At 48.4% G+C, this 57,671-nt stretch carries 33 protein-coding genes (2 of these 33 cut by a window edge); 4 read left to right on the plus strand and 29 right to left on the minus strand.

The annotated features are described in order from the left end of the window. The 3 genes in view from AC0LWT_RS10690 to AC0LWT_RS10700 are tightly spaced (at most 46 nt apart) and all read right to left on the minus strand, a layout consistent with a single transcriptional unit that may run on beyond the window. On the minus strand, positions 1-509 hold the 5' portion of the coding sequence (locus tag AC0LWT_RS10690; protein ID WP_474681224.1) for a cyclic peptide export ABC transporter. It extends 2,599 nt beyond the left edge of the window; only the first 509 of its 3,108 coding nucleotides appear in the window; the start codon lies at positions 507-509; its stop codon lies beyond the left edge, outside the window. A 46-nt stretch (positions 510-555) separates the two neighbouring features. Then, on the minus strand, positions 556-5,070 hold the full coding sequence (locus AC0LWT_RS10695) for an amino acid adenylation domain-containing protein (RefSeq protein WP_474681225.1): 4,515 nt from the start codon (positions 5,068-5,070) through the stop codon (positions 556-558). Continuing rightward, positions 5,045-6,706: a hypothetical protein gene (locus tag AC0LWT_RS10700; protein ID WP_474681226.1), complete on the minus strand. Its 1,662-nt coding sequence runs from the start codon at positions 6,704-6,706 to the stop codon at positions 5,045-5,047. The genes AC0LWT_RS10695 and AC0LWT_RS10700 overlap by 26 nt, the downstream gene beginning before the upstream one ends. Positions 6,707-7,036: 330 nt before the next feature. Here AC0LWT_RS10700 and AC0LWT_RS10705 point away from each other — a divergent pair, with 330 nt between their 5' ends. Then, the gene (locus AC0LWT_RS10705; protein ID WP_474681227.1) at positions 7,037-8,212 is read left to right on the plus strand and encodes an acyl-CoA dehydrogenase family protein; all 1,176 of its coding nucleotides are present in this window, start codon (positions 7,037-7,039) and stop codon (positions 8,210-8,212) included. A 461-nt stretch (positions 8,213-8,673) separates the two neighbouring features. On the opposite strand, the gene AC0LWT_RS10710 is transcribed toward AC0LWT_RS10705, so the two are convergent. The 7 genes from AC0LWT_RS10710 to AC0LWT_RS10740 all read right to left on the minus strand — a co-directional run bounded on the left by AC0LWT_RS10710 (position 8,674) and on the right by AC0LWT_RS10740 (position 21,960). Beyond that, positions 8,674-12,792 (minus strand): PA14 domain-containing protein, encoded by a 4,119-nt coding sequence (locus AC0LWT_RS10710; protein ID WP_474681228.1) that lies wholly within the window; start codon positions 12,790-12,792, stop codon positions 8,674-8,676. Between the two features lie 18 nt (positions 12,793-12,810). Further along, entirely contained in the window at positions 12,811-14,478 is a 1,668-nt protein-coding gene (locus tag AC0LWT_RS10715; protein ID WP_474681229.1) for an extracellular solute-binding protein, read from the minus strand. 29 nt (positions 14,479-14,507) lie between these two features. Then, complete coding sequence (locus AC0LWT_RS10720; protein WP_474681230.1) at positions 14,508-15,383, minus strand: carbohydrate ABC transporter permease; 876 nt, start codon at positions 15,381-15,383, stop codon at positions 14,508-14,510. Positions 15,384-15,401: 18 nt separating this feature from the next. Continuing rightward, on the minus strand, positions 15,402-16,316 hold the full coding sequence (locus AC0LWT_RS10725; protein WP_474681231.1) for an ABC transporter permease: 915 nt from the start codon (positions 16,314-16,316) through the stop codon (positions 15,402-15,404). A gap of 263 nt (positions 16,317-16,579) precedes the next feature. Continuing rightward, positions 16,580-18,820 carry a helix-turn-helix domain-containing protein gene (locus AC0LWT_RS10730; protein WP_474681232.1) on the minus strand — a complete coding sequence of 747 codons (2,241 nt, stop codon included), beginning with the start codon at positions 18,818-18,820 and terminating at the stop codon, positions 16,580-16,582. A gap of 109 nt (positions 18,821-18,929) precedes the next feature. Then, the gene (locus AC0LWT_RS10735; RefSeq protein WP_474681233.1) at positions 18,930-20,768 is read right to left on the minus strand and encodes a hypothetical protein; all 1,839 of its coding nucleotides are present in this window, start codon (positions 20,766-20,768) and stop codon (positions 18,930-18,932) included. 715 nt (positions 20,769-21,483) lie between these two features. Continuing rightward, a complete protein-coding gene (locus tag AC0LWT_RS10740) occupies positions 21,484-21,960 on the minus strand; it encodes a hypothetical protein (protein ID WP_474681234.1) in 477 nt (158 codons plus the stop codon). 40 nt (positions 21,961-22,000) lie between these two features. Between AC0LWT_RS10740 and AC0LWT_RS10745 the strand changes: the two genes are divergently transcribed. Both AC0LWT_RS10745 and AC0LWT_RS10750 read left to right on the plus strand, forming a co-directional pair. Further along, positions 22,001-22,441, plus strand: a complete 441-nt coding sequence (locus AC0LWT_RS10745; RefSeq protein WP_474681235.1) for a hypothetical protein — start codon at positions 22,001-22,003, stop codon at positions 22,439-22,441. A gap of 867 nt (positions 22,442-23,308) precedes the next feature. After that, the gene (locus AC0LWT_RS10750) at positions 23,309-24,205 is read left to right on the plus strand and encodes an RCC1 domain-containing protein (protein ID WP_474681236.1); all 897 of its coding nucleotides are present in this window, start codon (positions 23,309-23,311) and stop codon (positions 24,203-24,205) included. 140 nt (positions 24,206-24,345) lie between these two features. Here the strand turns inward: AC0LWT_RS10750 and AC0LWT_RS10755 are convergent, their stop codons facing one another. From AC0LWT_RS10755 to AC0LWT_RS10785, 7 genes are all read right to left on the minus strand, one after another. Further along, on the minus strand, positions 24,346-27,111 hold the full coding sequence (locus AC0LWT_RS10755; RefSeq protein WP_474681237.1) for an S-layer homology domain-containing protein: 2,766 nt from the start codon (positions 27,109-27,111) through the stop codon (positions 24,346-24,348). Between the two features lie 120 nt (positions 27,112-27,231). Beyond that, positions 27,232-27,480 (minus strand): hypothetical protein, encoded by a 249-nt coding sequence (locus tag AC0LWT_RS10760; RefSeq protein WP_474681238.1) that lies wholly within the window; start codon positions 27,478-27,480, stop codon positions 27,232-27,234. Positions 27,481-27,594: 114 nt separating this feature from the next. Next, positions 27,595-29,343: a hypothetical protein gene (locus AC0LWT_RS10765; protein ID WP_474681239.1), complete on the minus strand. Its 1,749-nt coding sequence runs from the start codon at positions 29,341-29,343 to the stop codon at positions 27,595-27,597. Between the two features lie 28 nt (positions 29,344-29,371). Beyond that, a complete protein-coding gene (locus AC0LWT_RS10770; RefSeq protein ID WP_474681240.1) occupies positions 29,372-30,697 on the minus strand; it encodes an efflux RND transporter periplasmic adaptor subunit in 1,326 nt (441 codons plus the stop codon). A gap of 11 nt (positions 30,698-30,708) precedes the next feature. After that, a complete protein-coding gene (locus AC0LWT_RS10775; protein ID WP_474681241.1) occupies positions 30,709-31,368 on the minus strand; it encodes an HlyD family secretion protein in 660 nt (219 codons plus the stop codon). A gap of 51 nt (positions 31,369-31,419) precedes the next feature. Next, positions 31,420-33,006, minus strand: coding sequence for a DHA2 family efflux MFS transporter permease subunit (locus AC0LWT_RS10780; RefSeq protein WP_474681242.1), 1,587 nt, complete (start codon positions 33,004-33,006; stop codon positions 31,420-31,422). 21 nt (positions 33,007-33,027) lie between these two features. Next, entirely contained in the window at positions 33,028-33,672 is a 645-nt protein-coding gene (locus AC0LWT_RS10785; RefSeq protein ID WP_474681243.1) for an HlyD family secretion protein, read from the minus strand. Between the two features lie 263 nt (positions 33,673-33,935). Between AC0LWT_RS10785 and AC0LWT_RS10790 the strand changes: the two genes are divergently transcribed. Further along, positions 33,936-34,823 carry a TetR/AcrR family transcriptional regulator gene (locus AC0LWT_RS10790; protein ID WP_474681244.1) on the plus strand — a complete coding sequence of 296 codons (888 nt, stop codon included), beginning with the start codon at positions 33,936-33,938 and terminating at the stop codon, positions 34,821-34,823. 100 nt (positions 34,824-34,923) lie between these two features. Here AC0LWT_RS10790 and AC0LWT_RS10795 read toward each other — a convergent pair whose 3' ends face one another. From AC0LWT_RS10795 to AC0LWT_RS10850, 12 genes are all read right to left on the minus strand, one after another. Beyond that, a complete protein-coding gene (locus AC0LWT_RS10795) occupies positions 34,924-35,946 on the minus strand; it encodes a cysteine peptidase family C39 domain-containing protein (RefSeq protein WP_474681245.1) in 1,023 nt (340 codons plus the stop codon). Positions 35,947-35,962: 16 nt separating this feature from the next. Continuing rightward, complete coding sequence (locus AC0LWT_RS10800) at positions 35,963-37,786, minus strand: non-ribosomal peptide synthetase (RefSeq protein ID WP_474681246.1); 1,824 nt, start codon at positions 37,784-37,786, stop codon at positions 35,963-35,965. 49 nt (positions 37,787-37,835) lie between these two features. Then, on the minus strand, positions 37,836-38,741 hold the full coding sequence (locus AC0LWT_RS10805) for an ACP S-malonyltransferase (protein WP_474681247.1): 906 nt from the start codon (positions 38,739-38,741) through the stop codon (positions 37,836-37,838). 38 nt (positions 38,742-38,779) lie between these two features. Beyond that, on the minus strand, positions 38,780-40,624 hold the full coding sequence (locus tag AC0LWT_RS10810) for an ABC transporter ATP-binding protein (RefSeq protein ID WP_474681248.1): 1,845 nt from the start codon (positions 40,622-40,624) through the stop codon (positions 38,780-38,782). Positions 40,625-40,667: 43 nt separating this feature from the next. Next, entirely contained in the window at positions 40,668-42,455 is a 1,788-nt protein-coding gene (locus AC0LWT_RS10815) for an ABC transporter ATP-binding protein (protein WP_474681249.1), read from the minus strand. Between the two features lie 112 nt (positions 42,456-42,567). After that, on the minus strand, positions 42,568-51,813 hold the full coding sequence (locus tag AC0LWT_RS10820) for an SDR family NAD(P)-dependent oxidoreductase (RefSeq protein WP_474681250.1): 9,246 nt from the start codon (positions 51,811-51,813) through the stop codon (positions 42,568-42,570). Between the two features lie 16 nt (positions 51,814-51,829). After that, positions 51,830-53,083: an ACP S-malonyltransferase gene (locus AC0LWT_RS10825; RefSeq protein ID WP_474681251.1), complete on the minus strand. Its 1,254-nt coding sequence runs from the start codon at positions 53,081-53,083 to the stop codon at positions 51,830-51,832. A gap of 21 nt (positions 53,084-53,104) precedes the next feature. Continuing rightward, complete coding sequence (locus AC0LWT_RS10830; protein ID WP_474681252.1) at positions 53,105-54,160, minus strand: HAD-IIIC family phosphatase; 1,056 nt, start codon at positions 54,158-54,160, stop codon at positions 53,105-53,107. Positions 54,161-54,194: 34 nt separating this feature from the next. Next, positions 54,195-55,328 (minus strand): acyl-CoA dehydrogenase family protein, encoded by a 1,134-nt coding sequence (locus AC0LWT_RS10835; protein WP_474681253.1) that lies wholly within the window; start codon positions 55,326-55,328, stop codon positions 54,195-54,197. Further along, positions 55,328-55,570 (minus strand): acyl carrier protein, encoded by a 243-nt coding sequence (locus AC0LWT_RS10840; RefSeq protein WP_474681254.1) that lies wholly within the window; start codon positions 55,568-55,570, stop codon positions 55,328-55,330. Before AC0LWT_RS10840 ends, AC0LWT_RS10835 begins: the two co-directional genes overlap by 1 nt. A 79-nt stretch (positions 55,571-55,649) precedes the next feature. Continuing rightward, complete coding sequence (locus tag AC0LWT_RS10845; RefSeq protein WP_474681255.1) at positions 55,650-56,537, minus strand: 3-hydroxyacyl-CoA dehydrogenase family protein; 888 nt, start codon at positions 56,535-56,537, stop codon at positions 55,650-55,652. Positions 56,538-56,974: 437 nt separating this feature from the next. Continuing rightward, positions 56,975-57,671 carry the 3' portion of a glycoside hydrolase gene (locus AC0LWT_RS10850; protein WP_474681256.1) on the minus strand. The gene runs 8,873 nt beyond the window's last position, so 697 of the gene's 9,570 nt are visible here — the last part of the coding sequence; its start codon lies off the right edge, out of view; the stop codon is at positions 56,975-56,977.

Genomic DNA, 57,671 nt, shown 5'->3' on the forward strand with positions numbered 1-57,671 from the left:
ACCGTTTTTTCCAGCATGCCGCTTCCATCGTCCTGCGGAAGAAAGCCGATCGATTTGAACGGAACTCCGCTTGTCTGGTAGAGCAGTTGGCCGATCGTAATTTCCGGGCTGCCGTTTTCGAAATTCACTTTAAACCAGGGCAAATAACGGCTGACCGGATCGCTCAGCTTGAGCTTCCCCGCTTGTTCAAGCTGCAAAACCGCAAGCCCCGTAAAAGCTTTCGACAGCGACCCCAGCTCGAACAGCGTATCCGCGCCGACAGCCTGCCGCCGCTCCGCATCGGCGTAGCCGAGATTGCGGTTGTAGACGATTCCGCCGCTATCGACGACGATGACCGACATGCCCGGAATGCCGCTTTCTTTCCACTTGCCGTCGATCCACGTCCCGATCGTATCCGCAGGGAACGCCCGGTCTGCGGCAGCCGCCGGCCCGAGCGCGATCCACAAGCCGGTCAAACACAGACAAAACAACAATAGTGCCCGTGTGAACGACATTCTTTTTTTCGTCATAAACCCTCCTTCCTCAGAACGCACGCTAGGCGTATATTTTTACAACTTAAAACAGCCCGTCAAGCTCTTCCTGGCTAAGTCCGGACCATTCGAAATCGGCGGCGGCGAGCACATACGACTTGTTATCGGCGCAATGGCGGATGAGCCCGTGCAGCTCTTCCTCCCACGTTTGCAGGAACCGGTCCGCCGTCTCCGGCTTAAATTTATTTCGGCTGTAAACGGCGGTCATATGCAGACGGCCCGCATATACATACAAGTTCAAGTCCAGCAGACAGTTCAGTTCGTTATCCGGCGAAATATCCGCACCGTACGACTCATCAGTCAGCAAGCAGCATTCGGCTTTCAAGCCCGTGTCCAGATCGCCCAAAAAGTTGAAGCGGATCAACGGACGCTCGTCCACCGGATCGATGGCGCCCAGCAGGTAAGCAAGCGCCCCGTAGCCGGTGCCGCTTTGCGGAATGCGCCTTATCGCTTCTTTCGTCGCGATAATATGTTCGGCGGCATTTTGCTGCGGATGCGGCAGCTTGGCCGGGAACAACGAGGTGAACCAGCCGACCGTTCCCGCTGCATTCAAACTTTCGGTCACGGCTTCCCTGCCGTGGCTTTCCAGCATAACGGGCAGCTGACTGCCGCCATAAAGCTTGTGTACCGCCGACGTCATCGCCGCCAGCAGCAATTCAAGCGGCCTTGTCCGGTACGCATCGTTCGAGGCGCCCATCAATGCCAGCGTTGCCCCGCGGTCCAGCACCCGCTCCGCTTTGCCGCAGTGCTTGTACGAATCCGGCCCTGCATCGAAATCGGGGCGGACCGGGGATTCGTCGAAAGATATTTCGCGAATCCAGTAGGCCAGCTCGTCATACGCATCGTCGAGCGTCGCATGCAATGTCTCGGCCCATTCCCAATAGGCGGCCGCAGGCTGCCGAGCGACCTGAAATGCGCCAGACAGCCGCTGATCCAGCTCATCGATCAAAATTCTCCAGGATACTCCGTCCGTCACGAGATGGTGAGCGGTCAGAAGCAGCCGGATTTGTTCATTCGGCAAAAGAACGAGCGCGGCTTTGAACGGCAAAGCGCGCTCCAAGTCCAGCTGCGCTTTCCAGCCGTCCGCCCACCTGTTCAGCTCCGCCTTCGCCTCAGCCTCGGGCAATGCGGTCAAATCCCGGACCTCCAGGCGAAATGCAGGTCCGGGCTCCCGACCGGTCCGGTATGCCAAGCCCGGCCCGTCTTTGCCTGCCGTCAGCGCCAGCGAGAAAACGTCTCTGGCGTGCAGCATGCCCGCAAGGGCGTTCTCCAGTGCGGTCCGATCCGTATCTTTGCGCAATTTCAGCACAACGCTCTGGTGCCAGTGCTGCGGATGCGGGTGGTTTTTCGACCAAAACCACGCCATAATCGGGGTCGGCTTGAGCGGCCCGGCCGGAAATCGCCGCTCTTCGCGGGCTTCGTTGTACCGGGCAAAGCGGACGGCATCGCAGAGCAGCGGATTTCCCAGCAAATCCTTCACTTTGATCGCAATGCCTGCCTCATGCAGCTTGGCGGCGATTTGAATCGCTTTGATGGAGTCGCCGCCAACCCGAAAAAAGTTGTCCGTAAGACCGATCCCTTCATCTGCCAATACCGTGCGGACGATGCTCAATACCGCTTTGTGCAGATCGTTGTCCGGCTGCGCGCTGCGGCCGTCTGCATTCAGTGCCGGAGGCTCGGGCAGCAGCTTGCGGTCGATTTTTCCATGCGCGGACATCGGCAAAGAGTCGCAAAATACGAATCGGCCCGGAATCATGTAGGCCGGCACGATCGAGCCGAGATGCTGCTTCAGCTCGTCTTCTTCAACCGGCTTGGCGGCAACGATGTAAGCGCACAAGTAAAGGCCCCCTTCCGCATCCTGCCTTGCTATAGCGGCCGCTTCCCTGACCGAGCTGTGCGTCAGCAGCCCGTATTCGATCTCGCCGGGCTCGATCCGGCAGCCGCGAATTTTGACCTGCTGATCCATCCGGCCCAAATAGAACAAATTGCCGTCAGGCAGCCATTTGGCCAAGTCGCCTGTCCGATAAACGCGCTCTCCCCCGGCCGGCAAGCGCACGAATTTGGAAGCGGTCAGCGCCTCGTCGCCGACATACGCTTTGGCAAGCCCGATCCCCCCGATGCACAGTTCGCCCGCCGCTCCTCTCGGAACAAGCTCCAGCTCCTCGTCCAGCACGTACATCCTCACATTGTCGATCGGCTTGCCGATAGGGACGGACAACCCGCTCCAGTCGTGCGGACAATCGAAAGACGTCACGTCAATCGCCGCTTCCGTCGGCCCGTACAGGTTGTGCAGCTGTGCCTGAAAAGGGCCTGCCGGCAAGACGGCGTAAAACCTCCTGGCATAATCGGACGGCAGCGCCTCCCCGCTCGCGAATACGTGCCTGACGGAACGCAAATCATCCGGCGGAACGGATCCCTTTTCCAATGATGTCAAAAAAGCGCTCAGCATCGAAGGTACAAAATGAACGGCCGTTACGCCGGCCGTGCGGATGCATGCCGCGATCGCGGAAGGATCTTTCTCTTCTCCGTGAGACAGCACGCACACTTCCGCTCCGGCGGCGCTCCACCACAGCAGCTCCCACACCGATACGTCGAATGTGAGCGGCGTTTTGTGCAGTACTACGTCGCCAGGGCCAATCGGGTACTGCCGCTGCATCCACATGATCCGGTTGATCAATGCCGCATGCTCCACCATGACCCCTTTCGGCTGCCCCGTCGAACCCGAAGTAAAAATGACGTAAGCCGGACTTGCCGCATTCGGCAGGCAGGGCGGATCGTTATCGGGCATTTGTCCGAAATCCACGTCCTGAACCGACAAAATGTGCGGATGCAAGCCATTCAGCCGCTCCTGCTGCCGCTCATCGGTCAAAAGAAGCGCTGCGCCGCATTTGTCCAGCATGAGCTTCATCCGTTCCTGCGGATACGCCGGATCGAGCGGCATGTAGGCGGCACCCGCCTTCAAAATCCCCAGCACGGCCATGACGGCGTTAGCCGAGCGCTCCATGCACAATCCGACGGTCTCTCCGGCACGCACACCGGCCTTTCTCAATCCCCAGGCGATCCGGTTCGCCGCCTTGTTCAGCTCGCCGTATGACATCCGCCGATTTTCAAATCTGAGCGCCGGAAGCTCCGGGCTCGTGCGGGCGCGCTCTTCCAGCCCCGCTTGAATCATCGTCCGGGGACCGTTGTCCTTGGCCGCGCCTGCCCCATGATTCAGCAGCCACTGCCGTTCATCGTCACCGATCCACTCCAGCCGCTCGACCGGCATGTCCGATTCGGAGCACATCGCCGTGATGATCCGCTTCAAGCGCGTAACCATGTCCGCAATATCGCTGTCCTCATAATCGTCCGTACTATACTCGATATCGAGCCGAATGGAATCGTCGCCGCCCCAATCTTTAATGAGCAGGTGAAGCCCATAGGTCTGATATCCGGGAAAGAAATCGATATTCCGGACAGGCATGCCGCCGTGCTCCTGCACCAGGGAAGCGTTGCTGTAATTGACGCACACATCAAATAGCGTATCGCTTCCGTAACGGTGAAGTTCCAGGTCCCGCACCAAAAAATTGTACGGGTATTTCTGGTGCGCAAACCCCGCCTTCAATTCGCGCCCGACTTTGATCGCGGTATCTTTCGCCGTTTGACCGGCGTCGAAGCGTATCCGCAAAGGCATCAAACCGGCGAACATGCCGAAGATTTGGCGCTCCTTCCTGCCGGAGCGGTTCAGCACGGGCACGCCGATGACGATATCGCTCTGACGCCGCCATTTGCGCAAATAAATGGCCGTCAGCGCCGTAAAAAACACGTTCTCCGTCAGGCCGTTGCCGGCTGCCCACTGTCTGATCGCGCGCGTCGTCTCCGGTTCCAACAGCACGGTGCTTCTGCGGGCGCGGCGGGTTAACGCGCTTTCACGCTGCGGTTCAGGCAACTCACTGAACTTGTCCAGCCAATACGCTCGGCTTTTGCGGCAGCGCTCCGATTCCAGATAGCTGCGCTCTTCCTCTGCGGCCAGCAAATACGAAGGGGCTTTCGTCAAATCCGGCTCGCCCCCGGACTGCAGCTTTTCGTAGCCATCCAGCACATCTTCCGTAATGATCTTCATGGACCACCCATCGGCAATCGCGTGATGAAACTTCAAAAAATAGCCCGCTTCACGCTCCGAAATCTTCAGGATAACGAATTCGAAAAGCCGGGCGTCGTACAGCCGGAAAGGCGTCTCGGCCTGCTTTTGCAACCATGCGGCAAATGCCTGTTCAGGATCGGCTTCCCCGCTGAAATCCACATGCTCCAGCTTGTCCGGGCAGCTCCCGGATACGGTTTGACGCACGACTCCGTCCTCCATGGACAAACGCAGCCGCAAACCGTCATGCCTCGGAACGACGGACAATATAGCGCGCTCAAGCAAATCCGTGCGGATGCCCGATTGAAAAAGCACCGCCCCTCCGATATTGTAGATGGGACTTTGCGGGAACGTCTCCTCGATAAACCAAATCCGTTGTTGGGCTTGCAGCAGTTCAAACATCGGATTTTCCTGCGACATGATTTCCCTCCTTCGACCGGTGAATATAGAGATTGCAGGCAAACACATGCAGGTTCGGACAAATGGGCAGCGTCATGCTTACCAACCGTTTATCGAATTTAAGCGGAACAGCTTGCACATACAGCTTTTTCCCGGCTAGAACGTGCGGCTTGTCCCCTTCGTACCAGACAGTTTTCCCGCTCCATACGATCTGTTCGCCGTAAACCGGTTGATCGGCATTCCAGTCGGTGAGAGCCAAAGCGGCTTGCCCGTCCGTTCCATCTTCATAGACGAGGGTAACTGTATCCTTATAGTTCCCCCACTCGGCACAGCCGACCAATGCCAGATGGGTGTACCAGTCGGCCTGGACCGGAATGGACTGCCCGAGGCAGATCACATTGTCGCCGTTTCCGCGCACAGGTTCGTTGATTGCAAATGGACGGCACCTTTCGTCGTTCCATGGCGGCGGATCGCCCCCATCCTCCAGCAAAAAATGCTCGCCGCCGTCCATGCAAGTAAGCGTGGCGCCCGAGTGCAGCCCGCCAAAGCCCGTATTGTTGAAAAATGCGGCCAAATCGATCCGCACGGCAGGCAGCTCCAAGCTTCCTTCCGGCAAACGGCCAACCGCCTCAGTACCGCCATCATGGGAGATGCCGGATGCAGCCGGCCAAGTCTGCCCGCTTGACGTTTGATGAAGAAACCGTTCGGCCGCCTTGCGCTCCAGTTCCGCTGTCCGATGCAGCTTATCAATGGCTTTCTCCAAAAGTCCGGCGGAGGACGGCACGCTCAAATAATGATGTTTGAGCAGCATATTTCTCAGCACGATCCATTCGCTTACCGACTCGGACAATTGCGCAGCAAGCTCCTTGAACCGCGAATCGCTATAACGTTCGCCGATATACGATGCCGCCGCTTGAAAACAGTACCGCCCCCGCTCGGCGTGAATGATGTTCCAAATGATGGGGCTTACCCAAACGGTCTCCCCCGCTGCGGGCGCCACTTCCCGTCTCATGTCAAAACGCGGGTCTTCCAGCGCATCCGCAAACCGGTGAATGCTGTCAAATACGCTTAAGCCTTCCTCCGGCCACAGCTTCCTGCGCAGCCTGTCCGCCCACTGCGCCACGTCAACCTCTTCGACGTTCGAGTGAAACCGGAATACGCCGCAGCTTCCGTTGCTGCCTTGCAAGAAATCCGTTACAGGCAGCTCCTCCCTCCCCTGGCTGCCGAACGTATCGATGCAAATAAGGGTGTTTTTTTCCCGGTTTATCCCTGTAAGGAGCACATAATGTTCGCGATGGCTGAATTGGTAGCCGCCAAGCCAGGGAGTCCAGTAATGATCCAGGTAAATGATAGTGGGCAATCCCCTTTGCCAGCTTTCTTCCGCATGCTTAAGCACGGACTCCGCCCCAATGCCATTGTAAGTGCGCAGTTCAATGCCGTGATACCTGTCGAGCTCGTCTAAAGCGGTTTCAAACTGCGCCTCAAAACGATCGCCGATCATATACGCTTCCACACCTGCCGAGGGATTAAAGCTGCCTCCCCATGATTGCGAAAACATCAAGTCGCTCGGCCTGTTCCAATGCCCGGCAACAGTCGCGATCAAATCCTGCAAACAAGTGCGTTTTCCGTCATGCAGAGGCTTCATCTCGATTTCCATGCGAAAAATCCCTCCGGAAACAATATGTGGTTGTGTTCGAAATTACCAAAATGTAAGCGGTTAACAAATTTGAAAAGGCAAGTTTGGATAAAAAGAAGTGAAATGCGCCCGACTGGCAGACGCGATAGTGAGGTTGAAAGTGAAGACGTCATCGTCAGTTAGTTACATGAATATGGAAATTATATCATATATAGACACGGCGAAAATACATTCAATATTGGCGATTTTTTAACCCTAAAATTAGCGATCCGCATCCCCTAAATCCAAATAAAGGAATTTTGTCTTCATTGTAGAAACGTTTAAGAACGATTGAAAGAGGAGGATTGTGGCATGAACAGCTTCCGCCCTTATAATGACGACGACGTCGCGCAGTTCGTAAAAACAGCGATCCGCCCCGCAGCGCAAATTTGCGACCGCGAGGAAAGAATGCCCGCAGAGACGATTCGCGCCCTGGCTGCGCACGGTTTCCTAAGCGCAACATTTCCGAGACGGTACGGCGGATTGGAGTGGAATCCGCTTGAATACGGGCAATTGACCGAGCATATCGGCAAAGCGTGCTGCTCGGCGCGGACTTTGCTGACGATCCAGACGTCGCTCGTCGGAGAAAGCTTGCTGCGCTGGGGAACCGAGCGGCAAAAAGATCAATGGCTGCCCGGCATCGCATCGGGCGCCTGCCTTGGCGCATTCGCCTTGTCGGAGCCCGATGCAGGCACGAATCCGACGGAGCTGACGACGTCCTATCGGCTCGACGGAGCAAACTATATTCTTTCCGGCACGAAGAAATGGATTTCGTTCGGAGACATCGCCGATTTTTTTATCGTCATCGCCAAAGGCGATGCCGGACAACTGTCGGCATTTATCGTGGAACGCCATCAGAGCGAAGGGCTCCGCACCTCGCCCATCCATGGCATGATCGGCTCGCGGGGAACCCATCTGGCCCAAATCGAACTGCGCGACGTGGCGGTTCCGAAACAAAATATGCTCGCCAAAGAAGGCGGGGGCTTCAGCTACGTCGTTAACACGGCGCTCGATCACGGCCGCTACAGCGTAGCTTGGGGAGCGCTCGCGATCGCCCGGGAAGCGCTTGATCTCATGGCTTCCTACGCGAAGAGCCGCCGGCAATTGGGGGATGAGCTCGGTCAAATTCCGGCGGTGAAGGCGATGATCGGCGAAGCAGTGGCGAAGGTGCACGCCGCGCGCGCCCTCTGTTTGAGAGCCGGCGAGCTCAGAAACAGCCGGCATGACGACGCCATGATGGAGACGACGATCGCCAAATATGTGGCCTCGAAGACGGCCGTCCAAGTGACTTCGGAAGCGGTACAGGCGCTCGGAGCCAACGGATGCCGGAACGATTTTCCGGCGGAACGGCTCATGCGGGAGGCGAAAATAATGGAAATCATCGAAGGCACTTCCCAAGTGCTGCAATCGCTGATCGGCGATTACGGCTTGAACGTCTACGGCACGCAGCACCATGACGCGCACGCAGGCCAGCTTTTAGGAAGCTGACCGGCCCATCATTTAGGTTCGTCCGCCCGGCGACAGACAGGAATGGCGATGCTCGGCACATACGGGCCGGCGTGCCCGAGGTGCATGCGGGCCGGCGCGCCCCAGGTGCATGTGGGCCGGCGCGCCCCAAGTGCATGCGGGCTGCGCCGGGCGGATGTTGGAACTGGTTGCCATGAGACGGCCTATTGCAGTCCTTTTTGCGCATTCTATTTAGTTTTTCGCATACAAATGTCATCTTTACCGCTGGTAAGCACGATTCTGTTCGATTTTTCATACTTATTTTTCGATTTTACGAAATCAGTCAAATTTCTGTATGAAATTTCGAGCAGATTTCCACAATTCGCAAGTGGTAGCAGCCGCCAGACCGGCTCCCCTGAACCCCCCCAGTCGAGCTGGGGGGATTTCGCATGCCGCAAGGGAGCTTCCCGGCCGGACTGCCGGCCGTTCAGGGGGCGTCGTGATCAATGAACACCCTTGTTGTTATCCGCGTCTGCCCCGGTTATCCCGTCCGCTGCCGACGTTGTCGCGGGAGGCGTGGGATTCTGCTTGCTTACCAGGAAAGTTACCGTTTTGGTATTGTTCGTGCGGTCCATTTCCGCGAATCGCCCGATATCGTTAATATGGACGCTTAACTGGTAGGTCGCCTCCCCGTTAGGCACTTCCCAATACCCGTTTTCGCCGCCAGCGTTCGTATACAGCGTCACGCTTTCCCCTACGCCGATCGATTGGCTGTACGTGTCCGTATATCCGAACGAGCCGCCGTTCAGGCCGAATACGGCTCCGGTTATTTTGCCGTCTGGCGTCGGGAGAATACCGACATTTTTCACCGTCACGTAAAAGCGGACACCCTTTTGTCCGGCATAGGGCTGGGCCGGGTCCGTGCCGAGGTCCGTTACGATAAGATCCGGGCCCGGCGTATAAGGCTGACGCTCCAGACTCAAAAATTCGAACGAACGATGGACGATTTTGCCGTTTTTAGCGACGACTTTAACGATATGGTTTTCCATCGGGAGCCCCGTTTTTTCGAAAACAACTTTTTGCGCGCCTTGCGTGTTCGCCGTTTTCAAATCCACCGTCCCTTGCAGAACGTCGTCGATGTACACGTCAGCTTCGCCTAAAGCGGACTCGATGTCGGAATACCAGCGGATTCCCGTACCTTTAAAGCCCATCGCTGCGTAATCGCCGAACGTCGACGTCTCGTGTAGATCCGCTCCGTTGGACCCGGTTCCGAAGGTCGGTGAAGAATAGTACATATTCGCGCTTTTATGGGCGATATTCGTCCAAAGCGCTTTCGGGGTTTCATCCACAGTGCCTTCTTTCAGCTCGAACCAATCGTAAAATGCGAAAACGTTATCGCTGCTCTTGGCAATGGACAGCACCAGGTTGCTCGTATCCGCCGGCATGGTGACGTTATATTCGACGGTAGTGTAGACGTTCGGCTCCGTTCCCGGTAAATCCAGGACCCGATTCAACTGGTTGTCGATAACGAGGTTCACCTTTTTGTTCGCCGCCGCACTATATTTCATTTTCAGGATATAATTGGTGTTGGCTTTGACCGGCACCTTCAGCACGTTCAACCGCCCTTGCGTAAAGTACATGCCAACGAATGTGCCATGATTGGTCACTCCCTCCAGCTCCGTTTGCTCCGCTTCGACATGCAAGGCCCCCGCCGAAGTTGTCGTATAAGGGGACGCAGGCAAGGTCAGCGAGGAAATAGCCGCCGGGTCGCTCGGCTCGGACTCGTTGCCCGAATCGTCATAAGCGATTAGCGTGTAATAGTGTGCGCTTTCCGGTCTTACGTCATTATGCGAATAACGGGTTACGGCTTTCGGCAGTTTAGCCAGGAGCACTCCGTTATCGTACAGCTTATATCCGGCAACTGCTTTATTGTCGATAGAAGGCTGCCAGGTCAGCTTGATCTGCTTGTAAGAAACGGCCCGCGCTTCCAGGCCGGGTTTGCTCGGCGCCACGTGCTCCGACGGGGTCAACATATACTGCACCGCTTCTCCCGGCCGGAGCGTTTCCGATAATTGCGCACCTGAGGCGCCGTTCACGACAACAAAACTGCGCGCATCCGCATATTTGTTCCCTGCGCCAAAGCGCTCCCCCGCATACTCGACGCTGTCCGGCATCGTGACATAGACGTTCATCGTCACCGGCACCGTTTCAAAATTAACAAAATTGAGCAAAAGCTTATCGGACTTTGCGCCGGTATTGCTGGTTTCGATAGCAGAGGTGTCTACCGCGCGAAAGTATGCTTTTTTCCCGGCCAGCTCGCTCTGATTCGCATACACGTAAGGCAGCGGTTTGCCGTGGGTGCCGTAGGCGAGCGCCAGCCGGCGGAATACGTTCAGACGCGTTTCATCCGGGTCGCTCGGATGGATCCACGCCTCCGCATCGTCGGCGGATTTCATCTCGATATCCTCTTTCAGCAAGCTGTACTCCCTGAAGTAAGCCGCATGCTGCATGACGTAGTCAAGGTAGCCGATCGTACTGCGCATTTCGCGGTCAAAAATGGCGGCAAAGCGGTGATCGAACGTATCGTAGCGGTTATTGTCGGTATGAAAATCGTTGGCTCCCGTCTCGCTCATCATCATCGGCTTCGCCACGCCGTCGCCCTGATATTCGGGGTACGTCTTGAGCGTCTCGACCAAAGCGCCTCCGTCGCCGCCGGCAATACCGGTCATGGTATAGCTGTGGCCGTTCGTCATATCGGTATAGTCTTCGATCTGCCTGCGGTAAGCGGGATCGCGCTCCCATCCGTCGGGGGTTCCTTTGGACGGCCAGTACGCCCAGCCCGGTGCAATCGCTTTCAACCAAGGGTTAAGCAAAGCCTTCTGTTCTTTCACATACTTGGCGAGCGCCAAATCGGCGGCGAAAGCGTTGTCAAAAACGCCGGGTTCGTTGTCCAGCTCGATATATTCGAACAGGTCCCCGTTTTCCTCGATTAGCTTTTTATAGTAATCTTTCAGCTTTTCCGGGACGACCCCCGACGCGAGCTCGGCATCCTTTATATAACTTCCGAACGGCAAAAGCACCGGCGCCATATTCAAATCGCGCAGCACAGTCAGCCATTCCCGCGAAAATTGGCCCGCACGGATCACATTGCCGCTGTAAGCGAGTCCCAGCCATTTCACCACTTCCGCCGTCTGCAGGTCGCGGTCTTTCAGCACATGGGACACAAGCGCCGTTCCCATACGGGTGTACCGCCCGTGAATCGGCTCGCTGGCCGGAGCTCCCAACGCCTCAAGCTTGGCATAGTCCCATTCGAACCAGTGGAAATCGTCTCCGCCGGCGCCCGCATACAAGCCTCTGTCCAAAGACAGCTTCAGCTCGTTAGGTCCGGCCTTCAGCATTTCCTTCGGAATATAAAGCTCGTAAGTCTCTTTAAATTTTTTGAGCGTATTTCCGCCGTTCAAGCCGACAATCTGGATCAAGCCGGCCATCGTATCGTTGGAAAATACGGCCAATTGCGGCACGGATACGTAAGCATCCAGGCTGCGGAAGCTGAACTGCACGCCATAGTCCGGAACCGCGGCCAAATTGTACGAAATGACCATCGTGCCGTTTTTGCCGAGATGAAGCCCTTTGGACACCGAACTCCAGTCCGTGCGGGCGGCCCAGTCGGCCGGAACGGTTACAGACTCCAACGGCGTCTGCTTATAATCGGTAAATTCCGCCGACTGCCCGTCGTCGAGTCCGATTCTCCAAAGCGGCGTATAGGTCTGCGGAGGCTGTTCCGTTCTAACCATTGTGAACAAAGCAGTCGAGCGCAAAATGTTTCCGGCAGGCTTCGTCAAAGTTTCTTTCAACCGGACTTGAATTTGCCCGGCCGTATAATTTGCATTGTCCAGCTGGATCGGATTTGCCGCAGCGGTTTGCCAGTGATACCCGCGATCCGTGCTGTATTCGTACGCGGCCGTATCTTCATAGCCGGGAACCGGAGTCCACCCGAACGTATTCGCGGCATCGTTCTCTACGGGATTCGTCGGTGCGGCAGGCAGTACATAAGGCGCCAAATAAGCGCCCGGTATGACCTGCCGGGCGATTCCCGGCCCTTCCCAGGCGACGGCCAGATTGTCATTTGAAGCGTTTTCCTTGTGAAGCGCCTCCATGTAGTACCTTTTTCCGCCTGTCAGTGCGATGATCACCGATTTCTGGGTGGGTGCCTTTCCCCATTCCCGGGGATTGGTGTAGACCGTATTGTAGGCTATTTTCTCTTTATGGACGGGCTCGCCGTCAGGGCTTAGCCACAGCTCGGAGCTGTCGTCCGCCGCAATCCAGAACGTATAGCCTCCGCTGACCGGCGGGGTCAGAAGCCCGTAAATTTTGGAGCCGTAATAATCGCCGGTATTGCTTGGCGCCTCGAAGTTCGGCAAAATCCGCGAACCCGTCGGCGGCGTGTTTACAGGGATCTGTTCCACTTTGCCGCCGGGGACGTTGTTCCAGTAATCTTGGGTAATGCCGCTTGCCGCTGCATGCGCATGATGCTCCGACTCCGGAAACAGCGGAAGCATGGGGGTGATAATCGAGAACAGGAGAACGGAAATAAGGAGTTTACACTTTTGCAGAGATCTCATACGATCTCCTCCTTCGTTCTATTTCAGTTCTTTTTGAGACTGTTCGGCGAACTTGTAAAGGTCATCGATGCTGAACGAATTGGTTTTGTTGGTCTCATACCATTTGGCGTAGTAATCGTCGACCTGTTTGCCGCCTGCTTTTTCCCAAACCGCTTTGGCATCTTTAACGGCCTGCTCCGCGCTGTAGCCGGCGCCGCCTACCAGAGCTTTCAGCCAAATATCGCCTTTATCGATGTTGTTCGATTTGCTCGTGCTTTTGACGATAGCCTGCAGATCATCGGGCAGAACCGGCAGGAAATCGTAGCCGAGCGATGGAATCGGCCGTTCTTTGTTGATATAAATTTCTTTGGATTTCAGGTTGATATCGAGCAGTTCTTTCTGAGTCGGCACTTCAGGGCGCAGGTTCACCAAATACACTTCCGCGCATTTGCCGAGCAACAGGTCGGACCTCATCATATTCAGATCGTCCGTGTACAGCTCTTTTTTGTTTTTTTCCGTATCGATCGGCTGCGGACATCCGTTTGATCCTTTTTGCGTATGCGTGCCTTCGATTCCGTTTTTCAGCAAGCTCGCGTTTTTCGGATCGACCATCCAGTCGATATACTGCATAATCGCTTTCGGGTCCTTCGCTTTCGCATTGACGACGGCGACCATTTGCACCGGGGTGCTGATAATCGGGCTGAACTGGCCGAACTGGCTCTTCGGCAGCGCAATCGGAATGACTTTGGCGTTCGGATTGTTTTTCTTCAAAGTTTCATAGTTCGATATCGTAAACCATGCGCTGTCGATGGCAAAAATCCCAAGCTTGCCGTTCATAAAATCTTGAATGCCTTTTTGCCCGTTTTTATCCGTCAAAAAATCTTTATCTACCAGACCGTCGTCAAACAGACGCTTCTGGAATTCCACCGACGCTTGAAGCCGCTCCCAATCATGCGCCATTTTATCGTTTTGCACAGCCCAATCGATCGAACGGCCGAACATGTGGCTGATGACCGAAAAGCCGACTCCGCTCAAGTTGATGCCGAACGTATCCTTTTTGCCGTTGCCGTCCGGGTCGTCGTTCACGAACGCTTTTGCGACTTTGTACAGCTCTTCGGTCGTTGTCGGCACCTGCAGGTTCAGCTTCTGCAGCCAGTCCTCGCGGATTAACAGGCGATGATGCGGAGCGACGACATTCAAGCGCCCGATTTCATACAATTTGCCGTCTTCCTTCGTTCCTATTTTGCGCAGCAGCGGGTACTTCTCCAAAATTTGCTTATAAGTCGTGCTGTAATTGTCGACCATGTCATCGATCGGCATCAACAGCTTTTGCGAATACCAACTGTTCCTGTAGTTGGCGTCGTACTCCAGAATCAAGTCCGGCGCGGTCCCGGAAGCGAGCAATGCGTTAAACTTCGGAAACGATTCCCAGCGGGGCACGGGCGTGTATTTGACATCGACAGGACCGTTCTTGTTGATCCATTCCACCCAGCGGTTGTTCTCCCAATTCCCTTCCTCCGGAGGAATATTGCCCCGGTCATATACCGAAACGCTGATCGCTCCCCTTTTTCCGGAATCGGGCGCCTTGGAAGCATTCGAACTTGCCGTGCCGGCGCCTGACTTCTCGGCCGAGCAGCCCGCCAACGCGGCGGTACAGGCCAACGTGAGCACTAACGCATTGCGGTGACTCTTATTTGCGGTAAACACGGTCATCCCCCTCCCCTCAAGCTGTTTAATTAGCCTTTAATCGCGCCGATCATAACCCCTTTTACAAAATATTTTTGCAAAAACGGGTATATCATCAGCATGGGAACTATCAATACGATCACCCCGGCCGCTTTGATCGATTCCGGCGTCATTTGCTGCAAATCGTCCTGGCGGACTGAATTAAGCTCTTGCAGGACGGATTGGCTGGCCACCATCTGCTGAATCATGACCGCCAAATTCATCCGGGCGCTGTCATTCAGAAACATGAGCACATGCAAAAACGAATTCCAATAGCCCACTCCGTAAAATAACGTCAGCGTAGCCAAGACCGGCATGGATAACGGGATCATAATGCCGGCGAGCAGCCGCCACTCTCCGCAGCCGTCCAACCGCGCCGCTTCCTCAAGCTCTTCCGGAATATTCATGAAGAAGGTCCGAAGCACCAGCATATTGAACGCGCTGATTAATCCCGGCAGCCAGATGGCGCCGTAAGTATCGATCAGGCCCAAGCTTTTCACAATGAGAAACAAAGGAATCAGCGGCGTTCCGAACAGCATCGTAAATACGATCGCCAGCGTAAAAAAACGGCGTGCATAAAAATAGGATTTGGCCAGCGGGTACGCCGCCATCACCGTAAACCACATGCTGAGCGCTACGCCGACAACGGTAATGACAACACTATTGCGAAAAGCTTTGATCAGATTCGTGCCGGCATACAATGCTTTGTACGCTTCAAAAGTCCAGCCCTGCGGCCACAATGTGACGTGCCCCGATACGATCGCCTGATAGCTGCTCAGCGATAAAGATACGATATGGAGCAATGGCAGGGCGCAGCTTATCGCGGCCAGACCGAGAAAAGCATAGCTCAGCACGTTGAATATTTTTTCGTCCAAAGTTAATTTCATGACGGGAACGCTCCTTTCTTACCACAGTGCTTGATCGAATTTTCTGGCAACCCGGTTCGAAAGGACGACGAAGAAGAAGCCGACCAACGATTCGAATAAACCGACCGCAGTCGTTAAGCTGAACTGCCCTCCCTGGACGCCGACAATAAAGATGTAGGTGCTGATGACGCTCGAAACATCGGTTACCGCCGCATTTTGCAGCGTATACACGTGGTCGAATCCTACTTCCATAACGTTCCCCATGCTCAGAATCAGCATCAAAATAATCGTGCTGCGGATGCCGGGCAGCGTCACATGCCAGATTTGCCTCCATTTCGACGCACCGTCGATGCCGGCGGCTTCATACAGATGTGTATCGATGGACGTCAGCGCGGCCAAATAAATAATGGCTCCCCAGCCCGCTTCCTTCCAAATGCCGGAGCCGAGAAAGATCGCGATCCAGCTGTGCTCCTGATACAAGAAAGCGACGGTTTGACCCGTCCATAGCTCCAAGAGCTTGTTTACGATTCCGGACTGCTGGGAAAATATCGTGACGACAAGGCCCCCGACAATCACCCATGAAAAAAAATGCGGCAAATAGATCAGCGTCTGCACGACGCGTTTGAACCGCAGCGCGCGAATTTCATTCAGCAGGATCGCGATCAGGATCGGAAACGGAAAGCCGGCGCAAATGCTTAACAAGCTTAACGTAACGGTATTGCGGATGATGGTCACCGTCTGCGGCTGGGTAAACAACGACTTGAAGTGCTTCAAACCTACCCATGGGCTTCCCCATATTCCATCCATCAAATTGTAATTTTTGAACGCTATAACGTTCCCTAAAATAGGCAAATATTTGAAAATGACAAAATAAGCGATGACCGGAACGAACATCATCAAGAGAGGGATATTTTGTTGAAAACGACGGCGCGCTTGCGGCGGCGTATGCTGCATGTCTGATTCACCTCCTTCAGCAGAAACTGGAAACTTTGGAAACTTGAAACCCCAGCCGCTGATGGAATCAATGTACCTCGGAGGTGCCATAAGGCTCAATATACATGAATTTACGAATAAACTCTTTTAGCAAACTGCGGCTGCACAACGCTTTTGCGAACTTGACGCGCCAATCGATAAACATGAGATAAACCTTTATCAAGGTCTTTCAAAGATGTGAGGGCCGCGTTTAGAGGTAGGCGTTTTCCCGGGAAATACAGGTTCTACTCTTCCTTCCGGTACTCGCCCGGCGTGAAACCGCTGTACTTCTTGAAAGCGCGGATAAACGATATCGCATGCACATAGCCGACTTTGCCCCCGATGTCCTGAACGGAATCATCGCTGCTCTGGAGCAGCTTTTTCGCTTGTTCCATCCGGATTTTGACGAGATAATCGACGAATTTTTCGCCGAATTCCTCTTTGAACGACCGGCTTACATGCGAAGCATGCAGCTGAAACCGCTCGCTCAGCGAGTTGAGCGACAATTCCGGATCGGCGTAATGGGTTTCCATATAGGCGCGAATCCGCTTCATCAAAGCATGCGTGCTTCTGACTTCGCGCAAAGCGGCCATCCGTTCCGACGCTTCCTCCAGAATGCGGAACCACTGCGAATATGCTTCCTCGATCGTATCGAACCGCTCTATGGCATCGTTCAGCCCCGGCAGCGCCTCCCGCTTCCACAGCTCCTGAAATTCGGCCGACAGTTCGAGCATTTCCCGGTGCAAATGATACACCATGTAATTCATAAGATTGCGGATTTCATCGTACGCAAACAACCCGGCTTTTAATTCGGTAAAAATTTGCTCCAACGCCGGCCTCCACGCCTCGTCTCCCAGGCGAAAAAACTGCGCCAGCGACTTGACGAGGGGCAAATGCTTATACATTTCTTTCTCGGCTGAAGCCTCGGACTCCCAATGGTAGATAACGCGGTTGGTTCCCAACGAAGATTTGAAGCGAAGCACGTTGGCTCCGGCGTCGTAGGACTGCACAAGCTCTTGCACTTGAGCGACCGCAGGTCCGACGCCGATCGTAACGCGAAAAGGCAAATGCTGCTCGACCCAGGAGCGCACATGTTCGCAAAAATGAGCCGCAAGCTTCTCGCTGTTTTTTCCATCCGCTTCGGCAAACAGGACTGCGCCCAGCCTGTGAGCGGCCGTCCATTCCGCCCATACCGTCAAACGGAGCTGCTCGGCGGCTTCGTAAACGACGCGGCTCAGCACAAATTTCAGCAGCTCCCGATCTTTCTGCGAGAACATTCGGCATACTTCCATGTACTTGTCGAGCTCTATGACCGCAGCGGCAAGCTGCCTGAAGCCGGAAGGCACGTGCAGCCGCTTCATCTCGGCTTTCCATTCTTCGTAGCCGATCGCCCGGCTGCCCTCAAGCCATTCTTTGAAAAAGTGGCGGCGGCGGAAGACGATATCTTCCTCGTGCTGCTTCTCATAACGGCTGGACAGCTCCATTAAATTGCCCAATGCCCGGTCGATGTACTGGAACTCGTCCTGTTTATCGGCATCGAGCCCGATAGCTTTCAGCTCGGAATACGCACGGATGCGGGCCATAATCGACTCGATCGGCCGGTAATTGCGGTGCGTCACATAAGTCATCCAGACTCCTCCGAGGACGACCATCAGCAGGCCCAGCCCGATCCATACATAGGAAAATACGGAGGTGAACGTAAATAAATGCTCATCGTTGAGGCCGCTCCGGTATTCCCAATTCGTATAGTCCGAGCGGATTCGGGTCAGCTCCGACCCTCTCTTGTTGAATCCCGCTGCTCCGGCGGCATTGGCGGATGCCGTCAGACTGTTGCCTTCGGCATCGTACACGTCGATAAAGCTGACCTTTGAACGGGACATGTCGCCCACCATGCTTTCAATCGAGTCCATGCCGATATTGACGACGACAATCCCCTGCCGTCCGGATAACAGAGGAATTTTGCGAACTAAAGAAACGACCGCTTTGCGTTGATCCGTCTCGGCAAATTCTTTGTAGATCCGCCGGTTCGTCAGATGATACAGCGCAGGGCTCTTCATCATCTCTTCAATGAACGTTTCATCGCCGAAACGGTCGGCCTTCATCATCGTGTTGGGACTGATGACCACTTGATCGGAAGCCCGATAAATATACAGCGAATCGATAAACTTGTTGTAGTTCGTCATCCCGCGAATCAGCTCGGTGATTTCATAAGCGGAATAGTAGGGATTTCCTGCAAATTTGTTGTCGAAAAACTGGTCGATCCGCCTATCCGTCTGCAGCTCCTTAATCACATATTCATCTATCGTTTTCAAAGCGTAATCTACCGACTGCATGACGTGCAGCGCATACGTTTCGTTCGCCTTCTCGGCTTCTTTTCGCGATAATTGGCTGATCGCAACAAAAATTAGCACAATAAGCATGGCGGCGATCATGAAAAAAACGGGCAAATAGGAAAACAGAAGCCGGTAAAACCATCGTTTGCTCATACAAAGCGCCCCTCTGATTCAATCCGCATGCAGATTGCGAAATGCTTCCTAACACAAGAAAAACCCGTTCATTTCGGGTTTTTCTCTGATAAGTATGCGCGGATTTCATTTATTTAGAACCGCTACTTGTCCATTCCTTTACCCAAGTTTTGTAATTCAACGTGCATACCTTCCCCTCGTATTCCAACTTCAGAATACCGCTGTTCAATTCCGACTCCATAAACGGATTGCGAATTAACGGCCATTCGTCATACCGGATCTCTTTTCCGTTCAGCAGCCGCTGCCCGTCGTACGCGATATGTAAGACGTCCCCGCTTAAAGCCGTATACGTGATGGAGGGAGTCGGGCTGTCCAGCCGTGATGCATCCACATGCGTTCGGCTCATAACAGCGTCTTGGTAGCGGCCGAGTTCAGCCGCAATTTTCCGCTCTTCGCTCAACCCGCTGTCCGCCTCCCGGGAGTAATCGCTTGGACTTGCCGCTTCCACAATAACGGCGTGAATAAGACCGTCGCTCCGCAGCCTTCGGTTTCCGCTTTCGTCAGCTATCCACCGGTACGGCTTCAGCAGCCTCACTGCGATCAAGACCGTTCCGCCGTGGGCGAATATGCGACCGCCGGGCTTTTCGGTAAGGCGGTAAATGGCCTTGCCGGAAAAGAACCCGTCGATATAGGGATCGCGATCCGACCGGAACGGCTGCCGCGGGCCGTATTGGTAAGCCGTCCCCGCCGGAATATGGTACAGCGCGATTAAGGCGCTTCGATGCTGAATGACCTGCTCGTATGGCGACGATCCCAGCCAATTGTCCGCATACCGTTCCTCCGGAGAGCCGAAATCGGGAAACGGATGATTGAAAAAAAGGACCCCGGAAGGCTCATCCGAATCCCAATCGAGCGACCATCTTCTTAGCTGTCCGGACCATATCACATCTCCCTGCTTGCCGTCCGTCATACTGCCGAGCGCAAAGCCGGGCGTGACATAGGTGTATTTGCGAACGCCGGTTCGGCTAATATAACCCAGCCCCTTCAAGCCCCGGCTTGCTCCTGCAAGCTCCCTGGTTTCATGAAAATCGTGAGCTTTCGCGGAAACGGAAGTCACGTCGTGCGTTTCCACATGCTCGAACGGAAAGCTTCTGTCCTGCGCGATGCATACGAGCATATCGGGCGGCGCGTAAGCGGACAGCGCATTAATGACGCTGTAATGCGGCTCGCCATTGCGCAAATCGGGCGTTCGCCCGCCGAAGTACAGCCAGGCCGCCGCCGTTCCCGCCGGCGAGCTGCCGAACGTCTCGGTCGGATGATAATCCCGCGAATGCGCGCCGGTAAATACGCCGTTCAGCCAGTCCCCCGCCGTATTGGCCAAATACCAATCGAGCATCATTTCGGCTTTCTTTTTCAGCAAAAGGTCTCCGGCAAAATCGTATAAAGTTGCCAATGCGTTCAAATACATCGCGCTGTAAGTGGTCGAGTCGAACTCCCCCTGCCCAAAATGGGAGACCTGGTGAAAATAACGGTCCAAATAGGCAGCGCACCGCGTTGTAAGCCTACTTGCGTGCTTCCAGTCCGGCCATGTTTGCGCGGTCAAATATCCGGCTGCCGCATTCATGATTTTATGGTTTTCGGTGCCGCTCTCCAGCTCGAACTGATCGTGCAGCAGCATTCGCGCCCTTACTTTTCCCTTTAACTCGGCGCTGTATAGATGGCCGAACCGCAAAAAAGCATCCATATTGGCATAGCGAAAAAACATCCCATGCTCGCCGGGATCGTCGTTGGCCAACCGGACATGATGCAAGGCCAGCTCCGTCTCTCTTTGCATGCCTAACCGCGCAATGGCATCGTACAAATACCTCCGCGCCTTGTCGGAATCGGGGACAGGATTGAGCGGGGATTGCTCCAAAATCAGCCGGGCGCGCCACCGAAACGCTTCTTTCATATGGATATTCGTATCCATAGCTACCTCCGCTTTGCGTAGATTTCTCCAAGTACTATAGCTTTCCGGCCGGGAGCAGGCAATAAACATGTTTTGCCCGATAGACGATTTTTTCGCAAAAGCCCTCCACCCGTGCATCCGAACCCGCACCCTGGTTGAGGGCCCCGCGGGGCGACCGGGCCGCTGTCATGCGGCGCAGCGCCGCCGCGCGCTGGGAGCTGCGCACGGTGCGGGCATTCGCGAGGGGCTCGGATGCGCTGGTGGGCCCGAATGCACCGCCGGTGGGGCGCGAAGCCTGCATTGGCGGTGGGCTCGAATGCACCGCCGGTGGACGGCAAAGCCTGCATTGGCGGTGGGCCCGAATGCACCGCCGGTGAGACGCGAAGCCTGCATTGGCGGCGGCCCGAATGCACCGCCGGTGGGGCGCGAAGCCTGCATTGGCGGTGGCCCGAATGCACCGCCGGTGAGGCGCGAAGCCTGCATTGGCGGTGGGCCCGAATGCACTGCCGATGAACGGCAAAGCCTGCATTGGCGGTGGGCTCGAATACACTGCCGCTGGACGGCAAAGCCTGCATTGGCGGAGAGCCACCGAAAAGCCTGCAATTGTGCAGGCTTTTTCGACGGAATCGACGCGTTTTGGGGAAAAGCCTGCAAATGTGCAGGAATTTTCCACTCTGGGAGGGCCCAGCCCGCAGTGACAGCGAAAAAAACTGCAGATTTGCAGGAATTTTGCAAATCAGGCGTATTCAGGAGCAAAAAGATGCACTTTTGCAGGTTTTTTCCGGCGCGCTGCCAATGACGCGCCAGCTTGAGCGGCCGAGCGCTCGGATGCGCTGGCAGTGGACGGCAAAGCCTGCAAATGTGCAGGCTTTTTCGACGGAATCGGCGCGTTTTGGGGAAAAGCCTGCAAATGTGCAGGAATTTTCCACTCTGAGAGGGCCCAGCCCGCAATGGCAGAGGAAAAAACTGCAGATTTGCAGGAATTTTGCAAATCAGGCGCATTAAGGAGTAAAAAGATGCACTTTTGCAGGTTTTTTCCGGCGCGCTGCCAATAATGCGCCTGCTTGAGCGACCGAGCGCTCGGATGCGCTGCGGAGGGAGCCGCAAAGCCTGCATTGGCGTAAGGCCCGAATGCACTGCCGGTGGACGGCAAAGCCTGCAATAGTGCAGGCTTTTTCGACAGAATCGGCTCGTTTTGGGGAAAAGCCTGCAATTGTGCAGGAATTTTCCACTCTGAGAGGGCCCGGTCCGCAATGGCAGCGGAAAAAACTGCAGATTTGCAGGAATTTTACGAATCAAGCGCATTCAGGAGCAAAAAGATGCACTTTTGCAGGTTTTCTCCGCGCGCTGCCAATGATGCGCCTGCTCTGGCGACCGGGTTTTCCTTTTTAGCCCGGATGAGCTGGCAGAGGGTTCGAATGCACTGCCGATGGGCCGCAAAAACCGGAAGTTCAGCCCCTTCCGGTTTCACTCCCTTTGGAATTAATTCTATGTTCTTGCATTTGATAGTTCACAAGGCTGCTGCTGACCTAAACATGTCCATTCTATACATATCTAATTTGGCTACTGGTCATTTCGATTGGGGGCAAGGGTTTGAAATTGCATCTCGTCCAGGGAATGGGGGGGAGTTCATATCGGAGCGGGAAGTTAGTGGAAAAAGATACATGATAGATTTGGTAATGAATCAAATTTGATGATTACCGCTTACAATTTTCTCTAGTACCCCGCCAATTATTTCAATCACCAAAATCATTCCCGATTTTGACGTGCTCAACACCGGAAAATCTGGCTATGCCTATAATCAAAGGGTACTTATCCAATTTAGACAGTTTCATCCATATGTTGTGTTAGGTGTTTTGTAAGGTGAGGTGTCGAACTTTATTAGGTGCTTTGTGAGATAAAGCGCCACAAGATGTCAAGATAGTTTTTTAAAATATTTAAGGTATGAAATATTGCATATCGCTCTTTTTTGTTATCCCTGAGGGATCGGTTGTTGAAAAAACTACAGTGGAAATAATGTAATACATTTTCATGACATTGGTGTTCACAGATGGTGGACTTAGCCCAAGCGAAGCGCGGGGGAAAGCTTTTTCTTTTGGATATACCGTGTTGAAATCCCGTGTCCGAATCGCTATGATCAGGGAAAGGGAAAGATGCAATGCCTCATGATTTGGACCGCGCAATCGCGGAGGCGCTGACGGCACAGGGGCTCGACGAAGACTTGGCGTGGGAGAGCTTTGTGTCCTATCTTGACGGCCACAAGGTGCATTCTAAAGCCGGGAAAGCTTTGCCGTTCTTGCCTCTATTCCAAGACCGATCCCTCGAGACTGGGGGCACTTATGGCAACGAATGGTGGAACTTGGACCTAGCCAAGGTGCACGACCGCGATTCTACGTGGCACCCTGAGGGCGGGCTCGGGCCGTGCCCCACGACTTCATCGACCCGCGCTGGCTGTTGCCCGCGGTGAGGCGTGGATCGCCCAGAAGCCCGGATTTCGCAGCATCCGCTCGGAGTGGAGCCGTTTCATAATAAAATAGGTCTTGTTTTCAAGGAGGTAAAACATGGATTACATTTCATCGAAAGAAGCGGCGTTAAAGGTGAAACGGTGGCCTAAAGATACCATAGCGGCGGGTCGTCGTCATACCGTTGGTCTTAAATCGGACGGCACGGTGACGGCTGTGGGTGATAATAAATATGGCCAATGTGATGTAAGCGGCTGGCGCAATATTGTCGCGGTTGCGGCTGGTAATGTTCATATGGCGACGAACACGGGTAATGCTCATACAATCGGTCTTAAATCTGACGGTACTGTGGCGGCTGTGGGTTGGAATAAGCATGACCAATGCAATGTAAGCGGCTGGCGCGATATTGTAGCGGTTGCGGCGGGTTGGCGTCGTACCATCGGGCTTAAATCGGATGGCACGGTGGTGGCTGTAGGTCGAAATAATGAAGGTCAATGCAATGTAAGTGGCTGGCGTGATATGGTGGCGGTCGCGGCGGGTGACTGGCATACCGTCGGTCTTAAATTGGACGGCACGGTGACGGCTGTGGGTAATAATCGGTATGGCCAATGCAATGTAAGCGGTTGGTGCGATATTGTCGCGGTCGCAGCAGGTTATCTTCATACAATCGGTCTTAAATCGGACGGTACGGTGACGGCTGTGGGTTTGAATAAACATGACCAATGCGATGTAAGCGGCTGGCGCGGTATTGTGATGATTGCGGCGGGTAGTAATCATGCCATCGGCCTTAGATCGGACGGTACTGTGGCGGCTGTGGGTTGGAATGAGCATGGCCAATGCAATGTAAGCGGCTGGCGCGATATTGTGGCGGTTGCAGCGGGTTGCGCCCACACTCTCGGCCTTAAATCGGACGGCACTGTGGTTGCTGTGGGTGATAATGAATATGGCCAATGCGATGTAAGCGGTTGGCGTGGCATCCAACTGCCCGGCAATTAGTTTTCTTTTAAACATGGCGTATTCTATGTAACATTATAAGGTGCTTTGTGAGGTGCTTTTCGCGATTCCTCGAAACATACAAAAAACTCGCCCTTCATCCAACCGATGTGGAAAAATGAAAGGCGAGTTCTTCTTCGCGATTATTGCTTAATTATCATTCGATAAATGATAACTGCAGTTTCAGCCCTTGTTGCTGTGCCGAGAGGGTTGATTCCATTCTCGCTTCCTTCTACGATGCCCTGCTTGACTAAGGATGCTACTGCTTCTTGTGCATAAGGTGCGATTTGGGTGCTATCGGCGAATTTGGAAAGTTCGGCAGTGTTCCCTGCAACCGAATTGCCGGAAAGCTTTAATGCCCTTGCGCAGAGCACCATCAGGTCTTCGCGGGTAATATCCTTTTTAGGATTGAAGGCGCCGTCTTCCATACCGTTAGCAAGACCTAGCTGCTTGGCTATGCCAAGTGCTTCGTAGTAGTAGTCGCTCTTATTCACATCGCTAAAGTTGGATGCGAATTCCGCCTTAAGGTTCAGCGCGCGCACAAGAAGTACTACGATATCCGCACGGGAAATTTTTTTGTCCGGAGAAAACGTTTTGTCCGCCGTGCCTTGTATGACACCTTTAGCTGCCAACGCGTCAATTGCTTTGGCTGCCCAGGAGTAAGCTGCATTCACATCGCTAAATTTCGATGAGGCTGGTGTGGTTGGCGATCCGGTCGATCCTTTAGGAGCATCAGGTTTTGACGGCGTTTGCGGTGCGGCAGGTTTAGTATCGGAAGGTGTTCCTGTAGAACCGCTTGACGAACCGGTGTTATTGCCCGAACTTCCACCAGAGCTGCCTCCGCTACCACTGCTATTTACTTGAACCGTAGACGTTGCATTAAAGTTTCCGTAAGTAGCCGTAATTACGGTGCTTCCCGGGCTCAATGCAGTCACAAGACCGCTGCTGTTTACAGCAGCAACTTGCGGCTGAGAAGACGTGTAGGCTGTATACTTGCTGACATCTACCGCAGTATTATCAAAATAAGTCGCTGAAACTACGGTATTATGGGTACCGCCAACATTTAACGTATAGCTGGACGAATCTAAAGAAATTCCTGTATAGTTTACCGCCAACTGGATATTATCGGAATTATAGATTACCTTCACTTTATATTGACTAGGTAAGCCCGCAGTTTCAACTGAAGAAAACTGTCCATTCCGTTGATCCTTACCATGGGTTATGATCGTGTAAACGCCGCTGCCTGGTACATAATTATCCACAAAATTCAGACGTAATTTCCCGTTAGGATTTACCGCGCCTTTAATGTTGAGCAGATCATCTTTGCCGCTAAGGTTGAGCTCAAGCGTACCGCCCGCAGATTGTGCGTAATTTCCGCCGATGGTCATTGTTCCGGGAACATTTTCAACGAGAGTTCCCCCGTTGTTCGCAACGTCGCCGCTTCCGAATGCTGTCTTCGAATTGCCCTCAAGCGTACCTCCGTCGATCTGTGTACCTCCGGAATAAGTATTGTCGCCCTGCAGCTTTAAAGTACCCGTTCCCTCTTTTGTCAGCTTACCTGTACCGGAGATGTCGTTCCGCCAGCGATCCAATGCGTTGAAACCGCCTTTGCTTGCGTCCATTGTCACTGTAACGTCATTCGCGAAAGCGCCGTAACCATCCGCAGCGGCAAAAAGATTAAGCCGTCCCCATCCCTCGGGATCATCAAGCAGAGGATAGCCGGATGGAAGACCGGTCGTGGCCAAAACCCAGCGGCGCTGCGTGCTGTCCAGGTAGGGCAAACGGGTTTCCAACAAGACTTCAGCGCCCTTTGGAACTACTACCGGGTTCGTGGTTGCATTGATCTGGTTAAATCCATATGTCAGACGCTGCGTATAGTCTGCTTTGTTTTTTGCATAATCGCTGAACCGATCCACCGCTGTACCGGTTTGCGTCAACAAATTCGCATGAGCATTGTCATAAGCAGCTTGTTTAATCGCGGCATTGGCCGGATCATTCAAAGCAGCGGCCGCCAGGGCCGCTGCCAAGACACGTCCTCCCATGACATCTAACGGGGAGTGCATACCGGTTACAATCCGATTGGTTCCAAGTTCCGAAGCCCGGGTCAAGAGCTCCTGGAACCGTTCGGGTACTGCGTAGGCTAATGAAAAAGCGGCGAGATACGCAGCATTCGTATGACCGCTAGGGAAGCCGCCGTCCGAGGCCGGAGTACTGCTTTTTGCGGGAATCAGGGTAGGTATAAGAACATTTTCGCCAAGCTGACGCCATGGTCGAGGATACTGAAAGAAATTTTTGGATGGATTGCCTGATGCATAGTTGCCTCGCAACGTTCCGATCAGAGTTACCATCTTGCCAAGCTCGGAGTTCACATCTCCTGCAGCATTGGAGCCGTTACCGTCGTCATATTTTTTCACTGTGGCATCTGCTGCAACACCCGTAATCGTTGTATATGTTCCCGATTTGGTCCGATACACATCAGTGAGTGATCCCAACCCTTCGGTGACAGAGTAGGTTTGATTTCTTCGATCATCCAAGTATGCCGCCGTTTCTTGATCAGCAGTGCGAGTAGCTGCAATATTTCCCACATACTGCATGTTAGCATCCAGCACACTGGGGTTCAGCTTGGTGCCATTTTTCCAGTAATACACCGAATCAGTTACTTTGTCACCAGGCGTCCAAAGATCCAGAAACTTGGAAAGCGTCCCAATGGCGGAATTGGAGCTTACCGTATTATTAGCCGGAATATTATTTTGATAATTATCTACAAAATACCCCCAAGGCGGCGCTGACTGCGGGGTTACTGTAGTTGGCAATGCCGCCGCACTTGCAAAGCTTCCATTCAGAGAGCTTAACAGCAGGGGCAATACCAAGGCAACGGATACTTGCTTTCTTTTGAATTTCGTTGTCAAATCATGTCCACTCCTTATGCTATGTTTATGCCTATTATAATCATGCCGAAAAAAAGAGCCCTTAAAAATTTATAGATAAATCTATAAATTTATTGGGGCTCTTTAAACATTTTGTAAACCTCATGATTCTAACCTTGTCTGCTGCAATGTATTCTCTTCTTCATTCAACTCATTAAAATACACAAACACTTGATCCAGCAGGTACGTCAACTGGTAGCTTTGTTCTTTTCCAAGAAAATCGACTAAACCTCTTATTTGTGCTGCCGTATTCTCATCTTTGGCATCATCTTCAAGCTTCCAATTCATGTTTCTGGTCAATTGAATCGTACGAATAAGCTCTATGACAAGTGACTGTTTATCATTATCCATTCTTACCCTCGTTTCATTCAGTTTGAAGTTAGCAAAATGGACCTCCTTTAACAAGAGGATCGAGCTCATTCGTTCATTGCGCCCAATCCTCTGCCGGTTTCTATAAGTTACTCCTTACTTCAGCTCTGCAATAAAGCGATCTATTTCTCCTGCAGGCGTGCTCAGTGTCTCATACACTTTCACGGAAACGCCGCCTTGAATTTGACTGAACGACAAGTTTGTAAAAGTCAACGTCTGATCTCCGTTTACCAAACGGTCAGTGCCCATGAAAGGGAAGGACTTGGAGCCCAGAATGCCGCCGTTTCCATCCGCCAGTTCGAATTTCAGCTTCGAGAAGCCGCTGTCTGTAATGACTTGCTTATCGCGGGCAATGTCCAGATTCAAGCGAAGCTTGTAAGTGTAATAAGGCGACACGTACGGGCTTCCCCCCACTGTCATTTGCGACAGGAAATAATCCTTAATATTCAGTGTATACGGATACAGCTTGATGCTGTGGCGGTCATCGTCCCCTTGCACTGCCGCCTTATAAGAAGCTATGGTTGATTTGTAGCCGTTATTACCCCCATTCGCCGAATCGCTTGCGACAACTTCCTGTATGTTCATCGTAAAAGCCTCGTTCTCTTCGGAAACCGGAAGCACGAATGCATAGCTGACAACGATCGAAGTTCCGGGCGCTACACTCGTTTGAGCGGCGGTTTGCCTTACGCCCGTATAATCATGGCCGCTCTGGCTGGAAAGCTCCGTCTGAAATGCCGGCATAGGCACAGGATTTTGCCCTTTATTGCTGATGCTGAACTTGGCGAAAGCTACCTTGCTGCCTTGATCTTTATTATCCGTTACATGCAGCTCGGTAAGGGCTACGTTCAGATCCTGATGAATGACATTGTTCCATGGTTCAAACGCGATCGGTGTGCCGTAAGTATAATTGTCCGCCGTTGTTCCGCGGTTTTGCAGTTTAACATTCAACCGGCCGATACTGAAGTTCACCGTTTTAGCTTGGCCTGCAGCATCGGTTTGGGTAAAGCTTTCCGGCGTCAGCACATTGAAGCTTTCAAGCACTGTATCCATCTTGGCGTGAATAACAAAATGAATGTACGTTTTTTCGCCGGGCTCTAAAGAAATGTCTTCCCCTTCTAACCGTTTTCCGGTATAAAAGTCGCCCTTGCTTTTCCCGTCCAACAGAAGCGCCGGAATGGTTTCCGTCTGATCCGACGGATTTTCAACCAACAACTTCACAACATAATCCACGCCTGAAGCCGTATTGCTTTTATTCCATTCTACGGTCGTGTAAGTAAGCGGAGATTGCAGCATCGGGATCGCAAAAGGCTCTCCCCATGCCTTCGATGCAGCTGCGTTTTCAAATTCAGAACGGCTGCCGTTCCAAACAGTGCCGCTTACAGGTATAGTAAGCAAGGTTGTTTCCAGCTTCGGAAACACGTTGTAATTCACATCGATCAGGGACAAATCCTTCAAACTAATTTCCGTTTGCCGGTTTATCAATTTGTAGTAAGTCAGCTCAACCTCGGAGTTCGGCTGGATGCCGCGTGCATTACTGCTGCTTGGACGAAGCGTATACACGGTCCCCTCGCTCGTCGTAACCCGCAGTTCATGATCGGGAACGCGAAGCGTCTGACCGCTCGTATTAGCAATTCTTATAACGGCCCCCAGACGTACGCCTGCTGAAGTTTTTTCATTATAAATACCCTCTGCCTTTACATGCAGGCTCTCATTTATGTGATAAACTGCAGCGCTCGTGGCGTCGGATGCCGCATCATAGCCATCCGCCCAAGCCGGTAAGCCGGACATCAACAGCGAAGCGGACAAAACAAAAGTCATAGCTGCTTGTTTTAGTTGGATCTTCATGTGACAAGTTCCTTTCTTATTAAGGGGATTATTCCGCATGTACTTTGGTGCCGTCAGTCAGCTTATCGGAAGGATTTAGAACGATCTTATCGCTGTTCTTGAGTCCTGCGGCTCCGGTCAAATAAAGCCAATCCTCATTTTTCACTTCCGTTGTCAGCTCGACAGGATGAACAATATCTCCGTCGAGCTTGTAAACGATCGATTTGCCGTCTTTCGTAATGACCGCTGTCTTCGGAATCTCCAGACGAGTCCCAGCCTCACCTGGAGTACTGCCGAAGGCAACTACGGCAACCGCTCCGGCATGCAGCGCTCCGTCCGTATTCGTTACCGACAATTTAACCGGGAATGTATTGTTATTCGTATCCGAGACCGGACTGACGAAAGATACTGTCCCTTCAAAAGTTCTGCCAGGAATGCTCGGCAATGTGACTGCTGCCTTAGATCCCTGCTGGATGGAAGCAACCATATTCTCAGGCACACTCACTTCCACCTTCACTTGATCCATATTTACTATGGTATATAAAGCGCCTCCGGCCTGTGCCATCTCGCCGGCATGAACGTTTTTCCGGACAATCACCCCGTCGATCGGGGCTGCGATTGCCGCATTATCTAGGGCATGCCGGGCAATGTTCATTGCCGCCTCCGTGCGCATTACGTCCGCCCGCAAAGCGTCAAGGGTGTTTGCCGTCGCCCCTTCCTTCAACAAATCCAGCTTTGCTTGAGCGGAAGAAAGCTGCGCATTCGCGGATTGCTGCTGCGCCAGGGCGGTGGAATGAGCCGATTTTGCTTTCTCATAATCGAGCGCCGCTTTATCTCGTCCTTCTTCGGTGACTTCACCTTGTTCAAAATAATTCCGCGCCTGATTGTAGCCCTTCGTCACCAAATCAAGCGCCGCCTTCGCCTGATCGACCCCTGCCGCCGCCTGTGTGATTGCAGCCTTGGCCTGCTCCACTGCCGCCCCAGCAGCGCGAACATCCTGCGAACGTGCGCCGGCTTCCGTATCTGCCAACTTCGCTTGCGATGCGGCAAATCCCGCCTGCGCCTGATCGAATTGCTCGGACAGATCGTCGGTCTCCAGTTGAACGAGCACATCGCCTTTCTTCACTTTCGCGCCTTCCTCCGCGTTGACACTCACTGCTTTACCGCTGATTTTGGAAACCACTTGCACGGTTTGGTCGGCTGCAATTTTGCCGCTTGCTCCTGCAGCACTCACGCCTCCCAGTGTGGTAACCTTCACCGAAGGAAGCTGCGGCTGCACGGATGCGCCTGCCGAAGAAGAGCTGCAACCGCTAACGACCGCCATAGATCCCGCCAGTATACTTAATGATAATAGCACGTTCAAATGTTTTCTCATCTCTATTCACCTTACTCCCCTTTGATATTAACTTTGACGATCGCATTCATGCCGGGCGACAGATCGAACCCTTTTTGATCGTCTATGGAAATTTTTATATTGACACGCTGTGTAACCTTGGTGAAGTTACCGCTCGTACTGGTCACAGGAAGCAGGGAGAAGGTTGAAGCCGTCGCTTGACCGATCTCTTTCACTTTGCCTTGAAATTCAGCCCCTTCGTAAGTATCCAGCTTGAACGAAACCGGTTGGCCGATATGTATTTTATTGATGTTGGTCTCCTCAATTTCCGCCGATACGTAAAGCGAGCTCTTATTGACGATCACCGCAACGGATTGCCCGGGGGATACGACTTCCCCCACCTTGGCCGATGTCTGGATAACCGTTCCGCTAATGGGAGCGCGCAGTGCCGCTTGATCCAGCAAATTGTTGGATAGATTCGTTATATCCTGCTGGCCGACGATTTGATCTGCAATTACCGCATCGCCTATCTTCACGCCTAATGAATTGATTTTACCGGAAATCCGGGGCATCACCCGGTACAGATCTCCCGAAATCCGCGCATCCTCCGTGCTCACAAAGTTTGCGTTTTGGTACCAGTAATAATAACTAATGCCACCGCCGCTAAGAACTATGACAGCTAAAATAACATACAAAATCAGCTTGCGCTTCATTGCTTCCCCTCCAACATGCGGTCTTTGTGTTTGTTCATGCGTTTCCCCGTATTAAGCTTTTTGTACGAGCGGCTCATCCGGCTTTTTCTTAAGAATCAGCAATAACAGTAACGGGATGCAAATAAAAGCCGGCAAAGCAGAAAGAAAGAAAGTATCTGCGATCGAACGGACCATCGCCTCTTTCTGCAAAATGCCCGAAAATTGAGTCATGGCTACTGTGCGGGCGGCGGACAGGTCCAGCCCTCTTTGACCCAGCATACCGCTTATTGCCGAAATGAATTGATTCGCGCTATCGGATGTCGACGGGACATTTTCGGACATTCTAAAGAAATGGAAATATTGGCGGCTGCTCATAATACCCGTTAACAGCGCGATCCCCATCGAAGACATGACCTGCCGCAATACGTTCGATAACGACGAGGCATCCGAGATTTGCTCTTTCGGAACATCCATCATACCGACCGTACTGATCGGCATCAAGCAAAGTCCGATACCGACAGACCTTATGATCAAAATCGTGTTCACCCAGGATAAAGGCGTATCGGCTGTTAATGAATAAAGCTTTAATGTAGTTATGCCCAGGATCGCTAAACCGGTCATGCCTAAAGGCAGAATTCCCAATTTGTCCAAAAACTTGCCGCTGATCGGCATCATAAGAGCCATAACTATCGCTTGAGGCAGGAGCAGGATCCCGGCCTCCATGGCGTTCAAGGATAATATATTTTGCAAATAAATCGGCATCAGGAAGGTGCTGCCCATCATGGACATCTGGACAAGCCCGGATATTAGCACGCTGGAGGAGAATTTAATATTGGTTAACACGGACAAGTTCATCAGCGGCCGCTCTTTTGTAAGCTCCGCCCATAAGAGTAAAGCCAAACTGACAGCAGCGACAAAAAATAAGCTCAGTATATAAAAAGATGTCCAGCCCTCGGTCGGAGCTTTACTTATGGCGAACAACACCGTACCAAAAAATGAGACGGAGAAGATGGCCCCGGTGAAATCGAACTTTTTGCCTTTTTCCTTCGCCGAAACGTCCTTGATCAGAAAGTAGCAAGCCGCCAAAGCTATCAAGCCTATGGGAACATTAATCAAAAACAATAATCTCCAGCTAAAATATTGAATAATGTATCCGCCCAAGGTAGGCCCCAAGGCAGGAGCTACCATCGCCGCAATGCCCCATACGCCCATGGCTAAGCCGATCTGTTGGCGCGGTACGATGCTGTATATGACAGACATGCCGATCGGCATGATGAATCCGCCCGTAAACCCTTGAAAAATACGAAAGGCAATCAAACTGGAATCATTCCACGCAAATCCGCATAACAAAGAACCAATTGTGAAGCCTGCCACCGACACAACCAGCACTTGTTTGCTGCCGAACCTGGTGCTGAGATAACTGCTTGCAGGAATCACCACAGCGGAAGCAAGCATAAAACCGGTTGCCACCCACTGCACCGTGCTGGTCGGAACGCCGAATACGAGAGACAATTTGGTCAATGCCACACTGACCAAGCTGCTGCTTAACACCGATAAGAAAGTGGCCAAAATAATAGCGACAAGCGGAAGCCAGAAGTTCGCTTCTTTTTTTTCTCCATCCACAACTGCCGGGATCTCTTCTAATTGATCTACAGACATCGTTTTTCTCCCCACCCTCTTCTATAGATGAACTTTTACCACCGAGCTCATGCCTGGTATGATATTCAGTTCTTGCTGGTCATCGATAGAAATTTTGACGGCAAAAATTTGCGTAACCTTCGTAAAGTTTCCGGAAGAGGAAGCCGTGGATGAGAAGGCCGCTGCGGTAGCCTCCCCGATCTCTTTCACCTTTCCCGTGAATGTGACTCCCGGAAAAGCGTCTATTGTAAACTCGGCATCCTGCCCTATAAATACCCGGCGAATGCTATCCTCTTTGATGTTGGCGGTAATGTACAAATTTTGCTTGTTTACTACCGTAGCTACCGTTTGTCCGGCGGAAACCACTTCACCGGGTTTCGCATTGATTTTGACCACCGTTCCGTTCGATGACGTGCGCAATACCGCCTGATCAAGCAAACTTGCCGACAAATTAACAAAGTCCTGCTGGCCGACGATTTGGTTCTGCATCACGTTTTCGCCTTCCGCAACCTGAAGGGAATGAAGCTTTCCCGTTAAACGCGGGATAACCCGATACATATCTCCGGCTACTCTGGCATCCTCGGTTTTAATAAAATAATTCACTTGATACCAGTAATAAGAGCCTCCCCCTAATCCAACCAATAAAGAAACGCTCAAAATAACGTACAGGATCAACTTTTTCTTCATGTTCTCTCTACCTTTATCGTCTTAGTGAAATGCTTAACGGTTTTTGTTGACCCCATATTCATAAAGGCCGGCATGTCGTTGAGTTCCCTCCCTATAAAATGGACTTGAGGTATAATTTTGGGCAATCGTTATACTTAGAAATATAGCCTCTTTTCGAATCATATTCAAGAAAAATTTTACTCGGTGTTCAAAATTGAGATTATAGTCCAAGTGTGATAATCTACTTGAAGAAGAGTACGTGATTGAGGAGCTGATCATCAAACATGAATAAGCGTAAAGAACGTGTCATTCAAAAGGCTTATGAATTGTTCCAGGCAAACGGATATCATGCGACATCCATTCAAGAGATTATTCATCATAGCGAGATCTCGAAGGGATCTTTTTATAATTACTTTGCTTCCAAGGGGGAGCTTTTGAAGGCGGTATTTACATCTGTTTTCAAAAAACTTGAAGAAGAAAGAGAAGCTCAGCTCATCGGGGAGGATCCTGCTGATATTCATATATTTGCCAAACAAGTGATTATATCGCTGGAATTAAACAAAGAAAGCAAAAGCACGCTTATCCTTGAGGATGCTCTTGTTTCCAATGAGCCCGAACTTACCGACTTTATTAGAAAAATCAATTTCAAATTTATAAATTGGGTACATGACCGGTTTCAAGACATATTTGCCGAGGACAAAAAACCTTATTTACTGGATTGCGCCATACTTTTTACCGGCATCATGCATACCCTGCTTCGCTTTAACAAAACAATCAAGGCCCACGTCGGATTTACGAAATTAATCGAATATGCGGTTCAGTCTGTCCAATCGATTTTGGACGATGTGAGTGCTAGAGGAGATCAAATCTTCTCCCCTGAAGATATTCATAAACTCTCTCCGGATTCGGATGAAGACGATTATTTCAACAGTCAATTTTCACTGGCGACACTCAATTTCAGAAAGATTATTGACAAAAATTTGGCAAATGACCAATTGCAGGCTTCTACGTGTTTGAAGTTTGTGCATTTTATTCAAGAAGAACTCTTTGTCAGCAAGGAACCTAGAGTTTTTTTAATTGAAAGCGCGCTATTGTCGCTGGAAATGTGCCAGCAAATTAGCAGTACAAGCGAATTCGAAAATTATCGAAGGATTGTGACCAAGCTGTTGTAATGCATGTTATCGCGGCGGCTGGCAGTTGCGTCAGCAGCCGCGATAACCCGTTAAATAAAAACGCCCGCCCCAAAATGGGCGAGCATCTATTGGCATTCACTCAGGAGTTTGTTTCCATGGAGAGTTTCAATTCAAATATTAAACTTTCTATATTTTTTTTCTCTTTAGCATAAATATCGTGTAGATTCGCGATAACGTGATCTTTCATTTTTTCATCTTGAGCCAAAGAGTATTTTATACACATATTTCGAGTGACTTCTGCAAGTACTTTTATATTTTCAAAAGATTCCTTTAAAAATTTATCATGGATAATGTTGTTCTCCATAAAATAACTAACTCGCTCAGCCATAAGCTTTTTATGGTCGTATAGAACATGAATCGCCTTCATAAGCCAATGATAACTTTGCCTATCGTCAGCGCTTTTTATTAATATAGGGTAAATGTTTAAACCAAATATAAACTCGGTATCATGAAGCGGCTCCGTGATCATTTTGTATTTATTGGAAGAATTAACGGAATTCAAATAACCGATTAGTTCTTCAATTATGAACGGGATATCCAGTGTATATGTTTTCTGGTAATCAACATGCAATATTTGCACATCGAAATTTTCTGAATTAGAATCTTTGAAATCGCTTTTGAACGCATTTAAAAAATCTGTAAAGGTTATAGTTTCATACGAATACCGGCCATCCTTAAAAAAATCGGCGACGTAAAATATTTGGTTGGTTAGATTATATCCGAAAATAAAGAGGTCATGGAAATAGTGGTTCTTTTGAAATAGCGGGTAAGCAGGAATATAAAATGTATCTACACATAAATAAATATATCCGGACTTATCAATCGATTTTGTGATTAATTCCAGTATATCAATGTTATGATCCTGGAGCAGTTCACGTTTGAGGTATTGCCGATTAATTAAAGGATAATGGATTCGTGCAAGCGGCTGGTAAAACATTAACCAATAGTAATTCATTTCTTTTTCTTTGCTGATGTGAAGCTGGATATGATTGGAATACAACCAGTTTTTGAAGGAACTGTGGTGAGAAAGTATCGAAATCATATTTGCATTTCTGGGGTACGAGGTGATAGTTGGATAAGTCATTTCTAATTTTTTTTCCATATAGCCCCTCCAGCCTTTAAATTAACACTCTGCTTTCCACATACGAAACTAAACTTTGAACCGTCGGAAATTTATTCATATGAATATATTCAGTTTCAAACTCAAAGTCAAATTCAGTCTCTATTGAAACAAGCATTTTAATGAAAAGAATGGAGTGCAGCCCAAAGTCTGTCAATTGGCTTTGTAAATCTATCCTTTCCAATGGAACAGCAACTTCCAAATTTGAATTTATAATCTCTTTGATCTTTGATAATAGGTTTGTATCCTCAATCATTTGAGCCGCTGCATGTTCTTGCGCCATGAAAGCCATATATTCGGTTGCCGGCAAAGCTTTTCTGTCTATTTTCCCGTTTAGGGTATAGGGCATGTTATCAAGTTTGAAAAAATAGGAAGGAATCATATAGTCAGGTAAAATATGCCCCAAAAATTCTCTCAAATCTGCAGACAAGAGATCATGATCAGATAAATAATAGGCGCATAAATAACTATGGCTTTCCTTGTCCTGCCATGAGGAAACTGCAGCCTGGCGAATAGATCCATTTTGTAACAGGGCAGACTCGATTTCTTCCAGCTCAATCCTATGCCCTCTTATTTTCACTTGATTATCTATTCTTCCGAGATATTGTATATTTCCGTCTGCAAGCAATTTGACCCGGTCCCCAGTCTTGTACATTCTTTCGCCTGAAACATGGGGGTTTGCAACAAATCGCTCCAATGTAAGCTCCGGCCTGTTTAAATAACCCCTTGCAAGACCGAGCCCTCCTATGCACAGCTCCCCTTCTTGACCTTCCTCAACAATATGATCATTTTCGTCCAAAATATAGATTTTTGTATGGAGGATGGGTTTGCCGATATCAATATTGTTTTTCTCGGTTAAATCGCTTACCGTGGACCATACTGTTGTTTCTGTCGGTCCATACATATTATAAATTCTTGCATTTGTGTTTCCTCTGATCTTGTCCAATAATAACTGTGGCAATGCTTCACCCCCAATCATGATCTCCTTCAGGTTTCGAAGACACCCGAGCTGCTTTTCATTATGATTGATCAACAATTGCATCATGGATGGCGTTATTTGCAGCATATCAATACAGCTATGAACTATGGTATCGGCAAGCAGTTTAGGATTTTTTTGCGTATCTTCATCCGCCAAAACTACCGTCAATCCTTTGGTTAGGGGCAGCAGCACTTCCAACACAAAAATGTCGAATGATATTGTCGTCAGCGCGAGAATTTTCTTTCCTTCCGCAAAATCAATTAACTCCGTAATCCCGTTAATAAAATTTACGACTGACTTGTGCTCAATCATTACCCCTTTAGGCTTTCCCGTTGAACCCGATGTATATATGATATAAGCCAAATCATCAGACAGCGGTTCTTCACTTATACTTCCATCTTGTTCAAATTCATAGCCGCCCGGTTCATCCACACATAAGACCTTTATTTGACCGGCTTTTTCCGCCGTCATTGAACCTGTTATCAATAAGGATGCATTACTGTCTGCCAGCATGTATTCCCTTCTTTGTTCCGGGTATTCCGGATCAATCGGAAGAAAAGCCGCGCCCGCTTTTAAAACTGCCAGGATGCCTGCAACAACGTCTACCGATCTTCTCATCATGATTGCAACTGTATCTTTTTTGTTCACTTTTTCGATTTTCAATCTATAGGCAATGCGCTTTACTTTATTCAGCAGTTCGCTGTATGAAATCGTTTTCTCCTTAAACATAATAGCCGTATGATCAGGAACCTTATTGGCCATTTTTTCAAACAATCCGTATACGGTCGTATTTCCCAGGAAATTACCTTCCAAGATTTGATTTGATTTTTTTTCTATAAACAATAAGTCCACCTCATTTCTTCTTATACAAAGCGTTGACATGGATTTTAAATTAGCTTGTTCTTACAAATACAGTCTTTTCCCTTTCGACTCCCAACGTATCTCTAGCCATCCGGGACAATACACTATTTAGCCCGCATTCAACGTAGTACTCGAAGCCGGCCAAACGCAAATTCTCCAATGTTTTCGTCCATAAAACAGGTGAATATAATTGTTTCACTACTTTTGATTTTATTTCGGCTGCATTTGTCTCTGCTTCGCCGTTTACATTTAAATATATGGGAATGGCAGGTTCGGTGAACTTGATGTTTTTTATTTCATTGCTATACATGTTCGCGGCAGGCTCCATAAGGCTGCAATGATAGGGTCGATTTACTTTTATTGGGATCACCTTCACATCCATTTCCTGTGCAATCCTGCGAAAAGCGTCCAGTCCCTTCATGTTGCCGGCTATAGTAACTTGATTTTTCGAATTGTAATTTGCCAGTCTGACGTAGCCATTTTGAACCGAAGCGCAAATAAGCTCGCACATTTCCGCCGACATGTTCACAGCAGCCATGCCATAGGAGTCGTCTTTCAAATCCGATTCCGAAGCTATGATCAGCTGCTTTACAAGCTCAAACGCGTCGCGTGTCGAGACAACTTGCGCAGCTGCTAATGCAGCGTATTCACCAAGCGAGAAGCCTGCTAATGCCTGAAAAGCATATCCCCGCTTGATAGCCACTGTGAAGGCACATAAATCAATCACCAACATGCTGGGCAGAGAGTAGATTTCCTGAGCGAATGTTTCTTCTTGTCCGTAGAAACACAACTCAGCCATATCGTAGCCCATTACGCTGCTGGAAGTTTTAAATAATTGACGGCAGTCGTCATCCAGATCATAAAAATCTTTTCCCATACCAATATGTTGTGAACCTTGTCCCCCAAAGAGACATGCGGCCTTCCCTCTATTAACCATGACTGACTCACCTCTTATGAATTAAGACTTACTGACTGTTAAGAAACCTCTAAGTTTTTATAAAATTCCGCTTGCGTTGTGTACAGCTTGTAATATTCGCCCTGCTCATTCATCAGCTGCCCATGATTCCCCAACTCGACCATCTCGCCCAATTTCATAACTGCGATACGATTGCAGAATCGGCAGCTGGACATGCGGTGGGAAATATAGACGGTTGTTTTATCTTTGGTAAGTCCGGCAAAATTGGAATAGATCTCATATTCCGCCTTTGGTGAAAGCATCGCGGTGGGTTCATCCAAAATAATGAGCGAACAATTTTTAAACAGCGCTCGAGCAATGGCCAGCTTCTGCTGCTGCCCGCCTGATAACTCGATTCCGTCCTGATTAAAAAGACGTCCAAGCTCCGTATGCATATGCTTCGGCGAATTCTCAACGGTTTTATTCAAATTCAGATTGTCAATGATCTCCGTAATTTCTTCCTCATTATATTTTTTATCAAACACAATATTATCCAGAAGTGAAAAGTTTAATATGTTGAAGTCCTGAAACACGGCTGTAATATTTTTCATATAATCGTCAAGGGTGATGCGATGAATGTCGATCCCATTCATAAAAATCTGCCCTTTCGTCGGCCTATAGAACCTTAACAACAGCTTGATCAGTGTTGTTTTACCCGCGCCGTTTTCACCTACAATTGCCAATTTCTCATTGGCGAAGATCGTCAGGTTTAAATTTTTTATGGTGTAATGATCTTGCTCCGGGTATTTAAACCACACATCAACAAATTCGATTTCAAGCTGAGCGGAATCCAATCTATAATCGGAAATATATCCGGCATCTGTTTGACCCAATTCATTCGATGTGATTGTTTTCAAATAGGCAAAATAGGTTGAAAGATGCATTCCGGCCTTTTGAAGGGAGATGATGCAAGCTGATATACCGAATAGAGCGGCCACGAAGACACCTAAGCTGGTAATATAAACCACAATCTCCGACAGCGAAATAACTTTGTGGAAAGCAAGCCATCCGATATAAAAATAAACGGCTCCATTTATGAGTACTTGTAACGTATTCGAAAGGATGCTCATTAAAGTAAATGCATGAACGGCTTTCGTTACATCTCTCTTCATATAATTGAAATAATAATGCATCTTGTCGACGATCCACTGGCCTAATTTATTAATCCTCATTTCTTTGGCATAAGCAAAGTCAGTGGAAAGCTCCTGAAAATAACCGATTCTGCGGCCGATATTCACCAAGGAATGGCTCCATACTTGGAATTCTTTGTCTGCCGCAATCGTATTCAGGATCACACTAACAAAATAGGTGAATAACAATACGATAAAAACATAAGGTCCAAACGTTAGAAGAATGCTAATAACGCCAAAAAGTTGCAGTGTATTGGCAAAGAGCTGCTTGGAATCGATGATTGTATTTTTCAAATCCATAAAATGAGCTTGCCCGGGATAAAAAATTTCCATCGCTTTTTGCCTGTTATCGATAATCTTGGGGTCTTCAATTTGCTGATAGGATAAACTCATTGTTTTCAAATTGATTTCTTCTAGAAAGATTGTCTTAAATCGCAGGATTTTCTTTTGCTCGTATGTCCAAAACACGCCGTCTATGGAACGCAGCGATAGTTCAATGAGACACATCAGACCTACATACAAGAGTGTATGTGTCCATCTTGCTTGTCCGGTTAATTCATCTACAATCCATTTTAAGAAAAAAACACTGTTAAAGGGATGAATCGCTCTCACCCCTACAATGAACACACTATTCAAAATGTAAACTTTATCAAATGACCCTATCTTCCTGTACAGAAGATAGATATTCCAAAAATACCGTATCATCTCTTTCGTTCTATCAAGTAATTTCCCCAAGCAGCTTCCCTCCGCTCCAACTAGTGTGACATGATGACATTGTCTATAGAATTTCTTTGTAGTAGCGTGACTGTATTTCGTACATACCTTGATATAGGCCATTTTTATTCAAGAGTTCCTTGTGCGTTCCGTATTCCACAATTTCCCCGTCATCAAGCACACAAATTTTATCGCTAATGGACGAACTGCTCAAACGATGCGAGATAAAGATGGTTGTCTTGTCCTTTATTATTTTTGAGAATGTAATGTACATTTCGTTTTCGGCGATCGGAGACAAACTGGCGCTTGGCTCATCCAAAATCAAAACAGGACTGTTCTTGTACATCGCTCGGCAAAAAGCCAGCTTTTGGGCTTGTCCTCCTGAAAGCTCTACACCGTCACTATCGAACCTTCTTGATAAAATGGTTCTTTCCCGATAAAGAAGAGACTGAATTTTTTCCGACAGATTGTTTTGACTAAGTAAAGAATGAACAAGGGGGTCATATTCGGTCTTATCTTTAAAAGTAATATTTTCGTATACACTGATTGCAAAAATTTTAAAGTCCTGAAAGACGGTCGATAAGGCGTCCATATAGCTGTCATAGTCGTAATCTTTTATATTAATGCCGTTATAGAGTATAGCTCCGGACGTTACGTCGTACAGCCGCATCAGAAGCTTGATCAAGGTTGTTTTACCCGCTCCGTTTTCGCCTACGATTACAAGACACTCGCCGGGCTCAATGGTCAAATTAATATTTTTCACAATCAACCTGGGGTTATTGGGGTAATGAAAAGAAACATCGATAAGCTCAAACTTCCCTGGCGGACTCCCCGGTTCTATTTTTATTTTTTTTGAACTCTCCCTAAGTTCGCTTCTACGTCCCAAAAAAACAAAGAAATCGTCAATATAATTGTTTATGTTGTATAGATTCACGATATGGTCGAACAATGCCCGAAAGCTGTCGCTGAATTGTCTGATCCCGTTCATCAGAACAATGAAGTTCCCTATAGTCAGTCCTTTGAAAATTACCGAAAACACAAGAATAACGAGGATTGTGATCTCCTGGGTTATATTTATAAATGTACTGCCCAGCAATCCCTTCCTTTCATTTTTGATTGTTCTATCAAAAAACGAGAAATATTCATTTCTGTTTTCATCTCCTTTTCGGGTAACAAAATCTTTCAATTCGAATAATCTTATTTCCTTCGCAAACTTTAGCTCGGTAGCGAGATTAATAATGTAACGCCATTTCCTGTCGATGGGTAAAGCTTCTCTGTGAATTTGATAATTCTTATTTTGTATCTTTAAGCTGATAAACGTATTTATAAGGGAAACTGCCAATACGATGATGATCATGAATGGATTTAACAGCGACGCTAAATAAGTAATAAAACCCAATTGTGCGATAGCAATAAAAATGCCATTTACCGCCGCTAAATACCTTTCCAAATTATCGCCATTTGCGAGTACAAAAGAAGCCCGATTCATCTCCTGAATAATGGATTGATCTTCTGTGTATTTATAGTCCATATCAATCGATTTCTTGCAAAACATTGCAGTCAGCGGAACGAGCAGCCATTTGGAATGCAGCGTCGTTGCGCTTTTAGTATAAATCTGAGCATTCGTTACAACGAGATTAGCAATGAGCATCGCCAGAGTAATTTTACATATATAAAGCAGTCCGTGGTCAAATTGAATAGCATCAATTAAATATTTAAAGTAGATGATTGTAATAAAAGGCGCAACAGCATTACAGACAATATGTATAAAAGAAACGAGTAAGTAAAATTTATTATTTATAAACACCAATTTAAACAAACTTATCAGATTCTTTACGATTCTAATCTTCACTCAGTCAGCCTCCTAATAAGCGTGGGCCCCATCAAATCGAGCCCTTGGGAACATGCAGGAACATTCCCTGTATGTTCCCCTTGTAAGGAGCTCGTCAAGTCATTTAGTCCAATCATTGATCGAGGAAGGTGTCCAAGGTTTGATGAAATTTGTCATTCCGGAAATTTTCCGCTAAATTTTTTACCAGCAAATCAAGAATCGCCGCTGCTTCTGCATCGTCTACATAATTCTTTTTATATGAGGCGGAAACATGATAGATTTGATTAAAGTTCTTAATCTCCAGATCCAACGTAAACTTTGGAATATTGACAGCGTACGGGATGTCCTCCGTGCTTCTGTACTTTTTCAATGAGTTATCTTCGAAATCCATATAAAAGAAGAACTCAGGTTTTGAGCTTTTTAAATCCCCAATTAGATGGTTGTACTGATAAAATTGATTTTTAAGTCCTCCTATCGTTGTTTTCGTCACATTTTTCATATAGTCGTCTAACGACTGTTCGGGCTGCAATTCTACTCTGATTGGAATCAGGTTTGTAAAGACGCCTATCGAATGTTTAAATTCCGGTACATATCTGTTTAACACAGGCGTAAGAATCGAAATATCTTTCTTTTTTGTAATTTGGGCAAGCGACAGCATATATACGCCTAAGAAGATATTAAAAATCGTGGTCTTTCTTGACTTGGCAAACTCCAACATCGCATCGGCAAGCTCCGAACTTAATTCGATTGAAGTATGCCCATAAGCATGTTCGTCTGCTTGCTTGCTTTCGAATGGATTTGTAAAATCAAATCCGCTAAGCTGGTCTTTCCAATAATTACCCATGTCTTTGTACTCATTGGAAGTATAGAAAATCTTTTCAAACTCAACATACTTCGAATAAGGGCATAGAGGGTTGCCGGGTAAGTCATTCGTTCCAAAGGCCTCCATATGTTCCTGAAGAATAGTTGTAGAATACCCGTCCAGCAGAATATGGTGGAAATCAAAGAATAACAGTTTTTTATCAGGAGCCTCAAACAGAGTCAGATTAAACAACGGGTACTCGCTGAGCTTGAACGTTTTCAGGTATTTCGTATAGTCAATATTCGCCGCTGAATCGACTTTCACTCGTTGAATTTCGATGGGCTTCATCGGATTGACGACCTGCACCAATTTTTTGTTTACCGTTTTAAAAGTCGTTCTTAACATGTCGAACTGGCCAATAAATTTGTTTGCATTAATAACTAAATCCTCGTACTCATCTCCTGATTTGTCCGATACGAACCCGATATTATAGACATTTTTATTGTGCGCTAGCCGATAATCAAAATAAATCCTTTCTTGTGGATTGCTCATATCATAATAAGCAGCACTCGCCGTTTGTTCTTTTTGATTCCTGTCTGAATCTTCGGCCTTTTTGGCGTTTTCCATTTTTTCTTTGCGGGAAGCAATGTACGCGGAGAGGCTTTGGATAGAATCAAATTCAAACAAATCAGCGATTTTGACTATATTCGGATACAGCTTATTAATAATATCGTGCATTTCTGTAAGGAGAATGGAATCGCCGCCCATTTCAAAAAAGCCTTCATAAATATCCACTTCATCATACCCTAGAATCGTACAGTACACTTCACCGATCTTCTTTTCGACGGGCGAATAAACTCCCTCGATATTTCCTTTCAGTTTGATCTCCTTTGCATTTGCCGGTTCAACTTTTTCTGGAATTTCTTCTTTTTTGATTCGTTTCGAAATATATTCGGCTAGACTGTGAATGGAATCAAATTCGAATAAATCCGCAATCTTGACAATATTGGGATACAGCTTGTTAATGGTATCATGCATTTCCGTAAGGAGAATGGAGTCGCCGCCCATTTCGAAGAATCCCTCATAAATATCGGCTTCTTCATACCCCAAAATGTCGCAATAAACTTTTCCGATTTGCTTCTCGACAGGCGTGTAACGGTCTTCCACATTTCCAGTCAATTTGATTTCCTTGCCGGAACTGCTGACATGGCTCTTCTCTTGCAAAATGGTCGGAGGCGCTGCCATAACGGCATTCTTTGCCGCTGCAACCTCGTCAACCTGTCTTTTGTAAGTAAATTTAAAGATTTTCGCTGTAAAACTTGGAGCCACTGCATGACGGCTATTCCTCAAAAAGGATACCATGTCAACCTTTTCGTTAAACTGACCGATCACAACACGCTGCGGTTTACTTCTGAGCAGTTGGTTAAGGGCATTCGTCGCTTCTTGGTTGGATATGGCTTTAGTGACCGTGTCTACATTAGTGCCTGTATGATGAGCCATCCCCGTTTCTTTCCAAGCAACCCAGTTGACCGTATAAGTATTCCTGCCTTGCGCATTCAAGTAATCCGTATAGGAATCCAAAAATGCGTTTGCGGCCATATAACAGCTTTGTCCCGGTTCACCTGCATCAGTAACATTGGATGAATGCAGCAATATGAAATCCAACTGATCCTGCTGCGTAAATTTATCCAAGTTCCAGGTCCCCAGCACTTTTGGAGCGAATACGGACATGTAACTTTCTTTTGATTTCCGTAGAATGAAACTCGGTTCGACTACCCCGGCGCAATGAACGATGCCGTTTATTTGTTTATACTTTGCACGTACGGATTCCAGCATGTTCTGCACATCGTCCGCTTTACTGATATCACACTTGATAAATTCTAGTGCAGAGCCATTCATTTTTATCTCTTTGAAGTCTTTAATATTGTCCCTATATCCCTCTTTCTCTTGGTAACTTTCCCATAGCGATTCATCAGGAAACCCTTTTCTGCTTAGAAGAATCAGATTGCAATTGGCTTGCCGGCTAAACAGCTTTGCATTTTGCACGCCAATTCCGGAGGTGCCGCCCGTAATTATATAGGTCCCTCCATTGACAATCCGATTTGCAGTTTCCGGTTTAACATCTACCGCATCGAACTCCTCAATATAACTTTGTCCTTGGCGCAAACCAACCAAATACATGTTGTGGTCTGCAAAAAGCTGATCCGCAATGTGATCGATGGTTGTTTCCATATCCGTATCGATCGCACGACAGCTTATACTTGGGTTCTCTTGCTCAATAATCTTGCCAAGGCTCAGGACTGTCGCGCTGTGAGGCAGGGTTCGCTGTTCTTGCCCGAATATCCGACTTGCATTTGAGGCGACGAGCACAAGCTTAATATCTTGGTCAAGACGGGCCTTTACAAGACCTTTTACCAAGTTCACAGCATTGAAAAAGCCATATTCGAATTCCCCGTATAATTCATCGGCGTTTTTAGGCTCTTTATCCCGATAAGCGCCCATATGAACAATTTTACAGATTTTCATATCGGATAGCTGCGAAAATAATTCCTTGAACTGGTCGACATTGTTTTCAATCTGATACGTATCCTTATCTATTTGGCAAAAGGAATCATGCGCGGCAAAAACTTCAACGACTCTTACCCCTTTTTCCCTTAACCTTTGCGAAAGGATGAAATTCCCCTTGTTGTCGCAGTGGACGATCACGCAGACTTCGTCTTTTTGGGGCATTTTGATAGCACTCTTATCTTGAACGACCCATCTTTTATGGTGGAAGAAATGATCGTATAAACTTTCCTCTGTGCTTTTCTCCGCGCCGATCTTCCTGTCCTTCGCCGGGATTTGGTACCAGGCATGATGTCTAGCATAGGGATAGGTGGGCAGATGGAGCTTCCGATAGGGTTCGTTATACAAAACTCCCCATGCGATGTTTGCCCCTTTGATATAGCAGTTGCAAATTGCCTGCAAACCGGAGTCATTTTGATTTCCTATATTTGCGCAGTAACGGTTTGCTTCTTCCGTTAGCTTTTGCTGTTCCTTAGAAGTAATCTCATAGGAATATTTTTCCTTCTTGCTCTCGGGAACAATCGAATAATGGCCAGCATAACACCAATCATGTTTTATCTCATGGAACGATTCGCAATGAGTTAGTTCTGTCAGCTTGCTTACCAGCTCATTTTGATTATGATAAATAAAGGCTAACCGATGTGAGTAATGCTTTCTTCCAATATTCAGCGTGCAGGTTAAATCCAGAAGGTTCTCATTCTTATGTTCAAGCAAATAAGATCTGTACCGGTCGATTAATTGAAAAACTGCCTGTTCCGTTTTGGCCGACACTGTAAAAATTAGGGACTGTTTGCCGCTGCCGGCATTTGCGTTAACGGCTTTCGGCGCTTCTTCCAGAATAATGTGAGCATTTGTGCCGCTCATTCCAAAACCGCTGATCCCGATGATCGCCTTATCCCCTTTTGCCTTAAGCGGGGTCACTTTATCCACAATGTATAATGGAGAATTAATAAAGTCGATATTTGGGTTTGGCGATTGAAAATGGAGGGTTGGCGGTATGAGTTTGTTTTGGAGCGTTAATATGCATTTGAACAGTCCGCACATACCCGCGGCTTCATTGGCGTGCCCCAAATTGGTTTTAACAGAACCTACGCCACAAATTTGTTTATGCTCGGTAAAGGTTTCAAACGCGTGACGAATTCCTCTAATCTCAATGGGATCGCCAAGCTGAGTACCTGTGCCATGGGCTTCCATATAGCTGATATCGGCTGCCGTCACACCGGCATCGTGCCATGCCTGTTTAATGGCTTCGGATTGTGCCAGGTAATTTGGCGCGGCAATCCCGAAGGAGCTCCCATCCTGATTAATCGCACTTCCTTTAATAACAGCATAAATGGAGTCGCCGTCTTGCTGAGCCTTCTTCAGTGATTTGAGTAAAACGACCCCAACCCCTTCCGCTATAGCCGATCCGCTTGCATGATCGGAAAATGCCCGTGTTTTTTCTTCCGGGGATTCGAAGCCTACGCCGCTTCCATCGTCAAGAGGAATGGCCATAAGGGATGCCCCTCCTGCCAGTGCCATTTCACATTTGCCGAATCGAATCTGCTCACACGCCATATGCAGCGCAACCAGGGACGACGAACAAGCTGTATCGATGACCATACTGGGGCCTTTTAAATCAAATACATACGCGGCTCTGCTGGCTGTCATACTGACCTGGCCAATCGGCAAAGCATCATTGAACAGCTTTGGATCGACTTCATACAAGAGTCTGTTATATGCATTTCCAAGATTGGCCGTATACCCGAGGAATATCCCGGTATTCGTGCCTTTCACACCGTCCGCGCCATAGCCGGCATCATCAATTGCATTGGAACAGCACTGCAAAAAGATTCGCAAGACCGGATCAAGCAGCGCGGCATCACGAGGCGATATCCCGAAAAAAGCGTGATCGAATTTGTTAACTTCATCTAAATACCCGCATTTCCGAAATCGAATGCGACTTTCGTCAAATTCCCGGGAAAGCAGATGATTCGTGATATCAACGGATCGTTCGGCCGGGATATCGCGGACAACGTTAATCCCATTAACTAGAACTTCCCAATAACTATCTAAGTTGTTGCAGGCCGGAAGCTCTAATCCAACACCGATAATGGCGACACTGCCGTCATCGTTCTCCACAGACATAGCTTCCCTGGAAGCAGCTTTAACAGGATTCAAATTGACTGGGCTGGGCGCAGCACCATGCGCCTCTATAAAGACAGGTTCTAGAAAAGCGGGTTCAGTCACCTTAAACTCAGTCTCTTCGCTTTCCGGTTGTGCAGCAGCACCACCCTGAGCTATTTTATTGCTGATATGTTCTGCCAATAAACTGACAGTCGGATAGGAGAACAGGTCGGTTACCTGCAAAATCCCGGGAAACAGCTCATTCAGATCTTTATAAATAATCGATAACAAGATCGAATTGGCACCCAATTCAAAGAAATTTTGATGAACCTGAATATCTTCATAGCCCAGATTTTTGCAGCATACTCTAATAAGAGTTTCTTCTACATTTGCATATGTTTCACTATGGATGGCAGGATTCGATTTTGCGGAACCAGCGTTATCATAAGTCTCCGCATGCAAAGCCTCCAAAATTCGGGGAGATAACTGCATGGGGTACGTCTTTAACAGCATAGAAATTTTGTCTTTCAGATTTAAGCGAGCTATTACAACAGAACCGCTATCGTTTTGCAGCACCGTAAACAACGCGCCGATGGCTTCTTTGATCTTTATAGTCTGAAATAACGTATCAATTGTAAAGTTGGACTTGACTGCCATCCCTATTTCCGACCACGTAGCCCAGTTTACGGTAATGCTTTTGCTTCCGGTTGCTTTATTGCGGTATTCGCTATAGCTATCCAAATAAATATTCCCTGCGATATAACCCGGCAGATCGGCACTGCTAAAAATAGTGGAAATACTTGAGAACATAAGAAAGAAATCCAGGTTCTGATCTCTTGTAGCATGGTCCAGATTATAAGTCCCTATCACCTTGGGCTTTAGTATATTTGTGAAATGCTCTTCGTTCAGCTGTTCGAACGTAATGCCTCCGCTGATCCCTGCACTGTGGACGATTCCGTTAAGCTTCCCATACTTCGCATGTACTGTGCGAATAACAGATTGCAGCGCATCGGCATCCGCAATATCCAGGGCGAAATAATCCACATGCCCAGCTTTAGCTTTGAGCAAGCGAAGCCGCTCAATCTTCTCCGCCAAATCGCTTCCCGGATGGCTTCGCAGTATCGAATCCCATTCCGATTGTTCGGGCAGCGGCGTGCGGCCAACAAGAATGATAGAAACCGATTTGGCCCGACCGGCTATTTCCATTGCAGTTTCAGAGCCTATTCCACCCAACCCGCCGCTTATCAAGTACACTCCTTGATCTTTAACCACGAGCTGCTTGCTGTCCGCGGCGATTTCCGCTTCCTGCAGGCCCTCGCAGAAACGTTTATTATTGCGGTAAGCCACAATATCCTCTTTGGAGACAGAACAAATTTCATCGACGATCCTAATCCAACTCGTGCCAGGGTCCTTGTCAATACAGCATGAAGCAATATTTTTAAACATACGATTAAAGGATTTGCACAGGCCGAAAACGGGCGAACCATTCGGGTTCAAATAAGCCTCTTCCCCTGTAACCCGGAAACAATTGTTCAGGACAGGAACGACTTTTAAAAGATTCTCGTAATTTGAAAATTCGCGGTATAGGCCTACAATGCCTAATAACATCACGTTTTGCATATGGAGCAATTCTTCCGGGAGCCAATCTTCTTTTGTGCCAAACAAATCGGCAATTACAATGTGCGAAAGATCCTTAAAGGAGATTCTCCTATACAGCTGTCCAAAATATTTTTCAAGACCGATCCTCTTCGCTTCCGCAGTATCTATGGAAATCCGCTCTACGTCAAAAAAACGCTGCTGCAAACCTTCGTACAGCTGTTCAACAGAATCATCTGACAGGTGAATGAACAAGCATCTTCCCAGCTCAACGTTCTTCTCAATCGGTTGCGCTTCCACAAAGATTCTTTTGTAAAACAAATCGGAAGAAGCAGGGATAGAGGCAGGAGAGAAAGGGATGGCTTCGCTATTATATTTAAGGGCATTCAATTGGTCCGCCAATTCGTTCCAGTTTTTCTTTTTCTCCTTCTTGGGCAGCCAGCAACGGCTTCTCTTAAAAGGGTAAGGGGGAATTGTGATATGTCTGGGTTCGAACCCTTTGTAGAGCGAGCTCCAGTCTAATTTAGCACCATAACTGTATACACTAGCTATAAATTCAAAATCGGAACGGATTTCATCGTGCAAAACATCGGTTGGATTGCCTGCCAAACAGGTGGCGATGTTGGCATTGCAGCGCTTTACCGCCGATCGAACTTGACCATAATCAATTTGTTGCGATGTGTGCTCATGGTCGTAGTACACTCCCGGCAGACGGTTCCATTCGCTTGGATCGCAGTCGGCCAACCGATGTAAAGTGCCAACCAAGTCATTTCGATTGGAAAATACGACAGCCAGTCTTTTGGCGTAATGGGTTCTGTACAAATTTGCATTAACGGCAAAAAGATTCGCATCAACATCACTTTTTTCCAAATATTCTTTGTATTGTTTGCACAAAGAAACCAAGCTTTCGGATGACTTTGCCGAAATTCCGAGTACATGCTGTCCGGTCAGTTGCAGATCCTCAAGGTTATTTTCATATTCCTGCACAATAACATGACAATTTGTACCGCTGATGCCAAAGGCGCTGACCCCGCAAACCCTTAAGCCATTCTTATTCCAGTCTTTCGTAGTAGTGTTTATGTAGAAGGGAGAATCACAAAAATCAATCTTTAGGTTAGGAATGTTGAAGTGGCTTGCTCCCGGTATCTTTTTATTCTTAATGGCGGCAAGCGCCTTAATAAAAGAAGCAACTCCGGCAGCTTCATATAAATGTCCGATATTGCTTTTCGATGAGCTCAATCCGCAGAATTGCCTTTTATCCGTATACTTCTCAAATGCGCTCGTAAGACCTCGAAATTCAATCGGATCTCCAAGCGCGGTTGCCGTGCCGTGCGTCTCAATATAGTCGATCTCTTCAGGGGAAATTCCGGACGACTGCAGGGCATCCAAAATAACATTGGCCTGAGCGGCGGGATTTGGAGCCGTAATGCTTGCAGACGCGCCATCATTATTAATCGCGCTGCCCTTGATTACCGCATAAATATGATCTTTGTCTTGTTCCGCTGCTTTTAACGATTTCAATAAAACAACCGCAGATCCTTCTCCTATTGCCGCTCCGCTGGCCGTATTGTCAAAGGTTCTGGTTTTACTATCATCCGTTTCAAAGCCTACATTCATATCATCATAGGCAATTGGAAACGAATGCAGTCTGATGCCGCCGGCGATCGCCATGGAACATGTGCCATTTTTGATGCTTACGCATGCATCATGAATGGCCACCAGAGATGAAGAACACGCGGAGTCAATAACCATCGTCGGCCCTTTCAAATTTAATAGGTACGATGCGCGGGAAGGCACCATGCAAGGCATATTGCCTACATTTGAATACTTGATCAATTCAGGATTATTATGGAAAATATTCGTGGAATAATTATCTTTCGTAGAGCCAGGGGTATAACCGATAAAAATACCGGTTTTGGAACCGTTCAACATTTCCGATGTGTAGCCAGCATCGTCGAATGCATGGAAAATGGTCTGCAGCAATATCCGTTGTATAGGATCCATGACTTGTGCCTCTATAGGCGGGAGTTTGAAAAACTCATAGTCGAATTCGTCTATACGCTCCAAATATCCAGCCTTGTTGTATGATATTTTACTGTTGGAATTCGGCATCATCAACGTATAGATGTGGGCAAGCTCTTGCAAATCATCTTGGCGGCCTTGCGGAAGATCCCTGATGAGGTCTATATTATTTTCAAAAACTTCCCAAAATTCATCCAGATTGTTGGTGCCGGCTATTTGCAATCCTATGCCAATAACCGCTATATCATCTTCTTTATAAGGCGAATGATCGATATGGTTATTTTTCATGACATGATCCCGCTTTCTACAGAGTCTGAAATACTTTGGTAAAATGATAGAAAGAATTGGTTTCATCCAATAACGTTTTTACGCAATTTCTGATTTGTCTCGGGTCAAGCTTTTTGATTCGCAACGCCGCAATCAACATATCAAGCATTTCGGCCTGCATCTCGCTTTTCACACCGTCTCTATGCTTTGATGTCGCATTGTATTTCTCTTTGAGCTTTTCATAGATTTTAACAACTTCCTTGTATTCATTGTGATCCGTGTTCTTGTTCTCTGTAGAAACTAAAATGCTAAGGCATCTTCCGGCAAAATTGGGCAGATCTTTAGCGAAATTCGGGTCGGATGTAAACAAAACATCCAGCTTGTGCTTGTCATTGATCAAGCCATAACAATAGGTTTTCAAGTTCGGCAGATTTTCCTTAATAAATTCGGATAATAGCAGCTTAGGGCTCATTTCAATCGTCGCCGTAACGCCAAATCGCCGGAAGAGATGAAGGGCTGAAGTAAACAGAACCGGAGAAATTAAGTGATAAGTCAAACTTTTAGCAATTTTATTCGGGTCCGATAAAGGATTACCGGTATAGTTGGATATAACAGGAAATCTAAACGGATAAAATTCAAAACCGCTAATATACTCCAAATACTCCATACAAATTTCGTTCATGATCGGACAATGAATCGGCGGACTGCTGAAAAGCGGGGATACCATGGCCTCTTTATCAAGCAGCTGCTGTTCGACCGCTTCAAGTTTCTCATTTAAGCCGCTTATCGCGTATTGACTATTTGAGTTGAAGCATGAAATAAATACGCTCCCCTCCGCATTGGCCGCTCTGATACACTCTTCTATGATTTCCTGTTTGGATTGTTCGATGATGGCCATATGACCTATATCTTTTTGAACTACTCCGTTTATTAATTCCCCCCTTTTCATCATGATTGCTATCGCATCCCTGAAAGTTACAGCCCCGGCACTCACAAGAGCAGCATATTCGCCAATACTGTGGCCTACTGCAAATTGAGGGTAAACCCCATAATCCTCCATGTACGCTCTAAATATCGCAATCTCGGTCGTTAAAATAGCAAGCTGCATATTGGAAAATTCATTCATGCTGCTCACGCTTCCGTTAAAACATAGATTGGCGACATCGATTCCCGAAACATCGCTCGCTTCCTCGAATGTCTGTTTCGAGATCGAGTAGTGATCAAAAAACGATTTGCCCATCTGTATAAACTGTGTTCCTTGTCCCGGAAAAATAAAAGCGAACTTTTCCATGATCAAATGCCTCCCTGCATACTATTTTTCCACAGCCAGCCTGATATACCCGGGCAACGGCTGTATATTGGAAAGATCATTTTCGAATACGATATAATTTCCGTCTTCGTGAATCTCTTTGAACCCGGCAAATTTATACGTAACATACATCATCCGATTTCTGTCCGTCGTGACAAACTCGGCACGCAGAACCGCATTTGCCTTCTTGGCAAGGTTCATGACGTGATTGATCATGACCGTCCCTACTCCGCGTGACATGACGCGACAGGACATCAGCAGGAGCTTTATGGTCCATACGTCTTGTCCTATTTCTATAAGCGTTAGCCCTATTTTACCGTAGGTCCCATATTTATCTTCCAAATCCGAAATGAGCAGCAAATGAGTATCCGATGTACTCATCTTGTCGATCTCTTCGTACGAATACGTGTATCCGGTAGTATTTAATTGATGGGTTCTTACCGTCAGTTCCTCCGCTCGCTGCAAGTCCCCTTCTTTAACCCTTGATATAAAAAATTTCATATTGAGCGACGCTAAAAACTCTTCGTGTGTACCTATAAAGCTTTCCTCTACAAGGTTCCGTTTGATATCGCTCATATACATTTTTCTTCGATTTTTTGAATCTTCTGTAACGAATTTCGGGTTCATCTCGGGCATGTCCAGGAGCAGGTGCAAATCCAAAGCGTCTATACAAAGGACTTCAGGAAGCGCATATTTGACTTCTTCTCGTTCAAAGGGTTGATCATCGACAAATGCCAGTGTGTCTATGCCTATATTGATGGATTCCGCAATAGCCGCGATGGAAGAGGATTTCGAGTTCCAGTTGATTTGAGGATAGATGAAATATTCCTGCAGTCCAAACTCTTCAAGCTTATTCATGGCTGCCTGATGATCATTTTTACTCGCAACGGACTGCAAGATCCCACGGTTGTCCAGCGTTTTGATAATATCAACGGCCCCGCTTCGAAGCGTGACGTTGTTGTCTTCAAGAAGTACCCCGTCCCAAATCGTATTGTCTAAATCCCATACAATACATTTGATCTTTTGTTTTTCCTTCGTTGCGGTGCTTTCTTTGTTCATCACGCATCCCTCCAACGCGGCTTGTATAAAGTGGTTAGGTGTTCCTCAATGTGTTCATTGCGATAAGCATCTCGTGCATTTGCGTAGTTCCCTCGATAATTTCATTGATTTTGGCGTCGCGCATATACCTTTCAACGGGATAATCACGGCTGCATCCATTTGCCCCATGAATTTGCACAGCATCACTTGCTACCTGATTAATCATCCTGGAGGCAAAATATTTTGCCGTCCACGTTTCCATAATCGAATCGGGATCCATGGCATCCTTCAAGTATCCCGAATGGTAACATAGTAATCTTGCCGCCTTAGTATTTACCGCCATTTCGGTTAACATTTTTTGGATCAGTTGATTCTCCCGTAAAGGCGAACCAAATTGCTTCCTTTTCCTCGCATAGCTCACGGATTGTTCCAAGCAGGCTTGTCCCAGGCCGACACATCCGCAGGCAACGGTGTATCTTCCATAATCCAGACAATTTAAAGCCACGTGCGATAAGCCTGTCCCCACTCGTCCCACAATGTGTTCTTTCGGGATTTTGCAATCGTCAAAATGCAGCTCCGCCAGCATCGAAGCTCTTACTCCCAGCATCCCCGTTATGGGGGTTCTGACAAATCCGGGAGAACTGCTCTCGACCAAAAAAGCGGTGGGTTTGCCTTCACACTGTGCAAACACCAAGTAAATATCAGCGATCTGCCCCATGGTGATCCACTTTTTGCGTCCATTCAGCACATAGCAATCGTCCGAAAGAACAGCTGTTGTCTGTACATTCTTAGCATCGCTGCCTACATCCGGCTCTGTAAGCGCAAAAGCGCCTATGATTTCGCCGGCGGCCAGTTGGGGCAGCAACCGGCTTCGCTGTTCATCGCTTCCCCACCTTAGAATGGCCAATGCCACCATTCCATGGACGGTCAGCAAGCTTCTAACGGAGGAACATCCTCGTCCCGTTTCTTCATTCAAGATGCCGACTGTAACCCAATCCAGTCCCATTCCGCCGTATTCCTTCGGAAGCATGGAACCCAAGTATCCTTTCTCTTTCAGCTTCGCTATAATTTCGGGCGCAATACGTTCCTCCCGGTCGTTCTCTTCAGCACTAGGTTCGATTACCTGATCTGCAAATTCTCTGAATTCAGCCTTCCATGCCTGTTGTTCCTTGGTCAGTTCAATTATCATTAACTGGCTTTCCTTTCGACAAGTTCATAAATGGAATTGATAGACCTGAAATTGTCCATATCGAGATCTTTATTGTCAACTCTTATTTTGAATTCTTTTTCGAGGAACATAACTAACTGCATAGCAAATAAAGAGTTTACAAATCCCAATGAGAATATATCCTCGTCATCCCGCAGTTCGTGCTTTTTGAAAAATTTGCCGAGAAATCCCTTAATCCTGACCTTTACATGTACATTTTCCATAAAAAATCACCTTCCTTTAAGTAAAATACTTTGTCAATTCATTGTTTTAACTTTAATTTGGCCCCCTTCCTACGCGACTTTATTCATATGTATAAAACCCCTGTCCCGACTTTCTGCCGTACAAGCCGGCTGCGACCATTTTACGCAATAGGGGACAGCAGCGAAATTTGGAATCCTGGTAACTTTCATATAAAACATCCAAAGATTGCACCACTGTATCCAAGCCTATCAAATCTGCAGTTTCCAATGGCCCCATTTTATGCGAATAACATTTTTTAAAAATATCATCTACTTCCTGGGGCGAAGCTACCTGATCCTGGACTACAAAAGCCGCTTCATTCATAAATAAATGTGAAATCCTATTCGAGACAAAGCCCGGATAATCGTTCACTACGATCGTTTCTTTGCCAATTGTGAAAAGCAGTTCCTTGGTCCGCTCGATAGTTGAATCAGATGTATGATAACCGCGGATGATTTCAACCGCCGATTTCACAGGCACGGGATTCATAAAATGAGCTCCCAGGATAAAGGATGGCCTTTTAGTTAAAGATGCAACCTTTGTTATAGATATACATGAAGTATTAACCAGGATTACGCAGTTATCTTGACAGATCTCATCTAATTTTTTATAAACCTCACTCTTGGTTTCCCATTTTTCAGCAACATTCTCTACGATAAAATCCACCTCGGCCAGCAACCCATAATCGGTAGAAAATTTTATTCTTGATAGTACTGTTTCAGGCTCCATTACAACTTCGCTCTTCTTGAATAATCCCTGAAACCTCACGTTGTTATAGATTTCCTCGCTTGCTTTCTCCAGTATGCTCTCACAAATATCTATGAGAACAACCGGATAGCCGAATTGTGCGAAGTTCTGGGCAACTCCTCTGCCCATAACCCCAGCGCCAATTACTCCTATTTTTTCCAAATAAATCACTCCCTCGTTAAATAAACTTCCCGAAAACATGCCAAAATCAGTGGATTTGCCGCTATGAATTGATATGACCGTGCATCCGGATTGCCAATCAGCAATCTATTAACTTAATCAACGGAAGTAAAGGGAATAAAGTATGAACAGACTATGGCGTAACTTGGTGAGAGAAGCTTGGGGTGGAATCATGCGGGAATTCCTGTAAGGAAAGAAACAACTTGATGCATACAGCAAGCAGAGAATGGGGAAATCAGTATTTCAGCCGCGCTAGCTGAGGGAGTTTAAACCATTAATATTCCATATTGTACCATGAATTTACAAATGAGAAAAGCAAATATTTACAACGTCATCCGGTAAAATCCAGCGTTTCGCCTTACAACGCGCAGCAAGATTCGTGCAAAAGAAAGACCACTAGCATCCAATGATGCTAATGGTCCTGCAATCAAAATTTTCGTCTTCTCGGCCCAAAATACCTACTTATTGTATATTCGATACATAAGCATTGCCGTTTCTGCCCTCGTTGCGTTCCCAAGCGGATTGATTCCGCTGCCGTCTCCGCTTATAATTCCGTTCCGGATAAGCGCAGATACGCTTTGCTTCGCATAGGGTGCGACTTCCGAGCTGTCGGCAAATCCGGAAAGATGGTCCTCCGATCCTGCTGCAATCTGTTTTTTCGCCGCCTTCAACGCGCGCTCGATCAATACCATCATATCTTGACGGGTGATCGCAGAACTCGGGCTGAATTGGTTCCCGCCGACTCCGGCGGAAATTCCCAGCTTCCGGGCAATCGCTACCGCTTCGGCGTAGTAGGCTTTGGAGCTGACATCTGCAAATTGGCCGTCTGCCTTGGCGGTCAATCCAAGCGTGCGAACCAAAAGCTGGACGAAATCGGCTCTCGTAATGTTTTCGCCGGGATCAAAGATATCGTTCGAAGTACCCTGAATGACTCCTTTAGACGCCATGACCTCGACTGCATGTTTGGCCCAGCCGTACTCCGCCAGATCGCGGAAAGACTTATGGACGTAGGCAACCGCATATCGGCCGAATTGCGTGGTCGCGAAGGTGACGGTTCCGGTAGCTGCATCATATTTTCCCGTAGGAACTGCTGTTATTCGTCCGTGTGCATCGACGTTCCAAACAGTAATATGCTCCGAATTAGCAAGCTCTTCG

It is taken from the genome of Paenibacillus sp. sgz302164 (assembly GCF_056120505.1).

Excerpts from the sequence above, each read along its gene's own strand:
- AC0LWT_RS10695 (WP_474681225.1), bottom strand. The coding sequence starts at position 5,070 with ATGTCGCAGGAAAATCCGATGTTTGAACTGCTGCAAGCCCAACAACGG.
- AC0LWT_RS10700 (WP_474681226.1), bottom strand. The coding sequence starts at position 6,706 with ATGGAAATCGAGATGAAGCCTCTGCATGACGGAAAACGCACTTGTTTG.
- AC0LWT_RS10705 (WP_474681227.1), top strand. The coding sequence starts at position 7,037 with ATGAACAGCTTCCGCCCTTATAATGACGACGACGTCGCGCAGTTCGTA.
- AC0LWT_RS10710 (WP_474681228.1), bottom strand. The coding sequence starts at position 12,792 with ATGAGATCTCTGCAAAAGTGTAAACTCCTTATTTCCGTTCTCCTGTTC.
- AC0LWT_RS10720 (WP_474681230.1), bottom strand. The coding sequence starts at position 15,383 with ATGAAATTAACTTTGGACGAAAAAATATTCAACGTGCTGAGCTATGCT.
- AC0LWT_RS10725 (WP_474681231.1), bottom strand. The coding sequence starts at position 16,316 with ATGCAGCATACGCCGCCGCAAGCGCGCCGTCGTTTTCAACAAAATATC.
- AC0LWT_RS10730 (WP_474681232.1), bottom strand. The coding sequence starts at position 18,820 with ATGAGCAAACGATGGTTTTACCGGCTTCTGTTTTCCTATTTGCCCGTT.
- AC0LWT_RS10735 (WP_474681233.1), bottom strand. The coding sequence starts at position 20,768 with ATGGATACGAATATCCATATGAAAGAAGCGTTTCGGTGGCGCGCCCGG.
- AC0LWT_RS10745 (WP_474681235.1), top strand. The coding sequence starts at position 22,001 with ATGGCAGCGGAAAAAACTGCAGATTTGCAGGAATTTTACGAATCAAGC.
- AC0LWT_RS10750 (WP_474681236.1), top strand. The coding sequence starts at position 23,309 with ATGGATTACATTTCATCGAAAGAAGCGGCGTTAAAGGTGAAACGGTGG.
- AC0LWT_RS10760 (WP_474681238.1), bottom strand. The coding sequence starts at position 27,480 with ATGGATAATGATAAACAGTCACTTGTCATAGAGCTTATTCGTACGATT.
- AC0LWT_RS10765 (WP_474681239.1), bottom strand. The coding sequence starts at position 29,343 with ATGAAGATCCAACTAAAACAAGCAGCTATGACTTTTGTTTTGTCCGCT.
- AC0LWT_RS10770 (WP_474681240.1), bottom strand. The coding sequence starts at position 30,697 with ATGAGAAAACATTTGAACGTGCTATTATCATTAAGTATACTGGCGGGA.
- AC0LWT_RS10775 (WP_474681241.1), bottom strand. The coding sequence starts at position 31,368 with ATGAAGCGCAAGCTGATTTTGTATGTTATTTTAGCTGTCATAGTTCTT.
- AC0LWT_RS10780 (WP_474681242.1), bottom strand. The coding sequence starts at position 33,006 with ATGTCTGTAGATCAATTAGAAGAGATCCCGGCAGTTGTGGATGGAGAA.
- AC0LWT_RS10785 (WP_474681243.1), bottom strand. The coding sequence starts at position 33,672 with ATGAAGAAAAAGTTGATCCTGTACGTTATTTTGAGCGTTTCTTTATTG.
- AC0LWT_RS10790 (WP_474681244.1), top strand. The coding sequence starts at position 33,936 with ATGAATAAGCGTAAAGAACGTGTCATTCAAAAGGCTTATGAATTGTTC.
- AC0LWT_RS10795 (WP_474681245.1), bottom strand. The coding sequence starts at position 35,946 with ATGGAAAAAAAATTAGAAATGACTTATCCAACTATCACCTCGTACCCC.
- AC0LWT_RS10805 (WP_474681247.1), bottom strand. The coding sequence starts at position 38,741 with ATGGTTAATAGAGGGAAGGCCGCATGTCTCTTTGGGGGACAAGGTTCA.
- AC0LWT_RS10820 (WP_474681250.1), bottom strand. The coding sequence starts at position 51,813 with ATGAAAAATAACCATATCGATCATTCGCCTTATAAAGAAGATGATATA.
- AC0LWT_RS10825 (WP_474681251.1), bottom strand. The coding sequence starts at position 53,083 with ATGGAAAAGTTCGCTTTTATTTTTCCGGGACAAGGAACACAGTTTATA.
- AC0LWT_RS10830 (WP_474681252.1), bottom strand. The coding sequence starts at position 54,160 with ATGAACAAAGAAAGCACCGCAACGAAGGAAAAACAAAAGATCAAATGT.
- AC0LWT_RS10835 (WP_474681253.1), bottom strand. The coding sequence starts at position 55,328 with ATGATAATTGAACTGACCAAGGAACAACAGGCATGGAAGGCTGAATTC.
- AC0LWT_RS10840 (WP_474681254.1), bottom strand. The coding sequence starts at position 55,570 with ATGGAAAATGTACATGTAAAGGTCAGGATTAAGGGATTTCTCGGCAAA.
- AC0LWT_RS10845 (WP_474681255.1), bottom strand. The coding sequence starts at position 56,537 with ATGTTTTCGGGAAGTTTATTTAACGAGGGAGTGATTTATTTGGAAAAA.